Genomic DNA, 46,920 nt, shown 5'->3' with positions numbered 1-46,920 from the left:
GGTGGGGGGTGGGGGGGGTGTTTTTGGGGGGTGGGGGGGGGGGTGGGGGGGGTGTGTTTTTTTTTTGTTGGGGGGGGGGGGGGTTTTTTTTTGGGGGGGGGCGCCCTCCACACCCCCCCCCCCCCCCACCGCACTTCTTCGAGAGGACCACGCTCGTGGCCATCGCCGCCGTGAAGGGCCCCGCCTCCTGCTTCCCGTCCATCGAGAAGAAGTACGGCTGCCCGATCGAGGAGTGGAAGGACCTCATCCGGGCCTCCCCGTTCACCCAGCACATGGAACTCGTCGCCTGGCGCAAGGCCGCCCACCTCACCGTCGTCGAAGGCCCGTCGAAGGCCCGGCACAGGGGCGGACCCTCCGTCCCTGACTCCGGATCCGACGAGCCCGTGTGAGAAGTCGGCCCGGTCGACTTCTCACACGCGCACGGCCGGGCCCGGCGCCTGCCGCCCCGCCCGCAGGCGGACCCCTCCCTCCGCGACGAGCTCCGGGCCCCGTCCGGCGGATCGACGTCCGCTCCCGGAGGCGGCCGGTGGCGCCCACCCGCCGCCGGACGACTTGCCAGCCGTCCGGCGCTCCCCGATAGTGGGCGCGGGAAGTCGGCGATCACGCCGCTCAACTCCGCTACCGGGACAGGGAATCGGCATGGCAAGGCAGGTCAGGCAGCCCACTTTCGGTGCGCTCCACCGCAGTGCTTCCGTCATCGGCGTCCCCGGGCTGCTCTGGCAGCTCGGGCGGCGGTTCGTCCTGGTGTTCTGCCTGGTGCTGCTCGTCGGCCTGGTGGTGATGCGGCCGGACAACGCCGTGATCAAGACCGCGATCGTGGTGGCGATCGTCCTGGCGGTCTACGGCCTCGCCTTCGCCTGGCGCTGGGCGGCCGGGCGGCTCGGCATCCGCCAGTGCCGCCTGCACGAGGACGGCGTGGCCGTGACCGACCTCCTCGGCGGCGTCCGGGACGCGGTCGCGTGGCGCGACCTGGCGACGGTCAGGGAGGTCAACGCGACGGGCGTCCTGACGTCCTTCCGCCGCTTCGAGTTCCAGCACCGGGCAGGACACCTGGCGATGGCGGTCGTCGTCCCCTCGGTCCACCGCGCCTTCGCCAAGGACCTCATCCGCCTCGCCAACCGGAAGATCGGCGCCCAGGGGTCCTGATCCGTCGGCCGCGCCCGCCGCCCGGCCGAGGAAGCGGATCGCGGAGGCTCGCGGGAAGACCGCCGGAGTTCACGGGGGTCACGGGCGCCGGGCCACGAAGACGAACTCCCGGCCCGGCCGGTCGGGCGCGTCGCGGACCTCCTCCACCACGAAGCCGTGGGCGGCCAGATCCCGCTCGACCTCCTCCCGCTCCCGGAAACGCAGCGTCGAATCCGAGGTCAGCACCTGCCCGTCCGCGGCGAACACGTACGTCCACCGGAACGACACCAAGGGCCAGTGCACCCCGGTCAGGTCGACCCAGCTCTCGACGGAGCCGACCCCCGGGACGTCCGTCACCCGGCGGGAACGCCCACGGGTCCACTCCTGCCAGGCGCGCGCGGCCGGGTCGCGGGTCTCGAAGACCAGCCGCCCGCCGGGCCGCAGCGCCCCGAAGGCCCCCCGCAGCGTCCCCTGCCAGTCCCGCGGACCGACGACGGCCTGGGCGACGTTCGCCGTCATCGTCGCCAGGTCGACCCGCAGCGGCGGCAGCTGCGTGGCGTCACCGTGGATCCACCGCACCCGCCCGCCGCCCGGCTTGGCCCGCGCGACCTCCACGGACGCCAGTGCGGGATCCACGCCGACCACCTCGACCCCGCGCCCGGCCAGCAGCAGCGCGAACACCCCCGTGCCGCAGCCGATGTCCAGCACCCGGCGCGCCCCGAACTCCCGCACCATCCGCAGGTAGGCGTCGAGATCGCCGCGGTCCGGGTCGAGCGGGTCGTAGACCGCGGCCAGCCGCGGGTGCCCGAAACATGCGTCCACCATGGGCCGAACATAGGCGAAGCCCCGCCCGGCACCCAACGGGTCGGCGCCACTTCGTCCACGGCCCGCCGAAACCGGCCCCCACCGCCCGCCGGGCCGAGGCCCTCACCGCCCGGCAGGCCGTGGTCGCGCTCAGCATGCGCTGCGCCGGCCAGGGCTGTCTTCAACGCTCCATCGCCGCAGCCCTGTTGTGCCGGACCCGGGGCAGCTGACCGACCTGGCGCACGGGCGTGCGCACCGCCCCCTTCCGCGCCCACGCCTGGATCGAGGCCGAGGGCGAACCCGTCGACGAACCCGCCGAACTCGCCCACTTCCACCCGCTGATCACCATCGCACCGCAGCCCCGCCCGGGGCACCCGGGACGCCCGCCGGGCCGCTGACCGCGGCGGGTCGGTCGGCGAGCGGGGCGGCCGAGCGGCGTAGGAAGTCGGCGGGGTCGACTTCTCGTGCGTTCGGGTGGTGGGTTCGCGGCCGGGGTGTGGAGCACCGCCGGTAGTGCCGGTGCGCGGGAAGTCGGGCGGGCCGACTTCCCGTGCGCGCCCGGCCGGGGCCGCTACCGGTGCGGGGCCGGGATGCCGGCGGCGCGCAGCCTGGCCTCGGTGAGGGCGGTCAGCCGGGCCGAGACCGGGGCCTCGTCGTCGCGGTGGCGGTCGATCAGGCGGTACTGGACGGAGGCCCTGGCCCAGGCGCGCAGGCTGTCGGGGTCCCCCAGGAGCGCGGGGTTGGCCAGGCAGCGGTCGGCCATGGCGGCGGCGAGCTCCTCGATCCTCGGATCGTCCGGCGCCCAGGCCTCGGCCTCCTGGCCGCGTCTGGCCAGATCGACGAACTCCGGGTCGTCCAGGCGGTGTTCGAGCTGGGCCAGGAAGCCGTCGAAGCCCTCCGGCACCAGCGCCCGCGCCAGCACCAGGGCCTCGTGCTGCGCCGCCACGTAGTCGGGGCCGAAGCCGAGCCCGGGCATCCGCTCCAGGGCCGCGCAGGCGCGGTCGGGCAGCAGGGCCCGGTCGCCGTCGGCGAGCCGGTGCAGGGTGTCGCGGCGCGCGGTCAGCTCCGCGATCCGCTCGTCCAGCCGCCGCTCCACGTCGGCGAGGGCGGCGGTGAACCGCTCGCCGTCGGCGTCGAGCAGCGGCCCGATCTCCGCCAGCGGCACCCCGGCGGCGGCCAGCGTCCGGACCTGCACCAGCCGCAGCAACTCGGCCGACCCGTACCGCCGGTAGCCGGAGGTGTCGCGCTGCGGCTCGTCGACCAGCCCCTGCCGGTGGTAGTGCCGCACCGTCTTCACCGTGACGCCGACGTACGCCGCCGCCTGCCCGATCGTGACTCCGCCGAATCCGTTCGTCATCCGTTCAGCCTGCCGTACGAGCGGATGCCGTACGACCGGATGCCGCGGGGCCGGGCCCGGTGCCGAACACCTCGTCGACGAGCCGCCGCTGGGCGCCCTGGAACGCCGCCGCGATGGACACGTCGGCGTCGTCCACGTAGTTCAGCCCGGCGGTGAGGGTCGTGCCGCCGTCCGGCGAGCCGTACATCAGCGCCGCCGAGCCGATGGTGGCGCCGTTGTGGTGGAAGACGGTGCCGCCCTCCCTCTCCTGGGCGAACAGCCCCAGTCCGTAGCCGACCGTCGCCTCCGGTGTGCGCATCTCGGCCAGCAGGCCGGGCGGCAGCAGCCTGCCGCCGAGCAGCGCGGAGACGTAGGTGTGCAGGTCCCGGGTGGTGGAGATCATGTCGCCGCCGGCCGCGACCCAGGACGGGTCGTGGCGGGTGACGTCGAGCGTCCGCTCCCGCCCGGCGTCCTCGTAGCGGTAGTAGCTGCGGGCGTGCGGCGCGGGGACCTCCGGCGAGGCGCCAGGCGCCACCGTGCCGGTCAGCCCCAGCGGCTCCAGGACCAGTCGCCGCAGCTCCTCGGCGAAGGGGCGGCCGCCGACCCGCTCGACCACCAGCCGGGCCAGCACGTAGTTGGTGTTGGAGTAGCTCCAGCCCGCCCCCGGTGCGAACCGCGCCGGCCGGGACAGCGACAGCCGCACCAGCTCCTCGGGCGGGTACGTGCGGAAGCGGGCGTCCACCCACTCCTTGCCCCGCCACGGGACGCCCGGCACGAACGTCCCGTCCTCCGCCGGCTCGCCGGTGTGGCTGAAGATCCCGCTGGTGTGCTGCAGCAGCATCCGCACCGTGATCCGCCGGTCCAGCCCGAACCCGGGCAGGTGGTCGCCGGCCGGGTCGTCCAGGGCCAGCCGGCCCTCGGCGACCAGCAGGAGCACCGAGGTCGCGACGAAGCTCTTGGTGACGCTGCCGACGCGGAAGTGCCCGTCGGCCGGCGGCCTGCCCTCGCGGCCCAGCTCGCGAGCCCCGGCGCTGCCGACCCACTCGCCGTGCGCGTCGTTCACCCGCACCTGCACCCCGAGGAAGCCGGATTCGGCGATCTCCTCGATCGCCCGCCGCAGCTCCGGGCGGTCCGGACCGTGGCCGAGGTGGTGGCCGGCGTGGTGGGTGGAGTGGTGGGTGGTGGACATGCTGCCCCCTCGTATCCGTGGGGCCCGCGTGGTCGTCGGGCCCGATGAGGGGAGCCTGCACCCTGACCCGAGGTCAACCTCAACCGTGATCCGTCTCACAGCCGCAGCGTGGACGGGGGGACGGGAGGACCCGGGACCGGGGCCGCCGTCGGCACGATCGGGAAGACGGCGGCCCCGGCCCCGGTACGGGTCCGTACGGGCGGGGCATCGACCGCGGGGTTGCCCGTACGGCTGCGGTCGGCACCCATTCCACGACTTCAACAGGACTTGAAGTCAAGCCCCGTCCGAGGCGAGGCCCCGCCCGAGGGTGCCGTTCCGGGGCGGGGTAGCCTCGCTGCGGCGGGGGACTGCGGAGGACAGACACGGACAAGACGGACAGGGGCGGGCGGATGACGGAGCAGCACAGCTACTGGCGGGTGTCGGACGGCGCGGCGGTCGGCGCCACCCAGGCGCACATCGTGTGGACCCGGGCGGCCTACCCCGCCCTGGTGGAGGTGGCGCGCCGCTACCACGCGGTGATCAGCTACGCGGACCTGGCCGAGGCGGTGCAGGAGGCCTCCGGGGTACGCACCCGGGTCAACCAGCGGCACTGGATCGGCAAGGTGCTGTCCCTGGTGATCCGCGAGGCGCACCGGCGCGGCGACCCGCCGCTGACGGCCCTGGTGGTGCACGCCACGGACGGCCGGGTCGGCCCCGGCTACCAGGAGGTGCTGGCGGTGGCCGGACAGCCGCCGGTGGCCGCGGAGATGGACCGCGAGCAGCACGCGGCCGCCGCCCGCCTGGCCTGCTACCGGCACTTCGGCGCCGACCTGCCCGCCGACGGCGGCACGCCCGCCCTGGCCCCGCGCCTGCGCGCCTCGGTGGAGCGCAAGGCCGCCGTCGCCGCCCCGCCGCGCCCGCCGGCGATCTGCCCGACCTGCTTCCTGGAGCTGCCCGCGACGCGGGTGTGCGACTCCTGCGGGGCGACCGTCGCGCCGTGAGCGGAGGAGCGCGGCCGTGAACCGGCGGCCCGAGGGCTGAGCCGGCGGCCCGAGGGCTGAGCGGACGTCCCGTCACACGGCGGCGGGCAGCCGCCCAGGCATCTGCCAGCCCTCGGCGAGGCGGGAGGGGGACAGGCGCCGCCCGTCGCCGAAGAACTCGCAGAACTTCATGATCAGCGGGTCCCAGCCGACCGGGTCGACGTAGTGGTCGCTGCCGGGCACCAGCAGGCTCTCCTCGACGTGGGCGCGCACCACCGACACCTCGAAGGCGGTGCGCCCGCCGCCCGTCAGCGCCGTCGCCGACTCCACCCGGCACTCCAGCTGCACCGGGCACTCGGCGGCACGCGGCGCCCGCACCAGCTCGCCGGGCAGCTCGGTCATGCCGGCGGCGGCGAACTTCCGCCGCTCGTGGCGGTAGCCCTGCTTCAGCCGGTACTCGGCGATCTGCGGGGCGGCGGTCAGCAGCGCGAGGGCGTCCACGGCGTCCACCTGCGCGGAGGAGGGCAGGTTGAGCACGCACTCGCCCTCGCGCCGCAGGTTGGCGGCGGTCTGGGAGCTGTCGCCCAGACCCAGCACGCAGGACTGCCCCAGCCACCACGCCGAGGACATCGGCATGAGGTTGGCGCTGCCGTCCTCGTTGCGGGATCCGATCAGCACCACCGGGGTGCCGAAGTAGAGAACCTTGAGATCGATGACCTTGTGCACGGGAACTGCCGTCCTCGGGATGGGGAATCGTTGCGGTCACCGACTCTGCCCCGGCCCGGCCGGGGCCGCTGGCGGTGATCGGACATCACGTTCCCGCAGGTCCCGCAGGTCCTGCGGCTCCCGAGGACGGCAAGGCCCGCCGCGGCGGGCGCTCCGTCAGCCCACCGGCCCCCGGGCGGCGATCAGCCGGGCCCGGCCGTCGCGCAGCCGGTAGGACAGGCCCACCACGGACACCTTCCCCTCGGCGACCTTCGCGGCCAGCGCCTGCGAGCGCTCCACCAGCAGGTCCACGGTCTGGCGGATGTGCTCGTCCACGATCCCGTCGCTGTCCTCGATGCCCGCCGCCTTCGCGGACAGCACGCTCGGGGTCACCCGCTCCACCACGTCCCGGACGAAACCGCCCGGCAGCTGCCCCTGCTCCAGGGATTCCAGCGCCGCCGCCACCGCACCGCAGGAGTCGTGGCCCAGCACCACCACCAGCGGGCAGTCCAGCACGCTCACCCCGTACTCGATGCTGCCCAGCGCCTCCGCACCGGTGACGTGCCCGGCGGTGCGCACCACGAACAGGTCGCCCAGGCCCTGGTCGAAGATGATCTCGGCGGCCAGCCGGGAGTCCGAACAGCCGAACAGCACCGCGAAGGGCCGCTGCGCCGGGGCGAGCGCCGCGCGGCGCCCGGCGTCCTGGTTGGGGTGCTCGGGGTTGCCCGCGACGAACCGGGCGTTGCCCTGCATCATCACCCGCAGCGCCTGGGCGGGGTCGGTCAGGAAGTCGTCCGTGGGGCCGTCGAGCGGGCCGGGCTCGGGCTCGGATATCGGTGTGGGGATCATGTCTGCACCCTAGATCGCCGCAGGTGGAGCCCGCAGCCGGGGGTCAAGGGTCGGACGGCCCCACGAACGGGCCCGTACGACCCCGTGCGATCCGCATGCGACCCCCGTACGGCCTCATGCGCCCCGTGCGGGCCCGTACCGCTCCGACGGGCCCGGGTCCGGCGGCTACGGGGCGGAGCTGCGGGTGGGGCGGCTACGGGGCGGGGCGCAGGGCGAGGACGGTGACGTCGTCGCGGCTGTGGCCGCCGCTCCAGCGCCGGGCCCGCCGGTCGAGGGCCTCGGGCAGGGCGTCGGCGGGGGTGGCGGCGAGGTCGGCCAGGCCCTGTTCGACCGGGTAGAACGTGCCGGAGGCGTCCTGGGCCTCGGTGATGCCGTCGGTGAGCAGGACCAGCACCCCGTCCCCGGGCAGCGCGAAGCGCCGCACGGGGCGCGGCTCGCCGGGGGCGGCCAGGGCGGCGAGGCCGAGCGGGATGCCGGCCTCCAGGGGGACGGGCTCCACGCGGCCGTCGGCGTGCAGCAGGTAGGGGGAGAGGTGGCCGCAGTTGACGGCCCGTACCTCGGTGGCGGAGCCGTCCCCTTCTCCGGTCATGGCCCCTTCGCCGTTCCCGTTCCCGTTCCCGGTGCCGTTCCCGTCCGGGCCGCCGACGCACAGCACGGTGGCGGTGACGAACCGCTCCTGCTCGCCGCTCTGCACCGCGTACGCGTTGTGCCGCTCCACCGCCGCCTCCAGGGCGTCGGCGACGGCGGGCAGCCGCGCCTCGCGGAAGGCCGCCTCCCGGAAGGCGCTCAGCACCGCGAAGCCCGTCCCGATCGCGGGCAGGCCCTTGCCCTGGACGTCGCCGACCAGCACCCGGGTGCCGTGCGGGGTCTCGGCGACGTCGTACAGGTCGCCGCCGACCATGGCGTCCTCCTCCACCGGCCGGTACAGCCCGTCCAGGCGCACGTCCGAGGTGGTGACGGGCAGCGGGCGCAGCAGCTGGCGCTGAAGGGCGACGGCGCTCTGCCGCATCCGCGACAGCTGCCGCTCGCGCCGCACCCGCCGCGCGCACAGGCCGATCACGGCAGCCTCGGCGGCGACCACGCCCACCAGGGTGCCCAGCCGGGCCGGCAGGTCGCCGGGCGGGACCACCAGCGAGTGGAGCACGACCACGGCGGTCACCCACACCGAGACGGCCACCGTCTGGGCGATGGTGCCCAGACCCGCCATCAGCGCGGGCAGGAACACCAGCAGCAGCACCAGGCGGGAGCTGGTGCCGCTGGCCGCCTGGACCAGCAGCACGGCGGCGGTGGCGGCCAGCACGCCGAGCACCACCGTCCGGTTGGCGGGGGCGCGCGGGGCGGCGGGCTGCTGATCCTTGCGGTCCACCCCTGCCGTCCTCTCCGCCGCCCGGCCGTCCCTCCAGGGTGGTCGGCGCGGCGGGGCGGGCGCGAGCGGGCTGCGCCGGGCGGGGGACGGCGACTGTCGGCGGCGCTCGGTACGGTGGCCGGTGTGTCCTCCCCGTCCACGCCCCCGCCCCCGTCGGCGCCAACGCCGCAGCCTGTGCCGCCGTCCCCGCCCGTGCCGCCGTCCTCCCGTGCGACCCCGGCGGGCCGGGTGCCGCTCGACGACCTGGTGCGGCTGCGCCGGGCCCGGGACCGGATGGACCGCGAGTACGCGCAGCCGCTGGACGTGCCGGCGCTGGCCCGTACCGCGCTGATGTCCTCCGGCCACTTCTCGCGCAGCTTCCGCACCGCCTACGGCGAGACCCCGTACAGCTACCTCATGACCCGACGGATCGAGCGGGCCAAGGCGCTGCTGCGGCGCGGGGACCTGAGCGTGACCGAGGTGTGCATGGCGGTGGGCTGCACCTCGCTGGGCTCCTTCAGCACCCGCTTCACCGAGCTGGTCGGGCAGAGCCCCAGCGCCTACCGGGCCGGCGACCACGAGCCGGGCGCGGCGATCCCGGCCTGCATCGCCAAGGTCCGCACCCGCCCGGTGCGCCGCGCGGAGGCCAAGGACGCCAAGGACGGCAAGGGGACGAAGGAGGCCAAGGGGACGAAGGGGGTCAAGGGTGCCGAGGATGCCGAGGGTGCCCGGCGGGACGGCGGCCCCGGCGCTCCCGTAGCGTGACGCGCATGAGCATCGAACTCGCGCAGTGCTTCATCGCCGTCGACGACCACGACCGGGCGCTCGCCTTCTACCGCGACGTCCTCGGCTTCGAGGTGCGCAACGACGTCGGCTTCGAGGGCATGCGCTGGGTCACCGTCGGCTCGCCCGACCAGCCCGGCGTGGAGATCGTCCTGGAGCCCCCGCTGGCCGACCCGCACGCCTCCGAGACCGACCGCCGGGCCGCCGCCGAACTCCTCGCCAAGGGCCTGCTGCGCGGTGTCATCTTCCGCACCGACGACTGCGACGCCACCTTCGAGCGGCTGCGGGCGGCCGGCGCCGAGGTGCTCCAGGAGCCGATGGACCAGCCCTACGGGGTGCGCGACTGCGCCTTCCGCGACCCGTCGGGCAACATGCTGCGCTTCAACCAGCCGCGCACGAGGTAGCGGCCGGCCGGCGGCCTGGGGCGGCCTGTGCGGCCTGGGGTGGGTCAGACGGGCTGGAGCCGGGTGTGCAGGAGGCAGAACTCGTTGCCCTCCGGGTCGGCCAGGACGTGCCAAGCGGCGTCGGCGGGCTGGCCGACGTCGACCGGCTCGGCCACCGCGTCGACGCCCTCGCCCTGCCCCGGTCCGAGTCCGCCCGATCCGACACCTCCGCCTCCCCGCGCTTCGCCGCCTGGGGCGAACGCCTGTGGAAGCACCCGCTGCGCTACGGCGCCCTCGCCCTCGCCGCACTGATCGCCCTCGCCGCCCCCGTCATCGGCCTGCGCACCGCGATGTCGTCCATCACCGTCCTGCCCGAGGACGCCAGCGCCCGCGCCGGCTACACCGCCGTCCAGCAGGCCTTCGGCCCCGGCGCCCCCGGCACCCTGCAGATCCTCACCCCCACCGACCGGGCCGCCGACGTCACCGCCCGGGTCGCCGCCACCCCCGGCATCGCCGCCGCCATGCCCGCCCAGCCGGCCGCCGACGGCTCCGGCTGGGCGATGATCCAGGCCGTGCCCACCGTCGACCCCTCCAGCCCCGACCTCTCCGGCACCGTCCACACCCTGCGCGCCGAACTGCCCGCCGACACCATGGTCGGCGGCGCCGCCGTCGAGAACATCGACCTGCAGCACCTGCTCACCGAGAAGACCCCGCTGGTCATCGGCGTCGTCATGGCCCTCGGCTTCCTGCTGCTGCTCGCCGCCCTGCGCGCCCCGCTGATCGCCGCCCTCGGCACCGCCGCCAGCCTGCTGTCCACCGGAGCCGCCTTCGGCGTCGCCCGCCTGGTCTTCCAGGACGGCCACGGAGCCGGCCTGCTGGGCTTCACCCCGCAGGGCTTCCTCGACGGCTGGGCACCGGTGTTCTTCTTCGCGATGATCTTCGCCATCGCGATGGACTACACCGTCTTCCTCCTCGCCTCCGCCAAGGAGCACTACGAACGCACCGGCGACCCCAAGGCCGCCATGACCGGCGCCCTGGCCCACTCCGGCCGGGTCGTCTTCGCCGCCGCCGGCGTCATGGTCGCGGTGTTCTTCACCTTCGCCCTGTCCGGCCCGCTGCCGCCCAAGGAGATGGGCATCGTGCTCGGCACCGCCGTCCTCCTCGACGCGGCCCTGGTGCGGCTCGTCCTGCTGCCCGTCCTGCTGCGCCTGACCGGGCGCGCCGCCTGGCGCACCCCGCGCCGGCTGGACCGGGTGCTGCCGCGGATCACCTTCTCGCACGACTGACGGGCCACCCGCCCCGCGCACCGGCGCCCCGGCCCCCTGGCCGGGGCGCGGGCGCGCGGGCGCCGGGCCGCCCTACCGGCCGCGCCGCAGCGCCCCCAGCACCGCCGACAGGTCCTGCTCGGCGATCTCCGGGTGCGCCAGCAGCACCTCGCGGGCCGCCGTCAGCACCGGGCCGCCGCCCGCCAGGGCGAGGTCCTTGGCGGCCAGCCGGACCGGAAAGTCCGACTCCGTGCCGAACGCCCGGGCCGCCACCCCCGCGAGCGGCCCGGCCGACAGCACCTCCCGCGCCTGCTCCTGCGGCACGCCCAACTCCTCGGCCACCGCCAGGACTTCGCCCAGGGCGGTGACGCAGGCGACGATCGCGCCGATCACCACCACCTTCAGCGCCGCGCCCGAGCCCGGGCCGCCGCAGCGCCGTACCCGGCCCAGCTGCTCCAGGACGGGCTGCGCGCGGTCCAGGTCCGCGTCCTCTCCGCCCGCGAAGACCGTCAGACCGCCGGTGGCCGCCGGGCCCGTGCTGCCCAGCACCGGGGCGTCCACCAGGGCGACGCCGTCCGGCAGCCCGGCGCGCAGGTCGGCGGTGGCCCGCGGGCCGATCGAGGACATGTCGATCCACAGGGTGCCCGGGGCGAGGTCCGCCGCGCACCGCCCGGCCACCTCGGCGACGGCCGCCGGGTCGGACAGCATGGTGACGACGACGTCCGCGCCGCGTACGGCCTCGGCCGGGGTGGCGGCCCCGGTGGCCCCGGCCAGGTCCCCGGCGCGGCCGGGGGAGCGGTTCCAGACGGTCAACGGGTAACCGGCGGCGGCGAGTCGGCGGGCCATCGGCAGGCCCATCCGGCCCAGCCCCAGAAAAGCGATCTTCTTCATGGCCGCCACGCTAGGCAGCCACGAGCCAGGCGACAAGCGAATGTCCGGCATGGTAGTCATGCGCAATGGACATGGCTTGGCTGGACGTCTTCCGCACCGTGGCACACCTGGGCTCCTTCACCGCCGCCGGCGAGCGACTGGGCTACACCCAGTCCGCGATCTCCCGCCAGATCGCCACCCTGGAAGGGGAATTGGGCACGCCGCTGTTCGACCGGCTGGCGCGCGGCGTGAGGCTGACCGAGCACGGCCGCACCCTGCTGCCGCACGCCGAGGCGATGCTGCAACGGCTCGACGCCACCCGGCGCGACCTGACCGCCCTCACCGAACTCACCGCCGGACGGCTGCGGGTGGGCGCCTTCGACAGCGCCAACGCCGACCTCGTCCCCGGCGCCCTCGCCGCCTTCCGCGCCGCACACCCGGACGTGGAGATCGGCCTCACCGAGGGGCTGGCGGCGCACCTGCTGGACCTGCTCGCCGAGGGCGCCGTCGACCTCGCCCTCGTCGCCTCGTACACCGAACCCGCCGACGACGGCGACCGCTTCGACTTCCGCCCGCTGATGGAGGACCCGGTGCTGGTCGCCCTCCCGCGCGGGCACCGCCTCGCCGGCCGCCGCCGCCTGCGGCTGGCCGAACTCGCCGACGAACCCTGGATCGCCGCCCGCCGCCACGCCGAATCCACCCTCCTCGCCGCCTGCGTCCGCAGCGGGTTCCAGCCCCGCATCGAGTACACCGTCGCCGCCTGGACCGCCAAACTCGGCCTGGTGGCAGCCGGGTTGGGCGCCACCCTGATCCCCTCCCTCGCCGCCCGCGTCGGCCGCCCCGGCATCGCCCTCGTCCCCCTGCACCCGGACGACACCCCGGTCCGGCAGGTGTACACGGTGACGCGGAGGGGACAGCGGGTGCCGCCGGCGGTGGCGGCCTTCGAGGCGCTCCTGCGCGAGGGCGCCGGTTAGCGGCGCAGGGCGAGGACGGCGGTCAGGGCGCTGACCGCCGGGCTGCCGAGGAGCAGGACGGCCGGATGGCGGGGCCGGGACTGCAGGGTCGGGCGGAAGCCGCCCGCGCGGAACTCCGGGAACGGGCGAGGGGGTCGCTGTGCAACACGCGTCGGCTCAGCAGACGGTGTCCGCGGCCGGCAGCGCCCCCGAGGACAAGTAGGCGTCCACCGCCGCGTTCGCGCACGGGCTGTAGGCGTTGAGGTAGAGGGTGTGGACGCGGCCCGGGACGGTCACCAGGCGGGAACCGGGCAGGCGGGAGTGCAGCGCCAGGGCGCCCTGGTAGGTCGCGTGGGTGTCGCCGGTGGCGTGGAGCTGGAGGGCGGGGACGGCGTTGCGGACCTCGACGGGCTCCTCCAGCGGGGCGCTGCGCCAAGCGGCGCACGGGACGGGGGCGTTGTAGACCGGGCCGAAGACCGGTGCGGCGGCGCGGGAGCGCTCGACGGCGTCGCGGTACCAGGGGGCCGAACGCGGCATCGCCACGTCGTCGCACAGGATGCCGAGGGCGGACGACAGGCCGGCGCCGGCCTCCGGGCCCGGGGCGAGGAGCATGGTCAGCAGCTGGTGCAGGGCCGGGCCCGCCTGGACCGGCCGGCCGTCGGCGGCGTCCAGCAACTGCCGCAGCACGTCCGCGCACAGGGCGCCGTCACGGTCGTCGCTCAGGCAGACCGCGAGCAGCACCGGCAGCAGGGCCCCGTCGAGCCGGAAGCCGTCGACGGCGATCGGCGCCGCCTCGGCCCGGCGCACCAACTGCTCGACGGTGGCCCGCACCGCCGCCGGGGTGGCGCCCAGGTGGTAGGCGCCGTCCTGCGGCGCGGCCCAGGCGGCGAAGTCGTCCAGGGCACGCTCGTTGGCGCCGGCCATGTCCTGGAACGCCCCCATGCCGTACCGCGCCGGGTCCAGGGCGCTGTCCAGCACCAGCCGGTCGACGCGCTGCGGGAACAGCTGCGCGTACACCGCGCCCAGCATCGCGCCGTAGGACTGCCCGAAGAAGGAGGTCCGCTGCTCGCCCAGTGCCGCGCGCAGCACGTCGACGTCCCGGGCGGTGTTGCGGGTGGTCAGGTGGGGCAGCAGATCGGGGTGCTTGTTCCAGCAGGCGTCCGCGTCGGCCTTGGCCAGGCGCCAGGCCTGCTCGAAGCCCGCCCGGCCGGTGCCGGCCGAGCGCAGCCACGTGCCGCGGGTCAGGCCGCAGTCCGGGCCGCCGGCGCCGACCCCGCGCGGGTCCATGCCGACGATGTCGTAGGCCGCCGCCGTCCCGGGGGCCAGCTGCTCCCGCAGCGCGACCGGCATGTCCAGCCCGCGATCGCCGGGGCCGCCGGGGTTGGTCTGCAGGACGCCCCGGCGTTTGGCCGGGTCCGCGGACCTGATCCGGGAGACGGCCAGGGACAGGGTGCGGCCCCGCGGCTCGCGGTAGTCCAACGGCACGGTCAGGGAGGTGCATTCGGCGCCGGCGGCGGCCAACTGCGGTTCCTGGCAGGCGGCCCAGGCGAGCGGCTGGCGGCGGTAGGGCTCCAGCTGATCGGTGCCGGAGGCGGAGGAGGCAGGGGCGGCGACGGGCGCCGAGGGTGCGGAGGAGGCGGGGACGGCTGCGGTGAGCACGGTGGCCGCGGACAGGGCGAGGGCGGTGGCGAGCGCCGGTGCGGTCTTCATGTCGGCCAGCCTAGAAGGGAGTTGACCGCCACCGGGGATCCGGCCCCCCGATCCGCCTTGACCTCAAGTCGGCTTGAGGTTTTACGGTCGGTCGCGTCCTGACGATCAGTCGATCGTCGATCAGCCGAAGGAGCACCGGACATGACGATCAAGACCTACGAACCGCAGATCATCGCCGCCCAGCCCATCGGGGCATGGACCGGCGAGGTCTTCCGCCGCCTGGTGGTCGACGGCCTGCGCGAACAACTGGCGGTGGAAGGCCTCACCCAGCCCCACTGGTGGACGCTCAACCACGCGGCCGGCCGCCCCGGCGGATGGACCCGCACGACCCTGACCGAGCGGCTCACCCCCTACGACGACCAGGACACCGCCTTCGACACCGTCTACGACGACCTGATCGCCCGCGGCTGGCTGACCGAGGACGCCGACGGCGCCCTCACCCTCACCGAGGAGGGCGAGGCCGGCCGCCTGCGCGCCCGCGAACGCAACCTGAGGATCAGCGAACGCGCCCACCAGGGAATCGACACCGACGAGTTCGTGACCACGATCAACGTGCTGCGCCGCATGGTGGCGAACCTGGGTGGCAACGGCAACCTCCCCGACTGACCGCCCCGGACCGACCGCCCCCGGCAGGACGGTGCGGGCCCGGTCGCAGGAGGGAATTGACCCATGGAAACGATCGCCGATTGCCACCTGATCGGCGGTCTTTCCACCCATAGGCTGGTCACATGACGACGACGAAGAACACCACCGCCCCCGTCCTGACCCGCTGCGCCGAGGCCGAGACCTGCACCGACCCGAGCTCCACCATGACCCTGCTGGCCGACTCGGCCCCGCAGGAGGGCGGCTTCACCGTCTACCGCTCCACCTTCGCCGCCGGCGCCCCCGGAGCACCCGCCCACTTCCACACCCGGGCCTGGGAGTTGTTCTTCGTGATCAGCGGTTCGCTGCGGGTGCTGGTCGGCGAGGAGGTCTCCGTGCTGGGCGCGGGCGACTTCCTCGCCGTGCCCCCGCACACCCCGCACGCCTTCGCCGCCGCCCCCGGCGCCGAGGCCGACGTGCTGTGCGTGTTCACCCCCGGCATGGACCGCTTCGACTACCTGCGCCTGCTGGGCAGCGTCATGCGCGGCGAGAGCGACCCGGGCGCGATCGCCGCCTCGGCGGAGCGCTTCGACAACCACTACGTGGACAGCCCGGCCTGGCGGGCGGCCCTGGCGGGCGACGGCGCCTGAGTCCCGCACGCCGCCGCCCGACGGGTCCGGTCCGCTCGACGGGCCGGGCCCGCCCGGGTGTGGAACGGTGGTAGCCCGGGGGTGTCCCGGTTGCGAGAGGAGTGGCCATGTCGTCGAAGCGCCGCCGCAAGAAGAAGGCCAGGGCCAGGCGCGGGGCCAACCACGGCCGCCGCCCCCAGTGCTGAGCCGCGGCTGAACGGGTGAGGTGCGCCCGGACGGCCTTCCCGGCCGCTCCGGGCGCCGCCCGAAGCGCCCTCGCCCCCCGGAGCCCCGGCTCAGAGCCGCCCGCGTCCCAGGAAACCGCCGCGCGCCACCTTGTGGTACTGGCAGTAGCCGACCCAGTTCGCACCGAACGCCAGCTCCAGGACCACGCCCCGCCCGTCCGCGCGGACCTCGCTCAGCAGCTGCGCCGCGTCCACGTCCGCCGGCGTCTGCTCGAACACGTAGAGCCGGTTGATGTACGGGCCCGCCGGGATCGGGTCCCGGTGGGGGATGCCGTCCCGGTCCCAGGTCAGCGTCGCGCCGGGGCTGGACAGGCAGGGGGATTGCATCCGCCGGCCGTCGGCGTCGATTCCGCCGTCGCGGTGCCAGCGCAGCGCGTGGTCGAGGCTCCCGGCCGGGTCCGCCCCCTGGCCGTGGGCCTGCCACGGGGCCACGTCCGCCGCCTCGATCCGCCGCAGGGCGTCGAGGACGCCGAGGACGTCCCCGCCGTCCTCCCGGACGACGAAGTAGGCGCGGGCGTAGATCCGGCAGACCAGCAGGGTGTCCCGGGGGTGGTCCAGGCCGTAGGAGGACGGGCGGGTGGACTGGTCCAGGACCTGGGTCAGCACGTGCTCGACCCCCTCCACCGCCCCCAGCGCCTCGACCAGCCCCCGGATCCGCTCCCGCTCCGCCGCCCGGGCCGCCCGCGCCGCCGGCGAGTCGATCAGCTTCAGCTTGCGCCGCTCGGTGGGCCAGTGCATCGCCCGCAGCGACTGCACACCGTTGAGGACCGGGTTCACCAGCATGACGACGAGGTAGACGAGGCTCGTGGCCACGTCCTTCAGCAGCTTCTTCACCAGCAGGGGGTCCTCTCGGGTCGCACACGCGTCTGCGCCCCACACCCTGTCCCGCCCGCACCCGGCCCCGCAATCCGCGCCCGTACTCAACTCCCCTCCGTGCCCGGCCGGTTGCCTAGCGCGTCCACAGCCGGCCGCCGGGTCGATTCGGAGCAGCCGGGCCGCAGCGGCCACCGGTCCGCCGCCCCGCCGCCGGGGCGATCGTCGGCGGCGTGACCTACGGTGGCGCCATGGACGAGTACGCGGTGCCGATCCTGCCCAGCCGGGACCTGGACGAGACCCAGGAGTTCTACGCCCGCCTGGGCTTCGAGCCGCGCGGGCGCTGGGACGGCGAGGACGGCTACCTGATCCTCGCCCGGGACACGGTCGAACTGCACTTCCGCCACGACCCCGGGGTGGACCCGCTGTCCACCGCCGCCGGTTGCTACCTGCACGTGCGGGACGCGGACGCACTGCACCGCGACTGGGCCCGGCTCGGCGTGCCCACCGACCCGGCCACCGGCAGCCGCCTGAACCCGCCCGCCGACACCGCCTACCGGATGCGGGAGTTCGCCCTGGTCGACCGCAGCGGCAATCTGCTGCGGATCGGCAGCCCGCACGGGCCCCGGTAGGCCCGGGCCACGTCCGTACGGCGACCCGTTCGCGAGGGCCCGCGCCCGCTCAGGGGCTCGCGGGCTCCGCGGGCCGGCCCCCGGGGGTCGGGGACGGCGTACGGGAGCGGCTTCGCACGCCGGTGACGACGAACCACAGGCAGGTCAGCAGGGCCATGGCGGAGAACGTCGCGATGAGCAACTGGGTGTCGGGCATGTCGTCGTCGGGGTGGTGGGTACCCGGCGCGCGGGCCGTCGCCGGGTGGTCCGCGGCCCCAGGCGGGCGACCCCGGGCCGGGCCTAGGTCTCCAGGCCGTTACGCCGCCTCGGCGTCCCGCCTACGGTCCATTCCCGTGGACACGACAGGGATTCTGGACGAAGCGCTCCAACGACTGCACACCTGCGGGCCCGAGCGGCTCGGACGGCTCACCAACCACGCGCCGATGGCCGTCGAGGCCCTCACCGCCCGCGGACAGGCTCGGTCGGTGCACCGCTGGCTCGACCTCTACGCGCGCAAGCTGGAGGACCTCCCGCCCCGCGTCGAGCCGGTGACGGACACCAACTGGCGTACGGCGCTGGGCGATCCGAGGCGTGCGGCCGACTGGATCGGCCACTTCGAGCGGGAGGTCGCCGAGTGTCCCTGGCGCGAGGTGCTGGCCCGGTGGTGGCCGCGGCTGCTGCCCGGCCTGTACGGCGGGTCGACGCACCCGGTGATCCGGGTGGGCCATGCGGTGCGCACGCTGCTGGCCGGCGAGGCCACCGGGCCGCGCCTGGCGGAACTCGCCCACGGCCTGGGCTACTGGGCGGCCCGCCACCGAACCGTCGCGGTGCCCGCCCGCCTGCCGGGCGCCGCCTCCGCGGCCGCCGCCCTCGACGCGGTGCCGGCCGTCGACGTCCAGGACGGAGGCTTCCCGGCGAGGCTCGGCCGCGTCACGGCCCTGCCGGTGTGGGCCGGGGCCGAGGCGCCGCACCCGGGGGAGGTGCCCGGCCGCCTCGCCGAACTGGTACGGGCGGCGACCCACCGCTACGCCACCCACGGCCACGGCGAGGAGACGATGCTCGTCCACGCGGCCACGGCCCCCAACGCCGTGCTGCGCACGCTGCCCGCGCTCCCGCCGGCACTGTGGCCGGCGAGCCTGCGGGCGGCCTGGACGGCCTCGGCGGCGGTGACGGCGATGTACGCGCCCGCCGCACCGGCCGCGTACGTCCCGCCCGGCGCGTTCACCCCCGAGGAGGTCTTCGAGCGGGCGCTGGCGCACGGCGACGAGCACGTCATCAAGCTGACGGACACGGCCCTGGACGTCGGCGACGCACCGGCCCTGACGGCGGCCCTGCGCGCCATGGAGCTGAGCACCCCGCTGGGATGAGGCGTACGGCGCGGGGCCGCCGGAATCGCCCGCCGGGCCCGTCGTCGGAATCGACGGCGTGAACGTGTACATGAGGGGCGGCAACTCCCCGACGGCGCCTGCCGCATGCCTTCCGAACGCCGACCCCGACGCCCGCGCGACCGTCGCGCACAGACCGGCACCTCACCGCCTCCACCGCGAAGGAGTCCTGACCATGCGGAAGTTCATCCTCGATCTGGTCGAGCGCACCGTCGCCACGTACGCCGCGGCGTTCCTCGGCCTGCTGCTGGCCGACAGGTTCGACCTCACGTCGATCAGCTCACTCAAGGCGGCGGCGGTCGCGGCGCTGCCGGCCGCACTGACCGTGCTCAAGGGGGCGGTGGCGACCCGCGTCGGCGACCCGACCACGGCCGCCCTGCTGGGCCGCCCCCGCGAGTAGCCGGACCGGCCGGCGAGGGGCGGGGCGTGCCACCGGGCGCCCCGCCCCTCGCCTCGGGCGGGCCCGGTGCCGGTCGGCTGACAGCGCGGACGGTGAGCTGCCGGTGGGATGCGAGTGGCCCGCGGGAGCGTGGGAACCGGGCGGGACCGGCTGCGATGCGCGGGTCCGCCCGTACCGCCGGACCACCGCGCCGAGTTCCAGGAGCCCGCCATGCCCTCCCAGCCCCAGCCCCAGCCCCAGCCCCAGGCCCGGCCCCAGGCCCAGCGCCAGGATTCGCCGTGGGACGTCCACCGGCTGCCCCGCGCCGAGGGGAGGAACGTCCTGGTCACCGGCGGCAACGCGGGCATCGGGTACTTCGTCGCCGAGCAACTCGCCGCCGCCGGGGCCACGGTCGTCCTCGGCAGCCGTGACCGGGCGAGGGCCGAAGCGGCGATCGCCTCCATCGGCTCGCGCGTCCCCGGGGCCAGGGTGGAGCACCTGCCCCTGGACCTGGCCGACCTCGCCTCGCTCGGCCCGTCCGTGGACGCGCTCGGGCTGGACCGCCTCGACGCGGTCGTCCACAACGCCGGCGTGGCGCTCGACCACCCACCGCGCCGCGAGACCGTCGGCGGCCACGAGCTGATGTTCGCCACCAACCACCTCGGGCACTTCGCGCTGACCCACCACCTGGCACCCCTGCTCGCGGCCGCCCCCGGGAGCCGGATCGTCACCACCGGCAGCTTCGCCGCCAAGTCCGAACGCCTGGACCTCGACGACCTCCAGAGCACGCGCGACTACCGGCCCAAGCGCTCCTACGCGCGCTCCAAGCTGGCCCAGATGCTCTTCGCCCTCGAACTCGACCGCCGCCTGCGCGCCGCCCGCAGCACGACGCTGAGCGTGCTCGTCCACCCCGGCGGCGCGCTCGACTCCCTCACCCCCTCGCGCCCGCCCGTCCACGTCCGCACCACCGGCGAGCGACTGCGCCACCTGCCGCTCGGGCTCGTCGTCCAGGGCAAGGACGCCGCCGCGTGGCCCGCCGTCCGGGCCGTGCTCGACCCGGCCGTGCGCGGCGGTCAGCTGTGGAGCCCCCGCGCGTTCGGGCTGCGCGGCACGCCCAGGATCGAGCCGCTCTGGAACCACCTGGCCGACACCGCGACCGCCGCGCGGCTGTGGGCGGCCAGCTGCGAGCTGACCGGTCTCGACCCGACGCCCGCCCACTGAGTGCCGCGCGCGGCAAGCCGCCCCCGCCGCCCCGCCGACTCCCCGCGCCGCCGCCGGAACGCAGAGAGACCGCTCGGGCCACCAGGGCCGGGCGGTCTCTGCTGTTCGGGCGGACCCATGCGCCAACACGGCCCGCTGCCGATGTTCCCGAGTTGTTGGAGTGCACAGCGCCCCGGGTTCCGGACCCGCGGGTCCGGGTGACGCCGCTGCAAATCGTCACATCCAGCCAGGACGGCTCACAAGGGCATGCTGCACAAAGGCGCATCAAAATCCGGTTTCAGTTCGTTGAACTGTGCGTTTCTGATAGGGCGTTCACGAGATTGCGGCCAGGAGCCGGGACCCTGGCGCATCAATCTTCGCGATGTTCACCGAACCGATTGGGATTCACCCGTACGCCTGACAGAGTGTGTGCCCACCGGGCACACAGTGCGACGCCAACCGCACAAGTGCCCGCCAGTTGGAGTGGACAGTGATATGGAGGACTCCTCGATGGCGAGGAAGCGGAACAAGCGCGCCCACACCCCTACCCACTGCGCGGCGGCGGAACCGGTACCGCCGCGCCCGCGCCCGTACCGGCCGCTCGCGGCCGGTGAAGCGACCGTGGTCGTCGTCGTGGTCGTCCTGACGGTCGCGCTGGCCGCCGCCCTGGTGGCGACGGGCATGTCGGCCGGGGCCGCGCTCGAACTGGCCACGGGCGGATGCCTGTTGGCCGCGAGGCTCCGACGGGAGCGGGCCTAGGAAGAGCGCCTGCCCGAGATGGGACGCCGAGAGAATCCGATCGAGGCGACCGAGCCGGCGCTGGGCCGGCTGGCCGTCTGGCTGCGGGAGCAGCGCGAGCAGGCCGGGTTGACGTACCGTCAGCTCGCCGCTCGGACCAACTACCACCCCACCACCCTGCAACGGGCCGCCGGCGGGCGCTCCGTACCGAGCTGGAAGGTCGTCGAGGCCGTCGTGCGCGAATGCGGCGGCGACCTCAAAACGGCCCGGCGCAAGTGGGTCCAGGCCAACTACTGGGCCCACGTGCCGCGCCCCTCGGGCAGCCGGCGGCTGCGCGCACCCCGGCGGGTCGACCCCCAACAGGTCGACTCCTTCGCGGACCTGCGCCGGGCGATGCACGAGATGCGCCGCAAGGCCGACTGGCCGTCCCTGCGGGAACTGGACCGCCGGGCCCGCGACCGGGGCGGACGCCTGCCCTCCAGCACGCTGGCCCTGGTCCTCAAGGGCGAGGCCCCGCTGCGCAAACCCGTCTTCCTCGCCTACATGGAGGTCTGCGGGGTCAAGGAGGCCCGCCGCGCCCTGTGGGCGGCGGCCTGGGACCGGACGAACAACGCCCGCACCCCGCTGCCGGTCAACTCGCGCACGTACCACAGCGAGTTCGTCCGGGCCATGCAGTCCTCCAGCGCCGGCACCCCGACGGACATCCTGTTCCGCCTGTGGGCGACCCTGCGCACCAGCCTCGCCGCCGAACGGGGCGAGGGCCCCGGCCACCCCGCGGCGGCGGGCCGCGAAGGCACCGACGACAACCCGTCGGTGCTCGTGTGACCCGGTCCGCGGCCGGGACGCGCCACCCGCGCCCCGGCCGCGGACCGGGCACCCGCCGCGGACCAGCACCCACCCGCGCCACCTCGGGACACCACCATGCCGACACCACGACGCCGTTCGGCAGCCCCCGGGCCCGCCCTGGGCCTGTGGGCGCTGCACGACCTGCACCTGCGCCACTACCTCGACTACGCCGAACTGCTCCTGCCGCCCGCCGACGCGCCCCTGGCCGTCCGCGCCGCCTTCGAGGAACTCGGCGGCCACTGGCTCGACGCCCTGTCCACCGCCAGCCCGGCCGCCTGCGCCTGGCAGGCGGTGCGCCGCCGGGTCTGCACCCTGGCCGGCCCCCGGCCGCTGGGCCCGGTCGCCCACCTCACCGCCGCCCAGCAGGACGTCCTGCTGCTGCACCTGGTCCTCGACCTGTCCGCCGCCGAGATCGCCGCGCTCACCGGCACCGAACCCGCCGCCGTCCACGTCCAGCTCCGCTCCCTGGCCGCCGCCCGCCGCTGACCGGGCCGGTACCGGCCACCGCTTGCCGAGGGCCCGTCAGGGGCCGGGACCCCGCGCGGGTTACGGGGCCGGCGGGTAGCCGCGGGCGTGGACGAGGTCGCGGGTGAGGCGGGTGAAGGCGCGGGCGGCGGCGCTGCGGTAGGCGCCCTCGCGGTGCAGGAGGGTGACGGTGCGGGTGGGCAGGGGAGGGTCGAGGGGGACGGGGGCGAGGTGGGGGTGGTCGTGGGCGAGGGCGTCGGGCAGGACGGTGGCCAGGTCGGTGCGCCGGACGATCTCGGTGAGGGCCTGGACGGAGTTGGCCTCGACCGTGATGCGCGGGGCGGCCCGGTGGCGGGCGAAGTAGCCGTCGATGTGCGCCCGGGTGGCGAAGTCGCCGCTGAGCAGGGCGAGTTGTTCGTCCTTGAGGGCGTGGACCGGTAGCGGGTCGGGCAGCGTCCGGGCGCGCGAGGTGCCGGTGACGAGACTGAGGGTCTCGGTGAACAGCACGGTGGCGGTGATGCCGGGCGGGTGGGTGCCGGCGAAGGCGATGCCGAGGTCGAGGTCGTCGGCGAGCAGCGCGGCCTCGATGCGGTCCTGGGTGGTCTCCGTCAGGGTGAGGCCGACGCCGGGGTGGCGGGCGTGGAGCTCGGCGGTGAGCGGGCCGACCAGGTAGGCGGTGAAGGTGGGGGTGACGCCCAGGCGCAGGTGGCCGCGGGAGAGGTCCTGGACGTCGTGGACGGCGCGTTCGGCGGCGGCCAGGTCGCGCAGCGCGCGCCGGGCATGGTCGGTGTAGACGGCGCCGGCGTCGGTGAGCCGCACGGTGCGGCCGGTGCGGTCCAGCAGTTGCACGCCCAGGGTCTTCTCCAGCTGCCTGATCTGCTGGGAGAGCGTGGGCTGGGAGATGTGCAGCTCCTCGGCGGCGCGGGTGAAGTTGCCGTGTTCGGCGACGGCGAGCAGATAGCGCAGGTGACGCAGTTCGGGGGCGGCCATGGAACAGACTATAGATGCAACCAATAACTTCCATGCCCGACAGCTCTTGGACGCTATAGGCACAGGTCATGCATGGTGGATCTCACCGGCCCACCGGGGCCGGCCACCACCCGAAGGGAGTGACCAGTGCAGGACCTCACCGACGGCGTCGCCCGTTTCCAGCGGGACGTCTTCCCGGCCAAGGCGGAGCTCTTCGCCCACCTGGCCACGCACCACACCCCGGACACCCTGTTCATCAGCTGCTCCGACGCCCGCGTCGTCCCCGAGCTGATCACCGGCACCGAGCCGGGCGACCTGTTCGTCATCCGCACCGCCGGCAACCTGGTGCCCGCCCACACACCCGAGGCCGACGGCGTCGCGGCCAGCATCGAGTACGCCGTCGCCGCACTCGGCGTGCGGGACATCGTCGTCTGCGGCCACTCCGCCTGCGGCGCGATGACCGCCCTCGCCGAGGGCCACGACCTCAGCGGCGCCCCCGCGGTCGCCACCTGGCTGCGCCACGCCGACGCCTCCGTGGCCCGCACCTCCGCCGACGGCGACGTCCCCGCGCTGGTCCGCCAGAACGTGCTCGCCCAGCTGGCGAACCTGGCCACCCACCCCTCGGTCGCCCGCGCCCTCGCCGGGGGCGGGGTCGCCCTGCACGGCTGGGTCTACGACATCCCCACCGGCCGCGTCGAGGTCCTCACCGCCGGCGCCCCCGCGCTCGCCGCCTGATCCCCCCACCCCCCGTACCCCCTCGCGTCGCCCCCGTCCCGGGATGACGCGGACCCCTCGCAAAGAGAAGGACAACCGCCATGGTGCACGCCCAGTTCAACCAGAGCGCCCGCGAGGCGCTGGCCGACGCCGCCGTCGAGGCCAAGATCCGCAAGGACCTCTCCTGGAAGCGGATCGCCGAGGCCTCCGGCCTGTCGGTGGCCTTCACCACCGCCGCCGTCCTCGGCCAGCACCCGCTGCCGGAGGAGTCCGCGAAGGCCGTGGCCGAACTGCTCGGCCTGGACGAGGACGCGGCGCTGCTGCTGCAGACCGTCCCGGTCCGCGGCTCGATGCCCGACCGCATCCCCACCGACCCGACCATGTACCGCTTCTACGAGATGCTCCAGGTCTACGGCACGACCCTCAAGGCCCTGGTGCACGAGGAGTTCGGCGACGGCATCATCTCCGCGATCAACTTCAGGCTCGACGTGCGGAAGGTCGCCGACCCCGAGGGCGGCGAGCGCGCGATCATCACCCTGGACGGCAAGTACCTGCCGACCAAGCCCTTCTGACCGGCCCTTGCGGCCAAGCCCCCGCCGATCGGGAGGCGGGCCGGGACCCCCACCCCGGCCCGCCCCTTCCCCCCGTCTCTTGCCCCCGCCCCTTCCCCCCGCTCCCGCCCCGGAGGCCCTGATGGACTTCGTCCAGCGCACCATCGACATCGCCCGCCAGAACGTCACCGAGGGCGGCCGCCCGTTCGCGACCGTCATCGTCAAGGACGGCGAGATCCTCGCGGAGAGCCCCAACAGGGTCGCCCAGACCGGCGACCCCACCGCCCACGCGGAGATCCTCGCCATCCGCGAGGCCTGCACCAGGCTCGGCACCGAGCACCTGACCGGCACCACCGTCTACGTGCTCGCCCACCCCTGCCCGATGTGCCTGGGCTCGCTCTACTACTGCTCGCCCGACGAGGTGGTCTTCCTGACCACCCGCGACGCCTACGAGCCCCACTACGTCGACGACCGCAAGTACTTCGAACTGGGCACCTTCTACGACGAGTTCGCCAAGCCGTGGCAGGAGCGCAGGCTGCCGATGCGCCACGAACCGCGCGAGGACGCCGTCGAGGTGTACCGCCTCTGGCAGGAGCGCAACGGCGGCGAGCGCCGCGTGGCGGGCGCCCCGCGCCCCCAGGGCCCCGGCGGGAATGGTCAGACACGCCCTAACATCGAGCCGTGATCGTATGGCTCAACGGTACCCACGGCGCAGGCAAGACGACGACCGGCGCACTCGTGCAGCCACTGATTCCGGATGCGCGGGTGTTCGACGCCGAGAAGGTCGGCGAGACCCTCATGGACATCACGCCGGGGCTGCCCCGGACGGACAACTTCCAGCACTGGCCGCCGTGGCGGCAGCTCGTGGTCGAGACCGCCCACCGGGTACTCGACTACACCGGCGGCACCCTGGTGATGCCCATGACCGTCCTGGTCGAGCGGTACTGGCGGGAGATCAGTGCGGGCCTCGCCCGACACGCCATCCCGGTACGGCACTTCGTCCTCCACGCCGACCAGGAGACCCTCCGCGGGCGGATCGAGGGGGACACCGTCCTCGGCCCCTCCTCCTTCCGCCTCAGGCACCTCGAACCCTACGCCGAGGCGGCCCGCACCTGGCTGCACGCCGAGGCCGAGGTCGTCGACACCACCCACCTCACCCCCGCCCAGGCCGCCCGACGGATCGCGGCGGCCGTCACGCGCTGAGGCCCCACCCGCCCCGCGAACAGGCGTAGCCGGCACCGGAGAACGACCCGTCCGGACCGTCCCGGGCCCGAGGTCCCGGTTCCGGCCGGGGCCCGAGGTCCCGGCCGGGCGTCCGGCGACATGGGGACAACCGCCCTCGGGCGGGGTCTCAACCTGGTAGGTTCCCCGCGGAAGTTCAGCAGGGCGGTCGGCAGGGCGTGAGGCGATCGGCGTACCGTGTCGGCCGTCGGCCGCCGACCGCAGGCCAGTCGCTGGGGGGCGAATGCGATCGGGTGAGGTGCTGAACGGCCGCTACCGGCTGGAGAAGCGGCTGGGCGCGGGTGGGTTCGGTGTGGTCTGGAGAGCCTTCGACCCCCAGGTGCAGCGGGCCGTGGCCGTCAAGGTCGGGGTGCCCCGCTCGATGGTCGACGGTCTGCGGATGACGCGTGAGGCCAGGTTCAACGGCAACCTTCCGCATCCGCACATAGCGACCGTGTTCGACTTCGGCGAGGCCGACCGTGACGGTGAGCGCATCCTCTACCTGGTCATGGAACTCATCGACGGCGAGGCCCTGTCCGCGGTCCTCTCGCGGGGGCTCCCACCGCTGGAATCCGCCCTGGAGTGGGCCGCCCAGATCTGCAGCGCGCTTGCCGCTGCCCACGACGCGGGCGTGATCCACCGGGACATCAAACCCGCGAACGTCATGATCACCCGAGCCGGCACGGTCAAGGTGCTGGACTTCGGAATAGCCCGCCACCGGGCCGGAGTCACCCGGCTGACCGATGAGGACACCATCATCGGCTCACTGCCGTACATGGCCCCGGAACGCTGGACGAACAAGGACGTCGACGGGCGGGCCGACCTTTACGCGCTGGGCTGCGTGCTGCTGGAACTGAGCACCGGCACCCTGCCGTTCCACGGCGAGGAGTGGCAGGAGCTGTACGTCCAGCACGCGACAGCCGAGCCTCCGGCCCCGAGTTCCCTGCGGCCGGGTCTGCCGGCCGCCCTGGACGGGCTGGTGCGGGAACTGCTCGCCAAGGATCCCGCCGACCGGCCGGGCGGCGCACGGCAGGTGGAGCACCGCCTGCGTGCCATCCTCGACGACGCCGCCGCGCGTACCCGCGGGGCGACACAACGGGACGGACAGGGCCCGCGGGCCGTTCGGACCGCAGAACCCCGGGCCCCTCGGGCCCCTCGACGCAGAGCGCTCGCGGGTGCCGCGGCCGTCGCCGCCGTCGCGGCGAGTCTGCTCGCGGTGGGCGTCTGGCAGTTCCTCCCGTCCGCCGTCGGCAGGAACGTCGGGCCCGGACCGGAGCAGCCGTCCGGAAGCGGCGGCATCCCGGCCGCGGCCGGGTCCCCAGCCGTTCAGTCGAGCTCCCCGATCCCCACGCCCACTCCCACACCCACTCCCTCGCCGACCCCCACGCCGACCCCGAGCGCAGCGCCCGCGCCGGAACCGTCCTCCCTCCCGCCCGCGCCGCGACCGTCGGACCCGGGGGCCACCAGCCCGGTGGCCCCCACCGCTGCGCCGAAGCCGCCTTCACCGCCGACCGGCTGGTTCCGGTTCACCAACGCGGCCACCCGGATGTGCCTGTCCGTACCCGACGGGAGCAGACAGGCGGCCGAGGGCCTGGTGCAGGAGGACTGCGGGCGCGGGCCGGAGCAGTTCTGGCAGCTCACCGCGGAGGGGCAGGGCGGCGCCGGCCCGCTCTACTCGATCCGCAACGGCAACAGCGGCCTGTGCCTGTCGGTCGACGCCGCGCACAAGGAGGTGGGGGCGGTGATCACCCAGTATCCCTGCGGTGACGAGAGCCACCACCTCTTCCCCGACCAGTACTGGACGCTCCACTACGACCCCACCTACTACGCCTGGCAGTTGATCAGCAACAACAGCGACAAGTGCGCGGCGGTCAGGCAGGCCGGCGGCCAGCGGGAACAGGCCCTCCAACTGACCTGCGGCAGCGACGCCTGGCTTCTGTGGCGGACCTGACGGGGCCGGCCACGGGCCCGCGGGACGGCGGGGTGGCGGGACGGCGGGCCGCAAGGGACGGTGCGGCGGGCCCCGCGGGGCCTTGGACCGCGGCGCAGGCCCGGGCACGTCCCGGGCGCGGACAGCCCCGCCGTTGAGCCGGGGGCCGGGCCGGGGCCGTAGACGTGGAAGGGGCGCCCTCTGCCGGAGCGGGCGCCGCGGCGTCAGGAGGCAGGCGTGCTCAGGTTCCACGGAGCATGGCGGATCACCGTCGTCGGCAGGAGCGCCGACTTCGACCAGCGGGCCGTCGTGCGCGGCGCGTACGGGCTGCGGGTGCTGCCCGGGCGGGTCGGCGCCACCATCGAGGTGGACGAGGAGAGCTGGACGCTGTCCCTGGAACACCACCTGTGGGGCCGCAGCTGGCAGCCAAACCTGCGCACCACCCCCGGACCGGTCACCGAACACGGCGGCCTGCGCAGCCAGTTGCTCACCAGCAACGACTGCCACTGGCCGGGCAAGCCGCTCGACTACGTCAACTTCGTGCTGCGCCTGGACCAGGCCGTCACCCCGGCCGTCACCCAGGCCGTCACCCGGACCGCCGCGCCGGTGCGCGCCGCCCGTCCGCTGGAGCCGCCGATCGCCGCGCCCGTCCAGGCCGTCCGCACCTCCTCCTCGGGCTGGCCCGAGGTCGGGCCCGCGACCGAGCCCGAGCGCGAACGCGAACGCGAGCGCACCGCCCCTGAGCGCGGCACCGCCCCCGCGGCGCCGGCGGTGTCGCCGAGGGAGAGCGGGCGGCCCGCCTGGTAGCCCGACGGCGCGAGCGGGGGATACCCCCAGGTCACGGTGGCCCGCTGGCCGGGTGTTCCGGCGGGCCGGCGCCGGGTTGGCTGGAGCCGTCAGCACCAGCCGAACCGAAAGGCCGTCACCCGTGCCCTTCCGTACGACCGCCCGCACCACAGTCCGCACCACCGCCCGGGCCACCGCCCGCACCACCGTCCGGGCCGCCGCCGTCACCGCCCTGGCCGCCGCGCTCGGCGCCACCGCCATGAGCACGAGCGCCTCGGCCATCGTCAACGGCCGCGACTCCACCGAGCGCTACCCCTTCATGGCCACCCTCCCGCTGAGCGCCGAGCAACTGGCCGACGGAGCCTGCGGCGCCACCCTGATCGACCGCCAGTGGGTGCTGACCGCCGCCCACTGCGTGGTCGGCACCGAGGACACCGGCGTCACCCTCAAGGGCACCGTGCGCATCGGCAGCGCCCACCGCGACAGCGGCGGCACCGTGCGCAAGGTCGACCGCGTCGTCGTCCACCCCGGCTTCGAGTTCGGCGACGGCGCCACCCGCCCCAACCGGAACGACCTGGCCCTGGTCCGCCTGGACCGCCCCGCCCCCCAGCAACCCGTCCGCGTCGCCGAACACCCCGGCAGCCCCGGCACCCCCACCCGGCTGCTCGGCTTCGGCACCGTCGTCGACACCACCGACTACCAGCGGATGGTCTTCCCCGACCGCCTCCAGGAACTGCCCACCCGCATCGGCGCCACCACCGACTGCGCCCCCGGCTGGGCCGACCCCACCCGCCTGTGCACGCTCAGCCAGGTGCCCCGGGCCATGGCCTGCTTCGGAGACTCCGGCGGCCCCCAGATCCAGCGCGGCCGCGGCGGCCGCTGGGAACTCGTCGGCACCACCTCCGGCCCCGGCGCCCCCGGCGTGCCCTGCGCGGGCGGCCCCGGCCTGTACACCGACGTGCCCGCCTACGCCCCCTGGATCAGCGGCACCCTCGCCGCCGGCTGACGCCCGGCCCCCACCGCGCGGCTAAAGTCCCAGGTGAGAACCGTCGCGCCCGAGGAGAGCCCGCCATGCCGACCGACCCCGCCGCCACCGCGATCCCCGCCCCCGCCGCCGCGCGCCCGCACCCCGCGCGCCTCGGCCTGGGCACGGCGGCCGTCGGCCGGCCCGGCTACATCAACCTCGGGCGCGACGCCGACCTGCCCGCCGAACGCACCGTCGACGCCCTGCGCGAACGCACCCACACCCTGCTCGACGCCGCGTACGCCGCCGGCGTGCGCTACCTCGACACCGCCCGCTCCTACGGCCGCGCCGAGGAGTTCCTCGGCCAGTGGCTCGCCGAACACCCCGAGGCCGCGGCCGAGGTGACGGTCGGCAGCAAATGGGGCTACACCTACACCGCCGACTGGCAGACCGACGGAGTCGCCGCGCACGAGGTCAAGGAACACTCCACCGCCGTCTACGACCGCCAGATCCACGAGACCCGCACCCTGCTCGGCGACCACCTCGACGTCTACCTCGTCCACTCCGTCACCCCCGACAGCCCCGCCCTCACCGACCCCGCCCTGCACCGGCGCCTCGCCGGCCTCGCCGCCGAAGGCGTCCGGGTGGGCCTGTCCACCAGCGGCCCCGCCCAGGCCGACACCATCCGCCGCGCCCTCGCCGTCACCACGGACGGCCGACCGCTGTTCACCGCCGTCCAGGCCACCTGGAACCTGCTGGAGAGCTCCGCCGCCCCCGCCCTCGCCGAAGCCCACGCGGCCGGATGGCTCGTCGTCGTCAAGGAGGGCATGGCCAACGGCCGCCTCGCCGGCCGCAACGCCACCGGCCCCGACACCGCTGCGCTGCGCACCCTCGCCGACCGCACCGCCGCCACCCCCGACGCCCTCGCCCTCGCCGCGGCCACCGCCCAGCCCTGGGCCGACATCGTCCTCTCCGGCGCCGCCACCCCCGACCAGCTCGCCTCCAACCTCGCCGCCACCGGCCTCCGCCCGACCCCCGAGGACCTCGCCGCCCTCGGCGCCATGGCCGAGCCGGCCGGGGCGTACTGGCGTACGCGGGCGGGGCTGCCCTGGTCCTGAGGTGTCGTGGACGGGGGCGCCGGCCGGGGGCGCTGCGCAGGAAGTCGGCGGGGCCGACTTCTCGCGCCCCCGCCCGCTGTCGGTGCCCGCCCCTACGGTGAGCCGCATGACCGAGCACCTGGACCTCGTCGCCGCCCTCGCCGCCCTGCCCGTCGACCTGCCGCCCGGCCGTACGGTCACCGCGGACGACGGGCCCGAGCCGCTGCTGTGGATCAGCGACGCCCCCGCCCCCGCCGGGCTCTGGCGCCAGCTGCACCGCGCCCACCCGCAGACCGGGCTGTGGCCGCTGCTGCTCACCCCGCTGGACCCCGCCGGCCCCGACTACCGGCCCTGGCTGTCCGGCGAGCTGTACCCGGTCGACGCCGCCGTACCCGACCTCCACGACCCGGCCGCCCTGCTGGCCACCTGGTGGAAGCAGGTCGACGGGGACGAGGACGGGGACGGGGACGGGGAGGTGAGCGAGGACGCCGGGATCCTGGACGAAGCCCTGGCCCCCTACGGCCGCACCTGGCCCGGCCCCGCCCCCGCCGCCACCGTCCCCGACGGCGCCGCCGGCACCGAGGCCCGGGAACTGGCCGAGGTGCTGCGGTCCGTCAAGGACGCCCGCCTCGGCCTGGTGCGGGCCGACAGCGGCGCCCAGGCCCTCGCGGTGTGCGGCTGGAGCGGCCCCACGAACCACGACGACATCGCCAGGATCGCCACCGTGCTCGCCGACTGGGAACGCCGCTTCGGCGCCCAGGTCGTCGAAGTCGGCTTCGACACCCTGGAGCTGAGCGTCCCCGTGCCGCCCGCCACGCTCGCCGAGGCGCTCCCGCTGGCCGCCGAGCACACCGCCTTCTGCCCCGACCTGGTCTTCCAGGGCTCCGGCAGCCTCACCGCGTACGCCGAGGGACTGGTCGGCGCCCACCAGTGGTCCTTCTGGTGGGACTGACCTGACCTGACCTGATCCGGGGGCCGGGGGACGGGGCCGGGGGACGGGGCCGGGGGACGGGGGCCAGGCGCAGGGGTCGCTTGGGCGCGACGGACCCGGGCACGTCGACCCGCCCGGCACCCGCGGGCCACCCGTGTGGCATGCTGCGCCGGGCCGCGAACCGGGCCCGAGCACCGCCCACCCCACGGACACCCGTCCCGGCCCCCGAGGAGCACCCCCTGAACACCGCCTGCGCCGAAGCCCTGTCCGCAGGCCTGCTGATACTCGTCCTGGTCTGCGCCGTCGCCCGCCCCTGGGGCTGGCCGGAGGCCGCCGCCGCGGTGCCGGCCGCCGCCCTGCTGGTGGCGACCGGCACCGTCCCGCTGGAGCACGCCACGGCCGAGGCCGCCCGCCTCGGACCGGTGATCGGCTTCCTGGCCGCCGTCCTGGTCCTGGCCAAACTCTGCGACGACGAGGGGCTGTTCCGCGCCTGCGGGGCCTGGATGGCACGCAGCGCCGCCGGCCGCCCGCGCCGACTGCTGGTCCAGGTGTTCACCGTCGCCTCGCTGGTCACCGCGGTGCTCAGCCTGGACGCCACCGTCGTGCTCCTCACCCCCGTCGTCCTCGCCACCACCGCCCGCCTGGGCACCCGGCCCGGGCCGCACCTGTACGCCTGCGCCCACCTGTCGAACACGGCCTCGCTGCTGCTGCCGGTCTCCAACCTGACCAACCTGCTCGCCTTCACCGCCAGCGGCCTGAGCTTCGGCCGCTTCGCCGCCCTGATGACACTGCCGTGGCTGGCGGCGGTCGGCGTCGAGTACCTGGTGCTGCGCCGCTTCTTCGCCGCCGACCTGGACGCCGCCCCCACCGCGGCGCCCGAGACCGGACCGGCCCCCGCCATGCCGCTGTTCGCCCTGGCCACCGTCGGCTGCACGCTCGCCGGGTTCGTCCTCGCCTCCGCACTCGACATCGACCCGGCCTGGGCGGCGGCCGCCGGCGCCGCCGTCCTGGCCGCGCGCGCCCTGGCCCGCGGCCACGCCACCCCCGCGACGGTGGTGCGCTCGGCCGCCCTGCCGTTCCTGGCGTTCGTCCTCGCCCTGGGCATCGTGGTGCGCGCGGTCGTCGACAACGGCCTGGCCGCCGGCCTGGCCCACCTCGTCCCCGACGGCACCGCCCTGCCCGCCCTGCTCGCCACCGCCGCCCTGGCCGCCGTCCTCGCCAACGTCATCAACAACCTGCCCGCCACCCTCGCCCTGGTGCCGCTGGCCGCCCCGGCCGGGCCCGGCGCCGTCCTCGCGGTCCTGCTCGGGGTGAACATCGGCCCCAACCTCAGCTACGCCGGCTCGCTGGCCACCCTGCTGTGGCGCGGCATCGTCCGCGACCGCGGAGTACCGGTGGAGCTGCGCGAGTTCACCCGCCTGGGCCTGCTCGCCGTCCCCGCCACCCTCACCGCCGCCGTCCTGGCCCTGTGGGCCTCGCTGCGCCTGATCGGGCCCTGAGCGGCGCGGGAATCCGGCAGGCCCGACTTCCCGCGCCGCGCCGCACCCCTGCCGGCCGGCGGGGCGAATCTCCGGTGCGCCCGGGCCGTGCTCCCCGGTACCGTCCACGCGTGACCCGTAGAACCCCGCCGCGCCCCCTGAACGTCGAAGAGCTGTTTCCCGAGGTGGCCCCGTTCCGCCGGGAGGCCGTGAGGCTGCATCCACGTCGGGGCGAGCCGACGTGCCGCGACAGCTCGGTGGGCGGCCCGCTGCTCTGGCCGGCGTCGGAGCCGTGGCCGGAGTGCCCGGAGCACCCCGGGTCGCCGATGGTCGCGGTCGTCCAGATCCACCGCCGGGACGTGCTGGACCTCGTGCCCTTCCCGGAGGAACGGGACCTGCTCCAGGTGCTCTGGTGCCCGCTGCGCCACGACGGCCAGTGGGTCGTGCCGCAGGTCTGCTGGCGGTCCGTGCGGGAGGTCGGGGAGGTGCGGCCCGCGCCGCCGGTGCCGGCGGACGCCGCGTACGATCAGGTGCCGCGGCCGTGCGTCGTCCATCCGGAGCGGGTGACGGAGTACCCGAGTTGGGACCTGCCGTACGAGATCTGGGACGCCCTGGAGGACCGCTTCGAGCAGGTGGAGAGGGAGACGGGCTGGGACTACCAGTTCCACCTGTCCACCGCACCGGGCATCAAGCTGGGTGGGTTCCCCGGTTGGAGGCAGGACCCGCAGTGGCCGGTGTGCCCGGCCTGCCGGACGGCGATGGACCATCTGCTGACCGTGAGGAGCACCGAGGATCACGACTGCAGGCAGGCGTGGACTCCGGTCGAGGACCGCGACGTCCGCTGGGAGGGAACGGACCTGAGCCTCGGAGACCTGGGCGGTGTGTACCTGTTCGAGTGCCGCGCCTGCCCCGGGCGCCCGTTCACCCATCGCTTCGACGCCTGAACCCCGCGACCGGTGGTGCCGGAGAGAGGCCGGGGGCTTCCTGCGCGCGGGGGGCTTACCCGGCCGGTCAGTACTCCGAGCTGGGCGCGGCCGTGACCGGGCCGAGGTCCGGTCGGGCGCGCAACTCCAGTGCCGTGCCGTGGCGTTCGAGTTCCAGGACGACCAGTTCGTTGGCGCCGGGCCGCCACAGCGGGGCGGGGGCGTAGAGGGTGCGCTGGGGGCCGGCGGCGCAGTGGCGGCCGAGCAGGAAGCCGTTGAGCCACAGCAGCCCGCGGCCCCAGTCGGGCAGGGCGAGGAACGCGTCGGCGGGGGAGGGGAGTTCGGCGGTGAAGCGGTGGAAGGCCGGCTCGCCGTCGCCCGGCCCGCCGTGGCCCGGCCCGCCGTCGCGGGCCTCGACGTCGTCCGTGAAGCGCAGTGCGGACAGGTCGGTCAGCGGCAGCGGCCGGATCTGCCAGTCGAAGAGCCGCTGGTGGCCGTGCGAGACGCCGCGGGTGATGCCCTTGCGGTCGTCCATCTGCGGGCCGTAGTTCACCCGGCCCAGCGCCTCGACCAGGATGTCCAGCACCACCCCGTCGGGCCCGGTGGCCAGCGGCAGGGTCGCGCCGGGGGAGTTGCGCTCCAGCACCCCGAGTGGGCGCCCGTCCGCGAACACCTGCGCCCGGTCGGCCAACCCGTCGATGCGCAGCGGCAGTTCGGGGCGCGGGCCGGGCACGCGGGTGCGGTAGTGGATCAGGCCGCGGTCCTGTCCGAGTCGCTCCATCGGCAGCGGCGCCGCGTGCCGACGCGGCCGCGACAGCGCGTCCAGGGCCTGCGCCAGGGGCGCCCGCCCGTCGGCCCGTTCCAGGCGCTGCGGCGCCACCCGGGGCGGGGGGTCGGGCAGTTCGCCGTCCGGCAGGGGCAGGTGGCGGCCGATGACCTCGCGCAGGGCGTGGAACTTCTCGGTCAGCTCGCCGGCCTCGCCGATCGGCGCGTCGTAGTCGTAGCTGGTGACGGTCGGCTCGTAGCCGGCGTCCAGCGGGTGGGTGCCGGAGTGGTTGGCGCCGGACCACAGGCCGAAGCTGGTGCCGCCGTGCGCCATGTAGAGGCTGACGGAGGCGCCGGTGGCCAGCAGTTCGTCCAGCGAGGCGGCGGTCTCCTTCGGGTCGCGGACGTGGTGCGGCAGGCCCCACTGGTCGAACCAGCCGATCCAGAACTCCATGGCGGTCAGCGGGCCTTCGCCCTGGTGGCGGCGGAGCACCGCGAGGCGCTCGGGGGCACGCGAACCGAAGGTGGCGGTGGCGAGGAGGCCCGGGACCGTGCCGCCCTGCTGCATGGTGTCGTGGGCGCCGTCGGTGGTGAACAGCAGGCAGTCCACCCCGCGCCGCACCAGGCCGTCGCGCAGGTGGGCGAGGTAGGCGGCGTCGTCGCCGTAGCTGCCGTACTCGTTCTCCACCTGCATCGCCACCACCGGCCCGCCCCGGCTCGCCAGCAGCGGCAGCAGCTCGGGCACCAGCGCGTCGAACCAGCCGTCCACCTCGGCCAGGTACGCCGGGTCCGCGCAGCGCAGCCGCAGCCCGTCCACCGCCAGCAGCCGGGCCGGCAGCCCGCCGAACTCCCACTCCGCACAGATGTACGGGCCCGGGCGCAGGATCACGTCCAGCCCCAGGCCGGCGGCCAGGCGCACGAAGCGCGCCACGTCCCGCCAGCCGGTGAAGTCCACCGTGCCGTCGGGCAGTTCGTGGAAGTTCCACGGGACGTAGGTGTCCACCGTGTTCACGCCCAGCGCCCGCACCCGCCGCAGCCGGTCCTCCCACAGCTCGGGGTGCACCCGGAAGTAGTGCACCGCCCCGGCCACCACCCGGTGCGGCACCCCGTCCCGCACGAACCCGTCCGCGTCGTACCCGAGCATGCGCGCACCCGCCTTCCCGCAGGAGACCCCGGGACCTCGCGGCCCCCGGCACCGCCGAGCCTAGCGAGGAACGGGCCGCGCGGGCCGCCGCCGCTCAGGTGTCGTAGCAGCCGTCCCACGGGGCGAAGAAGCCCAGGCCGTCCGGGTAGAGCTCCAGGTGCACGCGGTCCTCCTCGTCCTCCTCGTCCTCGTCCACCTCCAGGACCAGGCCGAACAGGGCCCCCTCGAAGCGGACCTCGAAGGGGGCGATGGCGATGTCCTGGTAGTGCCGTCCCGGCAGGGCGTCCAGCCACTGCTCCAGCAGCAGCGCGGCCGCGTCGACCGCCTGCCGCTCGCCGTCCGCCGTCGTGCCGGTGGACTCGATGCGCGAGCCCAGGTGGCGGCCGGCCTCGTCGAACCGGTGCAGCACGGCGTGCCAGCGCTTCACGGCCTGCCAGTCGTCGCCGCTCCAGCCCTCGGGGAACGCCGCGACGACGGTCGCGTAGAACTGGCCGCCCTCGCACCGCCCGATGGTGTCCGTGCGGTAGTCGGGCTCGTGGCGGATCGGTATGACCTCGGGAACGTTCATGCCCCGCACCTTAGGCCCCACCTGCGACAACGCCGCCCGGCGGGGGCGCGGGCGCCGGTGTTGCGCCCGCCGGTGCGGGTGCGGTAGTCAGACGGGTCGCCACGCGCGGGGCCCGACCGACGGCTCTCCTCCTTCCGGCAGGACGCGCGAACATCACGGAGGTGGGGCCATGGACGTGCCGCGGACGATCGCCCGGCTGATGCTCCGGCTCCCTGGGCTGACCGCCGCCGCCGGTGGTCGCGACGTCGACTGGGCGGCGATCCGGGAGGGGATCGGTACCGGACTGCCGTCCGACTACCGTGAGCTGTCGACCCGCTGCCCCAGCTTCTCGGTCGACGAGTTCCTCCTCGTGTCGACGCCGGTGCCCGGGTCGGAGGCGGCGTTCGTCGCAGGCGTCCGCTCCGACCGGGAGATCATGGAGGACGACCTCCGGGAGGGGGAAATCCCGGCGGAGTACACCACCGGCGAAGGGGACGGGGCGCGGCCCGCACTGCTGGCGTGGGCGGGAACCCCGGACGGCGACGAGATCCTCTGGCACACCGCCGCCGCCGACCCCGACGCATGGCCGGTCGTGGTCCGGGGCCGCGGCGGCGGCTGGTGGTCGTACCCGGAGGGGGCCGTGTCCTTCCCGGAGGGCCTGTACGCCGGACGGATCGCCGTCCCCGGCCTGCCGGCCCCGCTGCCGTCGGGCGACAGGAGGGTCTCCTTCCACGCCTTCCAGCTACAACGGGAGCACCATGCCCTCCTCGGCCGCGATCACCTCGCCCGAGAACCGGCTCCGGGCCTCGGCGGTCGAACGCGTGCGGTCGCTGCCGGGCCAGAAGTGCGTGAGAAGCAGGCGCTCGGCCCCGGAACGGGTCGCCCACGTCCCGGCCTCCGCGGCGCTCATCAGGTGGGGGTCGCCGCCGTCGGCGGACGGGCCCTGCAGGGTGGCTCCGGCGATGAACAGATCCGCTCCCGCGGCCAGCCGGGCAAGGACGGGGTCCGCTCCCGCGTCGCCGCTGTAGGCAAGGGTCAGGCCCGGCGCGGTCAGCCGCACCCCTGCGTGCGGGACGTGATGCGGCAGCAGCGCGGCATCGAGCCGGAACGGTCCCACCCGGTGGCTCGAAGGAAGCGCGTGCACGTCGAAGACGTCGAGCAGGTCCTCGGTCGGTTCCATCGCCTGGACCCGGCCGATCACTCCGGGGGTGCAGTACAGGGGCAGGCGGGCGCCCCGCTCCTGCGCGAAGTAGCGTGCGCGGCACAGGGGACTGAGGTCGGCGCAATGGTCGGGGTGCTCATGAGTGATCACCACGGCGTCGACGTGCCCGGCGGCACAGTGCTCCAACAACCGCGGGAACGTCGCGTAGCCGAGGTCCAGCACCAGCCGGAACCCGTCGTACTCCAGCAGGAACCCGCTGGCGCTCCGCCCGGCCTCGGGCCAGGCGCCGCACGTCCCCAGTACCGTCAGTCTGCGCACCGGCCGATGCTCTCACGGGTGGTTCCACCGGCGGAACTCGAACGGTCCCGGTTCCGGCCCCGGCCCGGGCGCCCCGCCGCTGCGCCGCTGCGCCGCCCGCACGGTGATCCGCGGAAGGGCCCTGTCAGACTGCGGACATGAACGGAAAGTCGCTCGACGACGGGCTCGCCGCGAACCGCGCCCTCTGGGACGCCCGGGCCGAGGCGCACGGGACGACCCCCGACGACGTGTTCTACGACGTCGATTCGTTCCTGGCCGGGCGGCAGACGCTCCACGGGATCGAACGGGAGCTGGCCGGTGAGGTGGCCGGTCGGGACGTGCTGCATCTGCAGTGCCACTTCGGCATGGACACCCTGAGCTGGGCCCGCCTCGGTGCCCGGGTGACCGGGGTCGACTTCTCGCCGGCGGCGATCGCCCGGGCGCGTGAACTGGCCGGGCGCGCCGGTCTGGTGGCCGATTTCATCGAGGCGGACACGCAGAACCTGCCGTCCCGCCTGGCGGACGGGTTCGATCTCGTGATCGCCACCTACGGGGTGCTGTGCTGGATCGGTGACCTCGACGCGTGGATGCGCGGTGCGGCGATGGCGCTGCGGCCCGGTGGCAGGCTGGTGCTGGTCGACCTGCATCCGGCGTTCCAGACCCTGGCGAGCTACGAGCCGTTCGTGGCCGACTGGCCCTACGGCGGCGGGGAGCCCCAGCGCGAGGCCGTGACGGGTACGTACGCCGACCCGGACCTGCCGATGGCCGCGCAGGAAGTGGTGCAGTACCCGCATTCGGTGGGCGAGATCGTGACGGCGGCCGCCGGAGCGGGACTGATCGTGGACCGGCTCGCCGAACACACCGAGGCCGCGTTCGACGCACGCCGCATCCTGCCCCAGGGACCCGACGGCACCTACCGGTTCCCGTTCGGCGACTCCTATCTCCCGGTCCTCTACTCGCTGCGGGCGGTGTCACCCCCGGACCCCCGTCGGACGGCCGGGTGACCGGGTGTCCGGGTGACCGGGCGTCCGAGTGGACCGAGCGGGCCGGGGCGGGTTCGTCGACCACCCGGAGGTGTTCGCCGCAGCTGCGGATCCCGCCCCGGCAGCATCGTGGGAGAAGTCGGGAGAAAGCCGCAGGCGCGACGAACGGGCCGCCGCGGACGGCGAGTTCGCCTCCCCGTACGCCCCGTGCGCCCCGTGCGCCCCGTACGCCCCGTACGCCCCGTACGCCCCGTGCGCCCCGTTCGAGCCGTTCCCGAGGCCCGGCGGGCCGCTGATCCGGGGAGCCGCCGAGCGCGGTGACTCCCGCGCAGGCCGGTAGCCCGTGCGGTGCTACGGCTGCGCGCGCTCGCGCCACCAGGCGACCGTCGCCCGCAGTTGCTCCTCCAGCGGCGTGGCCCGCACCGCGAACGCGGCCTCGTACGCGGAGCTGTCCACCACGAACGGCCGGTCGAACTGGTAGCGCACCTCCCGCAGTTCGCGCAGCAGCGGGGAGACCAGCCCCGCCACGGCCAGCGCGGCCGCGGGCAGGCGGCGCACCGCGACCGGCCCGACGCCGGCCTCGGCGGCCAGCCGGTCGACCATCGCGCGCACCGGCAGGGGAGGGGCGGTGGGCACGTGCCAGGCCCGGCCCCAGGCCCGCTCCTCGCCGGCGATCTCGGCCATCGCCCGGGCCACGTCCGGCAGGTAGGTCCAGCTGTGCGCGGTGTCCGGGTCGCCGAGGGTGGCGACCGGGCGGCCCTTCAGCAGACCGGGCATCACCCGCGCCGCCAGGTGGCCGCCGTCGGTGACCCCGGGGCCGAAGAAGTCCGAGGCCCGCACCTCCACCGCCCGGATCCGCCCGGCCTCGTGCAGCGCCCGCGCCTGCTCCCAGGCCGCCGCCCGTACCCGCCCCTTGGGGCCGGTCGCGGCGAGCGGCAGGTCCTCGGTCATCGGGCCGGCCACCGGCCCGTAGCCGTACAGGTTGCCGAGCAGGACCAGCACCGCGCCGCTGTCCTCGGCCGCCGCGCACAGCGAGGCGGTCAGCGCCGGCCACAGCCGCGCCCACTGCGGCAGCGGCGGCGCGGCGCAGCCGTGGACGGCGGCGGCACCGCGGGCGGCCGGTGCCAGCTGTGCGGGGTCGCTCGCGTCCAGGGCGAGGTGTTCGACGCCGGGGACGGCCGGCCCGGCGGGGCGCCCGGTGCGGGTGGCGACCCGGACCTCGTGGCCCTGTTCGGCCAGCAGGCGGGCGGTGGCGGCCCCGGCGGGCCCGTGTCCGACGACCAGGTGGAAGCTCATCCGTCAGAGCCTAGCGGCGGCCTCCGACCGGCAGGGGGCGCGGTGCGGTCCTTCGCGGCCCGGTGCCGGATGGGGGGAAGTCGGACAGATCGGTGCAGGTCAGGGCAGGTCGGTGCAGGTCGAGGACCGGCACATATTCAGTATGCCGATCGTAGAAGTGGATCTATGCTGTGGGTCGTTCATGATCCCTTCACACGAAGCAGGTTTGCTCTCGATGAAGCTGCCCCGGGTGTCCGCCGTCGTCGCCGCCGCGGTCCTGGCCCCCGCTGTCCTCTTCCCCTCCACGGCCTCCGCCTCCGACGCCCCGAAGCCGATCGGCCTCTCCGGTCCCGACACCGGCTCGGACTCCGCCAAGGACGCCGCCCCCGGGGACGGCGACGGACAGGAGCAGCGCGACCGCGCCGAGGTCAAGCGCATCCTCGCCGACCCGAAGAGCGGCTTCGGCGTGCGCGAGGCCGCCGAGAAGGCCCTCAAGGGCGGCGCCGCCGAGCTGCGCCACTTCCTGGAGGTCGAGCTCGACGAGCAGCGCAGGATCGACGACCAGGTCAGGACCTCCCAGATCTACAGCACCGGCGGCCCGGCCGTGAAGGCCGCCGCCAGGGCCGCCCTCAACAGCGGCGACGACGCCATCGCCGAGTTCCTGAAGACCGGCCAGTACGTCGCCCGCGCCGAGGACGAGGACCGCGCCAAGGTCGAGGCCCTCCTCAAGGACCCGAAGAGCGGCCGCGGCGTGCGCGAAGGCGCCGAGAAGGCCCTCAAGGGCGGCGCCGCCGAGCTGCGCCACTTCCTGACCGCCGAGCTGCCCAGGCTGCGCGCCGACGACAACCGGGTCAAGCTCTCCCAGCTCATGGACCAGGGCGGCAAGGCCGTGCGCGAGGCGGCCGGCAAGGCCCTGGACGCCGGCACCGACGAGGCCGTCGAGGCCTTCCTCAACGAGGGCTTCGCCAAGGCCCAGTTCGAGGACGACCGGGTCGAGGTGCTGCGCATCATCGCCGACAAGGAGACCGGCCCGGCCACCGCCGCGGCCGCCCAGAAGGCCCTGGACGGCAACGCCGAGGCCGTGCGGCGCTTCCTGACCGTCGAGCTGCCCGCCCTGCGCGAGAGCGACAACCGGGTGAAGGTCTCCCAGATCATCGAGACCGGCGGCCCCGCGGTGAAGAAGGCCGCCCTGGCCGCCTCCGAGGGCAGCTACGCGGACATCCTGGCCTTCCTCAAGGACGGCTGGGCCAAGGCCAGGGCCGAGGACGAGGCCGCGGCGACCAAGCCGGGCAACGGCGCCGGTACGGGCACGGGCACGGGCAACGGCACCGGTACGGGCACCGACGGGTCCGGGCAGCAGCCGCAGACCGTCCAGCCCGCCGGCCTCAACCAGACCAACACCACCGGCACCGGCGGCACCACCGGCACCACGACCGGCACCCGTACGGGCAACGGCACCACGGGCAGCACCGGCACCACCGGCTCCGGCGCGCTCGCCGCCACCGGCAGCGACGGGCTCGGCTGGGAGGCCGGCGGCGCCGCCGCGGCCCTCGCCGCGGGCGCGGCGCTGGTCGTGGCCGCCCGCCGCCGCTCCACCGAGAGCTGACACCCCCTCGCGTCCCCGGTCGCCGCACACCCCCGGCGGCCGGGGACGCGCCGCGTCCCGGGCGGGCCCGCCCGTTCGTCGTCGCCCGTCCCCGCCCGGCGGCTCAGCAGCCGTCCCCGCCGTCCCCGCCGTCCGCACCGCCGTTCCCCACCCGGCGGGGCCGCTGGCGCTGGTAGCTGCGCACCGCCTTCCCGGCGCCGAGGGTGAGGGCCGCGACCACTCGGGTCCAGCGCGGCCCGCCGCGGTCGGCCCACACCACGCAGCCGCACCCCGCGACGACCAGGACCAGCACTCCCACCAGAACCGCACCGACCATCACGACCACCCGTCTTTCGCCCGACGTCCTGTTACGTCTGACGTCCGGATCGTCCCACCCGGTTCGGCCGTGGGGGCGGGGGCTGTGCCAGGATGCGGTAGCCGAACGGCCCAGGTCACCGCACCGGGCCGCACGGGCCCCACCCGCCAGCCGTACCCGAGGAGTCACCCAGTGGCCGCTGCCCGGTTCGCCACCCTGCACACCACGGCGGGTCCGATCCGCCTGGAGCTGTTCCCGTTCCACGCGCCGAAGACGGTCCGCAACTTCGCCGAACTCGCCGAGGGCACCCGGGAGTACACCGACCCGCGTACCGGCGGGCCGGGCCAGGGCCCGTACTACGACGGCACGCTCTTCCACCGGGTGATCGCGGGCTTCATGATCCAGGGCGGCGACCCGACCGGCACAGGCGCCGGCGGCCCGGGCTACTCCTTCGCGGACGAGTTCCACCCGGAGCTGTTCTTCACCAAGCCGTACCTGCTCGCGATGGCCAACGCCGGCCCGGGCACCAACGGCTCGCAGTTCTTCATCACGGTGGGCACGCCCGCCCACCTCAACCGCAAGCACACCATCTTCGGCCAGGTCGCCGACGCCGCCTCCAGGGCCGTGGTCGACGCCATCGCCACCACCCCCACCGAGGCCGACCGCCCGGTCGAGGACGTGGTGATCACCTCCGTCGAGATCGAGCACGCCTGACCCGGTGACCGCCGATCCGTCAGCCGCCGGCCGATTCTCCCGAACGCTGTCCGCCGGGGTTCGCATCCGTTCCGGCCCTCGGCGGAGATCGTCATGCGGCGCTGGACCGTCAGCGGGTGATCCAGGGCCGCAGCACGGCTTGACGAGTGCAGCCGCGCACTGCTGAGAGCACAGTCCCTGTACCGCTCCGGACGGCCCGTTCGGGCGCTGCCCGAGGCGGCTCTCCGGCGGCCGTCACAGCCTGGGCAGGCATTGGGTGACAGCGTCCGCTCTGACGGTCCCGTTCGCGACGACAACCGTCGTGTGCGCTTCGACGCAGCCCATCCCGGTGAGGAGGAGGTCGGCGTAGCTCTGGTCGATGTGCCCGAGATGGAACTCGGTGTACGTGCCGTCGTTCGTCCGAAGCGAGCGTGTGGTGACGGTGCCCTGATTGGGCTGGGAAAAGACGTGCTCGGCCGGGTCGAAGCGCGACCAGGCGCCTGAGCAGCGAGCGGAGTATCGAAGGGTTACGGTGCCGAGGACGGTTCCGGTGGGCCGAAGTCGCCCGTCGATGGTGGCGTCCTGGGGAAGGACGACGGGGACCTGGTCGAGGTTGGTCGCGTCGTCGGAGCAGTGGTACGGCTTGGGGTCGGTGCCGTCCTGGACCGTGAGGTGTGCGGCCTCGTCCGTCGTCTTCGTTCGACTGGGCGTCGCGACGAGCGAGTACAGAAGGACGCAGTTCGCGGCCACCGAGACGGTGATGACGGTACGTGTCAGAAGTACCCTGGGGCGGCGTTGAAGGAGACGCTGCAGGAGATGTCGAAAGCCCGTGGCAACCGGCTGTTGCTCCGGCGTTTCGGCGTCCCTGTGGTCCTCGCTCGCCGCATGCCCGGTCCTCGGCTCCCGGGAGGTCTCCGGCGCAGGCCGGGTCTCGTCGGGCAGGGGCCGATCAGCCCGGTCGTTGGCCTCGTGCCGGGCGGCCTGCCATCGCTCGCGCCACTCGGCGAGTTCGGCGGTCGTCGCTCCGCACGCCGAGGCGTAGGCCAGGGTGACGTCCAGCGAGGGCAGTGAGCGCCCCGAGGCTGCGCGGGCGAGCGTGGCGGCCGAGAAGTGGGTCGCCCTGGCGAGCTGTCGGTACGGGGGTTCCCCGGCCTGAATCCGCGCCGCTCGGAGGTCTGCGGCGAACCGCTCGGCCACTCCCCGTGCGGGATCGAGCGGAGTCTCGCGTCGTCCCATCAGCCGTCCCCCTGTCGTGACCGAGGGTTGTCGCACGCCCCGGGTCTCTCCGCACCCGGGACATGCGACAACTCCGCTACGTGGCCGCCTCGTTGCTTCCAGGGTATCGGTGGAGGGCATCGAAGGTGCCGCCGTCGGCGCGAGCGGACGGCCGTCGGCGGCACACGCTCACTCGCCGGCCGCTACGGCGCGCACATGGCCCACTCCGGCATGTTCCGGCTCGCCGAGACCCCTGCCTGGTTCGCCTCGGCCTCGTAGACCTCGTCGCCGTTGGCGAAGACCCGCGCCCACGCGCCCGCATTGTCCGCGGGGGAGTGGATCGTGCCGGAGGTGAGGATCGGCGTGGCGGCGCACTTCAATCCGTTGAAGGCGTTCTTGGCGTTGTAGACACCGGTCATCTCCCAGCCGGTTTCGGGGCGGAGCGAGACGACCCGGGCCCAGTTGTTGCCGCTGCACGAGTCGTACCAGAGCTGGACGTATCCGAAGTCCCAACTGGCCTGCCCGGTCGCGGTGTTCTTCAGCGGCACGGACACCACCACCGAGTTCCCACAGGCCGTGGCCGCCGAGGTGGGCGTGCTCGTGGCTGCGACGGTGATCGAGGTGAACAGTGCCAGAGCGGCACCTGCCGTCGTGATGCGGCGGAGAAGCGGCATGGTTCTCTCCTTGTCCGTTGAGGTTTCGCCGAGGTCCGTCCGTCGAGTCGCGGAACTGCCCTTGCGGTCAGCAGTCCATGGGGGTCCACCACATGGACACCAGGCCACCCTTCACCCAGCCGACCCTGCCGTTCGTCTCCAGGTAGTACCAGGCCTCGCCGGCACCGTTGACGGTCCTGCAGCGGACCCACGCGCCGTCACCCGCGCGGGCCTCGCCGACCACGTCGCACATCGTGCTCTGGCCGCTGCGGATGTTCGTGGGATCCCCTTCGATCCGGCCGGGATCGTGCGAGTCGTTCCCCGGGTGCCAGCCGCACCAACCGGGCTCGGAGAGCGGCTGTGCCGGCTCCGCTGACGCCGGTCCCGCGGACAGCATGAAGCCGCCCGCGAGCGCGATGGCCCCGATGATGCCGATCTTCCTCCTGGCAGTGCGCATGACGTGTCCTCCCGAGCTCTGGATGCGGTGGAGTCCGGGCGTCCACCAGGGCCGCCCGGTAGAGACAGGAAGCCACGAGCAGGCGTTGTCGGGTACGGATCCGCACTCGGGTGAGACAAAACGACACGCGGCCGAGGGTGTTCCGCAGACCGCTCACCCCTGGCGCGTACGGGTCGATGCGACAAACCGAGACCACCGCAGTCCGAGGCCGCGCCGTTGTCCTCCTCCTGGTGGGCGTTCTCGCAGCCGCTCTCATCGTGCGCGCACCGGCCCTCGGCAACCAGCTCGACCAGCCGATCGTGCAACTCGGCGACGACCGGGGCCTCCTTCTCGAAGTAGGTGTCCTCCGGGTAGTCGACGCCGTATCGACCGTGCCGCGCGTGGACGACCTCGTCCACCGACAGCCGTACGGCCCCCTGCGGCTCCAGCTCCCGCCGGGCGTGGGCGGTCTTCCCCGAGCCCGTGATCCCCACCAGCAGGAACACCATCGGGGCGCTCTCGGTCACCGCCAACTCCCCTCACCACCACCAGCGTTCACTGGCCAGTCTGCCACCACCGTCCGCCCCGGGAGCGCTGTTCCTCCCGCGCCACCACCTGAAGGAGAGCCCACCCCGTGTCCGCCTCCGTACTCGCCCGCGCACTGCGGGCCTACGTCCGCCACGCACCCGGCACCGTGGGAAAGGCGCCGCTCGTCGGCCGCTTCCTCGACGCGCACCTGCGAACCCACCCTGTCCACACCGCCGTCCGGCTGCGGTCCGGCGACGCGGTCACCGTCACCACCAGCGACGTCATCCAGCGCTACCAGTACCTCTTCGGCGAGTGGGAGCCGAACCTGAGCGCCTTCCTGCGCGACCGCCTCCGGCCCGGGGACACCCTCATCGACGGCGGAGCCCACCGCGGCGCCTTCAGCCTCCTGGCCTCCCACGCCGTCGGCCGCCTCGGCCGCGTCGTCGCCATCGAACCCTCCCTCCAGTTCCACGACGCCCTGACCGCGGCCGCCACCGCCAACCGCCGCACCAACATCCGGGCCGTCTGCTCCGCCATCTCCGACATCCACGGCACCCTGACGCTCCACCTGGAGGACCCGACCAACCTCGGCCACACCACCGCCGTCCGTCCCCGCCACGTCCACACGGCCTTCCAGACGCCCACCGCGCGCCTGATCGCTCTGGTCAGCCAGGCCGAACTCGCGGGCACCCGCGTCATCAAGATCGACGTCGAAGGAGCCGAGGCGGCAGCGATCCGAGGATTGTTGCCCGCTCTCCCGCACCTGCGTGAGGATGCAGAGCTCGTCGTGGAAGCCACCCCGCAGCTCCTGGCCAAGCAGGGCGAGAGCGCCGTCGGCATCATCGACGCCCTGCGCGAACACGGCTTCCATGCGTACACGCTCACCAACGACTACGACCCGGCCGTGATGAACAGCCGCAACGCGGTCAGCGTGATCGTCCACGACAAGGACACCGACACGGTCGCCGCCGTGCTGTACGCCGCCCGAAACTGGTCCCCGCAGCCGGCCTGGACCGTCCCCGGCGGCAAGGCCGAGCCCGGCGAAGCCCTCGACGAGGCCGCCGCCCGCGAGCTCAAAGAGGAGACCGGTCTGCTCACCGACCCGGCAGATCTCATCCTTGTCCACGTCATCCACGTCGAGCAGGGCTGGGACCAGGCCGGGCAGTTCGTCCTCTTCGTCTTCGCCACAGAGAGGTGGACCGGCGAACTTACCAACACCGAACCGGACAAGCACCTGGCCGCTCAGTGGGTCGCTGTGGACTGCCTTCCCGAGCCTGCGTTTCCGACCGCCACGCAGGCCCTGGCCGCGTACCGGGAGGGAGGCCCCTCCTTCTCCCGCTACGGATGGTCGGCAACCACGGCATGAGGGACTGGAGCGGATCGTCATGGCGATCATGGGCTGGCCCTCGACCTCGATGGCCCAGCGCTACCAGCACGTCACCGGGCCGATGCCGAACGAGGTCGGCAGGAAGATCGGTGGGTTGCTCCGGGCTGAGGTAGCGGTCGATGAGTGCCAGTAACCGGGCGCCGTCTGGGCTCGCCATGTTCCGAAGGCCACGTCCGGGTCCTCGACCGCATGGTCGAGGAC

51 protein-coding genes and 2 pseudogenes are annotated in these 46,920 nt (G+C 74.7%); 33 read left to right on the top strand and 20 right to left on the bottom strand.

Annotated features, from left to right (window positions below; translation table 11 throughout):
• Window positions 1-155: 155 nt before the first annotated feature.
• Together ACFWJ4_RS23605 and ACFWJ4_RS23600 are read left to right on the top strand one after the other, a co-directional pair.
• Window positions 156-389 (top strand): DUF4287 domain-containing protein, encoded by a 234-nt coding sequence (locus ACFWJ4_RS23605; RefSeq protein WP_380546710.1) that lies wholly within the window; start codon window positions 156-158, stop codon window positions 387-389.
• 250 nt (window positions 390-639) lie between these two features.
• Window positions 640-1,146, top strand: coding sequence for a hypothetical protein (locus ACFWJ4_RS23600; RefSeq protein WP_380546708.1), 507 nt, complete (start codon window positions 640-642; stop codon window positions 1,144-1,146).
• Between the two features lie 78 nt (window positions 1,147-1,224).
• Here ACFWJ4_RS23600 and ACFWJ4_RS23595 read toward each other — a convergent pair whose 3' ends face one another.
• Window positions 1,225-1,950 (bottom strand): class I SAM-dependent methyltransferase, encoded by a 726-nt coding sequence (locus ACFWJ4_RS23595; RefSeq protein ID WP_380546707.1) that lies wholly within the window; start codon window positions 1,948-1,950, stop codon window positions 1,225-1,227.
• Between ACFWJ4_RS23595 and ACFWJ4_RS23590 the strand changes: the two are divergent.
• Window positions 1,938-2,216: pseudogene (locus tag ACFWJ4_RS23590) on the top strand (lasso peptide biosynthesis B2 protein); the annotation flags it as partial. The gene ACFWJ4_RS23595 and the pseudogene ACFWJ4_RS23590 sit on opposite strands and share 13 nt — an antisense overlap.
• On the top strand, window positions 2,211-2,327 hold the full coding sequence (locus ACFWJ4_RS23585; protein WP_380546725.1) for a hypothetical protein: 117 nt from the start codon (window positions 2,211-2,213) through the stop codon (window positions 2,325-2,327). The pseudogene ACFWJ4_RS23590 and the gene ACFWJ4_RS23585, both read left to right, overlap by 6 nt.
• A 173-nt stretch (window positions 2,328-2,500) precedes the next feature.
• Here the strand turns inward: ACFWJ4_RS23585 and ACFWJ4_RS23580 are convergent, their stop codons facing one another.
• Both ACFWJ4_RS23580 and ACFWJ4_RS23575 read right to left on the bottom strand, forming a co-directional pair.
• Window positions 2,501-3,286 carry a MerR family transcriptional regulator gene (locus ACFWJ4_RS23580; RefSeq protein WP_380546705.1) on the bottom strand — a complete coding sequence of 262 codons (786 nt, stop codon included), beginning with the start codon at window positions 3,284-3,286 and terminating at the stop codon, window positions 2,501-2,503.
• Between the two features lie 4 nt (window positions 3,287-3,290).
• Entirely contained in the window at window positions 3,291-4,454 is a 1,164-nt protein-coding gene (locus tag ACFWJ4_RS23575; protein WP_380546703.1) for a serine hydrolase domain-containing protein, read from the bottom strand.
• A gap of 389 nt (window positions 4,455-4,843) precedes the next feature.
• Between ACFWJ4_RS23575 and ACFWJ4_RS23570 the strand changes: the two genes are divergently transcribed.
• Window positions 4,844-5,434: a hypothetical protein gene (locus ACFWJ4_RS23570; RefSeq protein WP_359906603.1), complete on the top strand. Its 591-nt coding sequence runs from the start codon at window positions 4,844-4,846 to the stop codon at window positions 5,432-5,434.
• A gap of 72 nt (window positions 5,435-5,506) precedes the next feature.
• Here the strand turns inward: ACFWJ4_RS23570 and ACFWJ4_RS23565 are convergent, their stop codons facing one another.
• The 3 genes from ACFWJ4_RS23565 to ACFWJ4_RS23555 all read right to left on the bottom strand — a co-directional run bounded on the left by ACFWJ4_RS23565 (window position 5,507) and on the right by ACFWJ4_RS23555 (window position 8,333).
• On the bottom strand, window positions 5,507-6,139 hold the full coding sequence (locus ACFWJ4_RS23565; RefSeq protein ID WP_380546701.1) for a flavin reductase family protein: 633 nt from the start codon (window positions 6,137-6,139) through the stop codon (window positions 5,507-5,509).
• 156 nt (window positions 6,140-6,295) lie between these two features.
• On the bottom strand, window positions 6,296-6,874 hold the full coding sequence (locus ACFWJ4_RS23560; protein WP_359906652.1) for a carbonic anhydrase: 579 nt from the start codon (window positions 6,872-6,874) through the stop codon (window positions 6,296-6,298).
• A 286-nt stretch (window positions 6,875-7,160) separates the two neighbouring features.
• Window positions 7,161-8,333 carry a PP2C family protein-serine/threonine phosphatase gene (locus tag ACFWJ4_RS23555; protein ID WP_380546699.1) on the bottom strand — a complete coding sequence of 391 codons (1,173 nt, stop codon included), beginning with the start codon at window positions 8,331-8,333 and terminating at the stop codon, window positions 7,161-7,163.
• A 273-nt stretch (window positions 8,334-8,606) separates the two neighbouring features.
• Here ACFWJ4_RS23555 and ACFWJ4_RS23550 point away from each other — a divergent pair, with 273 nt between their 5' ends.
• The 3 genes from ACFWJ4_RS23550 (at window position 8,607) to ACFWJ4_RS23540 (ending at window position 10,764) form a co-directional block, all read left to right on the top strand.
• Window positions 8,607-9,077, top strand: a complete 471-nt coding sequence (locus ACFWJ4_RS23550) for a helix-turn-helix transcriptional regulator (RefSeq protein WP_380546723.1) — start codon at window positions 8,607-8,609, stop codon at window positions 9,075-9,077.
• 5 nt (window positions 9,078-9,082) lie between these two features.
• The gene (locus tag ACFWJ4_RS23545; protein ID WP_380353322.1) at window positions 9,083-9,499 is read left to right on the top strand and encodes a VOC family protein; all 417 of its coding nucleotides are present in this window, start codon (window positions 9,083-9,085) and stop codon (window positions 9,497-9,499) included.
• A gap of 65 nt (window positions 9,500-9,564) precedes the next feature.
• Entirely contained in the window at window positions 9,565-10,764 is a 1,200-nt protein-coding gene (locus ACFWJ4_RS23540) for an MMPL family transporter (protein ID WP_380546697.1), read from the top strand.
• A 72-nt stretch (window positions 10,765-10,836) separates the two neighbouring features.
• Here the strand turns inward: ACFWJ4_RS23540 and ACFWJ4_RS23535 are convergent, their stop codons facing one another.
• Window positions 10,837-11,634 (bottom strand): NAD(P)-dependent oxidoreductase, encoded by a 798-nt coding sequence (locus ACFWJ4_RS23535; RefSeq protein WP_380546695.1) that lies wholly within the window; start codon window positions 11,632-11,634, stop codon window positions 10,837-10,839.
• 65 nt (window positions 11,635-11,699) lie between these two features.
• On the opposite strand from ACFWJ4_RS23535, the gene ACFWJ4_RS23530 reads away from it, so the two are divergent.
• Window positions 11,700-12,587: a LysR family transcriptional regulator gene (locus ACFWJ4_RS23530; protein WP_380546693.1), complete on the top strand. Its 888-nt coding sequence runs from the start codon at window positions 11,700-11,702 to the stop codon at window positions 12,585-12,587.
• 156 nt (window positions 12,588-12,743) lie between these two features.
• Here ACFWJ4_RS23530 and ACFWJ4_RS23525 read toward each other — a convergent pair whose 3' ends face one another.
• Window positions 12,744-14,276 (bottom strand): alpha/beta hydrolase, encoded by a 1,533-nt coding sequence (locus ACFWJ4_RS23525; protein WP_380546691.1) that lies wholly within the window; start codon window positions 14,274-14,276, stop codon window positions 12,744-12,746.
• A 141-nt stretch (window positions 14,277-14,417) separates the two neighbouring features.
• Between ACFWJ4_RS23525 and ACFWJ4_RS23520 the strand changes: the two genes are divergently transcribed.
• Entirely contained in the window at window positions 14,418-14,882 is a 465-nt protein-coding gene (locus tag ACFWJ4_RS23520; RefSeq protein ID WP_380546689.1) for a MarR family transcriptional regulator, read from the top strand.
• 122 nt (window positions 14,883-15,004) lie between these two features.
• Entirely contained in the window at window positions 15,005-15,508 is a 504-nt protein-coding gene (locus tag ACFWJ4_RS23515; protein WP_380546688.1) for a cupin domain-containing protein, read from the top strand.
• 275 nt (window positions 15,509-15,783) lie between these two features.
• On the opposite strand, the gene ACFWJ4_RS23510 is transcribed toward ACFWJ4_RS23515, so the two are convergent.
• Window positions 15,784-16,566, bottom strand: coding sequence for a hypothetical protein (locus tag ACFWJ4_RS23510; protein ID WP_380546686.1), 783 nt, complete (start codon window positions 16,564-16,566; stop codon window positions 15,784-15,786).
• A 212-nt stretch (window positions 16,567-16,778) separates the two neighbouring features.
• Between ACFWJ4_RS23510 and ACFWJ4_RS23505 the strand changes: the two genes are divergently transcribed.
• Window positions 16,779-17,177 (top strand): bleomycin resistance protein, encoded by a 399-nt coding sequence (locus tag ACFWJ4_RS23505; RefSeq protein WP_380546684.1) that lies wholly within the window; start codon window positions 16,779-16,781, stop codon window positions 17,175-17,177.
• 49 nt (window positions 17,178-17,226) lie between these two features.
• Here the strand turns inward: ACFWJ4_RS23505 and ACFWJ4_RS23500 are convergent, their stop codons facing one another.
• Window positions 17,227-17,373: a hypothetical protein gene (locus ACFWJ4_RS23500; protein WP_380546682.1), complete on the bottom strand. Its 147-nt coding sequence runs from the start codon at window positions 17,371-17,373 to the stop codon at window positions 17,227-17,229.
• Window positions 17,374-17,509: 136 nt separating this feature from the next.
• Here ACFWJ4_RS23500 and ACFWJ4_RS23495 point away from each other — a divergent pair, with 136 nt between their 5' ends.
• The 6 genes from ACFWJ4_RS23495 (at window position 17,510) to ACFWJ4_RS23470 (ending at window position 22,190) form a co-directional block, all read left to right on the top strand.
• The gene (locus ACFWJ4_RS23495; RefSeq protein WP_380546680.1) at window positions 17,510-18,523 is read left to right on the top strand and encodes a questin oxidase family protein; all 1,014 of its coding nucleotides are present in this window, start codon (window positions 17,510-17,512) and stop codon (window positions 18,521-18,523) included.
• 193 nt (window positions 18,524-18,716) lie between these two features.
• The gene (locus tag ACFWJ4_RS23490) at window positions 18,717-18,941 is read left to right on the top strand and encodes a holin (protein WP_380546679.1); all 225 of its coding nucleotides are present in this window, start codon (window positions 18,717-18,719) and stop codon (window positions 18,939-18,941) included.
• Window positions 18,942-19,151: 210 nt separating this feature from the next.
• Complete coding sequence (locus ACFWJ4_RS23485) at window positions 19,152-20,141, top strand: SDR family NAD(P)-dependent oxidoreductase (RefSeq protein ID WP_380546677.1); 990 nt, start codon at window positions 19,152-19,154, stop codon at window positions 20,139-20,141.
• A 489-nt stretch (window positions 20,142-20,630) separates the two neighbouring features.
• Entirely contained in the window at window positions 20,631-20,879 is a 249-nt protein-coding gene (locus ACFWJ4_RS23480; protein ID WP_380546675.1) for a hypothetical protein, read from the top strand.
• Between the two features lie 18 nt (window positions 20,880-20,897).
• Window positions 20,898-21,683, top strand: coding sequence for a helix-turn-helix domain-containing protein (locus ACFWJ4_RS23475; protein WP_380546674.1), 786 nt, complete (start codon window positions 20,898-20,900; stop codon window positions 21,681-21,683).
• 96 nt (window positions 21,684-21,779) lie between these two features.
• Complete coding sequence (locus ACFWJ4_RS23470) at window positions 21,780-22,190, top strand: sigma factor-like helix-turn-helix DNA-binding protein (RefSeq protein ID WP_359906537.1); 411 nt, start codon at window positions 21,780-21,782, stop codon at window positions 22,188-22,190.
• A 60-nt stretch (window positions 22,191-22,250) separates the two neighbouring features.
• Here the strand turns inward: ACFWJ4_RS23470 and cynR are convergent, their stop codons facing one another.
• Complete coding sequence (gene cynR / locus ACFWJ4_RS23465) at window positions 22,251-23,159, bottom strand: transcriptional regulator CynR (RefSeq protein ID WP_380546672.1); 909 nt, start codon at window positions 23,157-23,159, stop codon at window positions 22,251-22,253.
• Window positions 23,160-23,285: 126 nt separating this feature from the next.
• On the opposite strand from cynR, the gene ACFWJ4_RS23460 reads away from it, so the two are divergent.
• The 11 genes from ACFWJ4_RS23460 to ACFWJ4_RS23410 all read left to right on the top strand — a co-directional run bounded on the left by ACFWJ4_RS23460 (window position 23,286) and on the right by ACFWJ4_RS23410 (window position 33,754).
• On the top strand, window positions 23,286-23,873 hold the full coding sequence (locus ACFWJ4_RS23460; RefSeq protein WP_380546670.1) for a carbonic anhydrase: 588 nt from the start codon (window positions 23,286-23,288) through the stop codon (window positions 23,871-23,873).
• An 80-nt stretch (window positions 23,874-23,953) separates the two neighbouring features.
• On the top strand, window positions 23,954-24,424 hold the full coding sequence (cynS, locus tag ACFWJ4_RS23455) for a cyanase (protein ID WP_380546668.1): 471 nt from the start codon (window positions 23,954-23,956) through the stop codon (window positions 24,422-24,424).
• A gap of 121 nt (window positions 24,425-24,545) precedes the next feature.
• A complete protein-coding gene (locus ACFWJ4_RS23450; RefSeq protein ID WP_380546666.1) occupies window positions 24,546-25,088 on the top strand; it encodes a nucleoside deaminase in 543 nt (180 codons plus the stop codon).
• On the top strand, window positions 25,085-25,606 hold the full coding sequence (locus ACFWJ4_RS23445; RefSeq protein WP_380546664.1) for an AAA family ATPase: 522 nt from the start codon (window positions 25,085-25,087) through the stop codon (window positions 25,604-25,606). The genes ACFWJ4_RS23450 and ACFWJ4_RS23445 overlap by 4 nt, the downstream gene beginning before the upstream one ends.
• A 262-nt stretch (window positions 25,607-25,868) precedes the next feature.
• Complete coding sequence (locus ACFWJ4_RS23440; RefSeq protein WP_380546662.1) at window positions 25,869-27,575, top strand: protein kinase; 1,707 nt, start codon at window positions 25,869-25,871, stop codon at window positions 27,573-27,575.
• A 216-nt stretch (window positions 27,576-27,791) separates the two neighbouring features.
• Window positions 27,792-28,361, top strand: coding sequence for a hypothetical protein (locus ACFWJ4_RS23435; RefSeq protein WP_380546660.1), 570 nt, complete (start codon window positions 27,792-27,794; stop codon window positions 28,359-28,361).
• Window positions 28,362-28,482: 121 nt separating this feature from the next.
• Window positions 28,483-29,346 carry a S1 family peptidase gene (locus ACFWJ4_RS23430; protein ID WP_380546658.1) on the top strand — a complete coding sequence of 288 codons (864 nt, stop codon included), beginning with the start codon at window positions 28,483-28,485 and terminating at the stop codon, window positions 29,344-29,346.
• 65 nt (window positions 29,347-29,411) lie between these two features.
• Entirely contained in the window at window positions 29,412-30,422 is a 1,011-nt protein-coding gene (locus tag ACFWJ4_RS23425) for an aldo/keto reductase (RefSeq protein WP_380546656.1), read from the top strand.
• A 106-nt stretch (window positions 30,423-30,528) separates the two neighbouring features.
• Window positions 30,529-31,353 (top strand): DUF4253 domain-containing protein, encoded by an 825-nt coding sequence (locus ACFWJ4_RS23420; RefSeq protein WP_380546654.1) that lies wholly within the window; start codon window positions 30,529-30,531, stop codon window positions 31,351-31,353.
• 218 nt (window positions 31,354-31,571) lie between these two features.
• Complete coding sequence (locus tag ACFWJ4_RS23415) at window positions 31,572-32,831, top strand: SLC13 family permease (protein WP_380546721.1); 1,260 nt, start codon at window positions 31,572-31,574, stop codon at window positions 32,829-32,831.
• A 110-nt stretch (window positions 32,832-32,941) separates the two neighbouring features.
• Window positions 32,942-33,754, top strand: a complete 813-nt coding sequence (locus ACFWJ4_RS23410) for a DUF1963 domain-containing protein (protein ID WP_380546653.1) — start codon at window positions 32,942-32,944, stop codon at window positions 33,752-33,754.
• A 67-nt stretch (window positions 33,755-33,821) separates the two neighbouring features.
• Here the strand turns inward: ACFWJ4_RS23410 and ACFWJ4_RS23405 are convergent, their stop codons facing one another.
• From ACFWJ4_RS23405 to ACFWJ4_RS23395, 3 genes are all read right to left on the bottom strand, one after another.
• Window positions 33,822-35,642 carry a beta-galactosidase family protein gene (locus ACFWJ4_RS23405; protein WP_380546651.1) on the bottom strand — a complete coding sequence of 607 codons (1,821 nt, stop codon included), beginning with the start codon at window positions 35,640-35,642 and terminating at the stop codon, window positions 33,822-33,824.
• Between the two features lie 94 nt (window positions 35,643-35,736).
• Entirely contained in the window at window positions 35,737-36,210 is a 474-nt protein-coding gene (locus ACFWJ4_RS23400; protein ID WP_359906503.1) for a hypothetical protein, read from the bottom strand.
• 721 nt (window positions 36,211-36,931) lie between these two features.
• Window positions 36,932-37,669, bottom strand: a complete 738-nt coding sequence (locus ACFWJ4_RS23395; RefSeq protein WP_380546649.1) for an MBL fold metallo-hydrolase — start codon at window positions 37,667-37,669, stop codon at window positions 36,932-36,934.
• A 137-nt stretch (window positions 37,670-37,806) separates the two neighbouring features.
• Between ACFWJ4_RS23395 and ACFWJ4_RS23390 the strand changes: the two genes are divergently transcribed.
• Complete coding sequence (locus tag ACFWJ4_RS23390; protein WP_380546647.1) at window positions 37,807-38,652, top strand: class I SAM-dependent methyltransferase; 846 nt, start codon at window positions 37,807-37,809, stop codon at window positions 38,650-38,652.
• 330 nt (window positions 38,653-38,982) lie between these two features.
• On the opposite strand, the gene ACFWJ4_RS23385 is transcribed toward ACFWJ4_RS23390, so the two are convergent.
• The gene (locus ACFWJ4_RS23385) at window positions 38,983-39,927 is read right to left on the bottom strand and encodes an NAD-dependent epimerase/dehydratase family protein (RefSeq protein ID WP_380546645.1); all 945 of its coding nucleotides are present in this window, start codon (window positions 39,925-39,927) and stop codon (window positions 38,983-38,985) included.
• Between the two features lie 214 nt (window positions 39,928-40,141).
• Between ACFWJ4_RS23385 and ACFWJ4_RS23380 the strand changes: the two genes are divergently transcribed.
• On the top strand, window positions 40,142-41,512 hold the full coding sequence (locus tag ACFWJ4_RS23380) for an ALF repeat-containing protein (RefSeq protein WP_380546643.1): 1,371 nt from the start codon (window positions 40,142-40,144) through the stop codon (window positions 41,510-41,512).
• 103 nt (window positions 41,513-41,615) lie between these two features.
• Here ACFWJ4_RS23380 and ACFWJ4_RS23375 read toward each other — a convergent pair whose 3' ends face one another.
• Entirely contained in the window at window positions 41,616-41,828 is a 213-nt protein-coding gene (locus tag ACFWJ4_RS23375) for a hypothetical protein (RefSeq protein WP_380546641.1), read from the bottom strand.
• Window positions 41,829-41,999: 171 nt separating this feature from the next.
• Here ACFWJ4_RS23375 and ACFWJ4_RS23370 point away from each other — a divergent pair, with 171 nt between their 5' ends.
• Complete coding sequence (locus ACFWJ4_RS23370; RefSeq protein ID WP_380546639.1) at window positions 42,000-42,521, top strand: peptidylprolyl isomerase; 522 nt, start codon at window positions 42,000-42,002, stop codon at window positions 42,519-42,521.
• 234 nt (window positions 42,522-42,755) lie between these two features.
• On the opposite strand, the gene ACFWJ4_RS23365 is transcribed toward ACFWJ4_RS23370, so the two are convergent.
• The 4 genes and pseudogenes from ACFWJ4_RS23365 to ACFWJ4_RS23350 all read right to left on the bottom strand — a co-directional run.
• The gene (locus ACFWJ4_RS23365) at window positions 42,756-43,736 is read right to left on the bottom strand and encodes a DUF2690 domain-containing protein (protein WP_380546637.1); all 981 of its coding nucleotides are present in this window, start codon (window positions 43,734-43,736) and stop codon (window positions 42,756-42,758) included.
• A 182-nt stretch (window positions 43,737-43,918) separates the two neighbouring features.
• Entirely contained in the window at window positions 43,919-44,389 is a 471-nt protein-coding gene (locus tag ACFWJ4_RS23360) for a hypothetical protein (protein WP_380546635.1), read from the bottom strand.
• Between the two features lie 67 nt (window positions 44,390-44,456).
• On the bottom strand, window positions 44,457-44,825 hold the full coding sequence (locus ACFWJ4_RS23355) for an SH3 domain-containing protein (RefSeq protein ID WP_380546727.1): 369 nt from the start codon (window positions 44,823-44,825) through the stop codon (window positions 44,457-44,459).
• A 329-nt stretch (window positions 44,826-45,154) separates the two neighbouring features.
• Window positions 45,155-45,313: pseudogene (locus ACFWJ4_RS23350) on the bottom strand (AAA family ATPase); the annotation flags it as partial.
• 125 nt (window positions 45,314-45,438) lie between these two features.
• Here ACFWJ4_RS23350 and ACFWJ4_RS23345 point away from each other — a divergent pair.
• Window positions 45,439-46,698 (top strand): FkbM family methyltransferase, encoded by a 1,260-nt coding sequence (locus ACFWJ4_RS23345; RefSeq protein ID WP_380546633.1) that lies wholly within the window; start codon window positions 45,439-45,441, stop codon window positions 46,696-46,698.
• Window positions 46,699-46,920: the final 222 nt, after the last annotated feature.

Source organism: Kitasatospora sp. NPDC127067 (assembly GCF_042724755.1).
GTDB lineage: Bacteria > Actinomycetota > Actinomycetes > Streptomycetales > Streptomycetaceae > Kitasatospora > Kitasatospora lactacystinica.
Note: the sequence above shows the minus strand (reverse complement) of the source record. Positions and strands in the feature narration are given on the sequence as shown.

Excerpts from the sequence above, each read along its gene's own strand:
- ACFWJ4_RS23600 (WP_380546708.1), top strand. The coding sequence starts at position 640 with ATGGCAAGGCAGGTCAGGCAGCCCACTTTCGGTGCGCTCCACCGCAGT.
- ACFWJ4_RS23595 (WP_380546707.1), bottom strand. The coding sequence starts at position 1,950 with ATGGTGGACGCATGTTTCGGGCACCCGCGGCTGGCCGCGGTCTACGAC.
- ACFWJ4_RS23580 (WP_380546705.1), bottom strand. The coding sequence starts at position 3,286 with ATGACGAACGGATTCGGCGGAGTCACGATCGGGCAGGCGGCGGCGTAC.
- ACFWJ4_RS23575 (WP_380546703.1), bottom strand. The coding sequence starts at position 4,454 with ATGTCCACCACCCACCACTCCACCCACCACGCCGGCCACCACCTCGGC.
- ACFWJ4_RS23570 (WP_359906603.1), top strand. The coding sequence starts at position 4,844 with ATGACGGAGCAGCACAGCTACTGGCGGGTGTCGGACGGCGCGGCGGTC.
- ACFWJ4_RS23560 (WP_359906652.1), bottom strand. The coding sequence starts at position 6,874 with ATGATGCAGGGCAACGCCCGGTTCGTCGCGGGCAACCCCGAGCACCCC.
- ACFWJ4_RS23550 (WP_380546723.1), top strand. The coding sequence starts at position 8,607 with ATGGACCGCGAGTACGCGCAGCCGCTGGACGTGCCGGCGCTGGCCCGT.
- ACFWJ4_RS23545 (WP_380353322.1), top strand. The coding sequence starts at position 9,083 with ATGAGCATCGAACTCGCGCAGTGCTTCATCGCCGTCGACGACCACGAC.
- ACFWJ4_RS23535 (WP_380546695.1), bottom strand. The coding sequence starts at position 11,634 with ATGAAGAAGATCGCTTTTCTGGGGCTGGGCCGGATGGGCCTGCCGATG.
- ACFWJ4_RS23530 (WP_380546693.1), top strand. The coding sequence starts at position 11,700 with ATGGACATGGCTTGGCTGGACGTCTTCCGCACCGTGGCACACCTGGGC.
- ACFWJ4_RS23525 (WP_380546691.1), bottom strand. The coding sequence starts at position 14,276 with ATGAAGACCGCACCGGCGCTCGCCACCGCCCTCGCCCTGTCCGCGGCC.
- ACFWJ4_RS23520 (WP_380546689.1), top strand. The coding sequence starts at position 14,418 with ATGACGATCAAGACCTACGAACCGCAGATCATCGCCGCCCAGCCCATC.
- ACFWJ4_RS23515 (WP_380546688.1), top strand. The coding sequence starts at position 15,005 with ATGACGACGACGAAGAACACCACCGCCCCCGTCCTGACCCGCTGCGCC.
- ACFWJ4_RS23500 (WP_380546682.1), bottom strand. The coding sequence starts at position 17,373 with ATGCCCGACACCCAGTTGCTCATCGCGACGTTCTCCGCCATGGCCCTG.
- ACFWJ4_RS23490 (WP_380546679.1), top strand. The coding sequence starts at position 18,717 with ATGCGGAAGTTCATCCTCGATCTGGTCGAGCGCACCGTCGCCACGTAC.
- ACFWJ4_RS23485 (WP_380546677.1), top strand. The coding sequence starts at position 19,152 with ATGCCCTCCCAGCCCCAGCCCCAGCCCCAGCCCCAGGCCCGGCCCCAG.
- ACFWJ4_RS23480 (WP_380546675.1), top strand. The coding sequence starts at position 20,631 with ATGGCGAGGAAGCGGAACAAGCGCGCCCACACCCCTACCCACTGCGCG.
- ACFWJ4_RS23475 (WP_380546674.1), top strand. The coding sequence starts at position 20,898 with ATGGGACGCCGAGAGAATCCGATCGAGGCGACCGAGCCGGCGCTGGGC.
- ACFWJ4_RS23470 (WP_359906537.1), top strand. The coding sequence starts at position 21,780 with ATGCCGACACCACGACGCCGTTCGGCAGCCCCCGGGCCCGCCCTGGGC.
- cynR (WP_380546672.1), bottom strand. The coding sequence starts at position 23,159 with ATGGCCGCCCCCGAACTGCGTCACCTGCGCTATCTGCTCGCCGTCGCC.
- cynS (WP_380546668.1), top strand. The coding sequence starts at position 23,954 with ATGGTGCACGCCCAGTTCAACCAGAGCGCCCGCGAGGCGCTGGCCGAC.
- ACFWJ4_RS23450 (WP_380546666.1), top strand. The coding sequence starts at position 24,546 with ATGGACTTCGTCCAGCGCACCATCGACATCGCCCGCCAGAACGTCACC.
- ACFWJ4_RS23440 (WP_380546662.1), top strand. The coding sequence starts at position 25,869 with ATGCGATCGGGTGAGGTGCTGAACGGCCGCTACCGGCTGGAGAAGCGG.
- ACFWJ4_RS23425 (WP_380546656.1), top strand. The coding sequence starts at position 29,412 with ATGCCGACCGACCCCGCCGCCACCGCGATCCCCGCCCCCGCCGCCGCG.
- ACFWJ4_RS23420 (WP_380546654.1), top strand. The coding sequence starts at position 30,529 with ATGACCGAGCACCTGGACCTCGTCGCCGCCCTCGCCGCCCTGCCCGTC.
- ACFWJ4_RS23405 (WP_380546651.1), bottom strand. The coding sequence starts at position 35,642 with ATGCTCGGGTACGACGCGGACGGGTTCGTGCGGGACGGGGTGCCGCAC.
- ACFWJ4_RS23400 (WP_359906503.1), bottom strand. The coding sequence starts at position 36,210 with ATGAACGTTCCCGAGGTCATACCGATCCGCCACGAGCCCGACTACCGC.
- ACFWJ4_RS23390 (WP_380546647.1), top strand. The coding sequence starts at position 37,807 with ATGAACGGAAAGTCGCTCGACGACGGGCTCGCCGCGAACCGCGCCCTC.
- ACFWJ4_RS23385 (WP_380546645.1), bottom strand. The coding sequence starts at position 39,927 with ATGAGCTTCCACCTGGTCGTCGGACACGGGCCCGCCGGGGCCGCCACC.
- ACFWJ4_RS23380 (WP_380546643.1), top strand. The coding sequence starts at position 40,142 with ATGAAGCTGCCCCGGGTGTCCGCCGTCGTCGCCGCCGCGGTCCTGGCC.
- ACFWJ4_RS23375 (WP_380546641.1), bottom strand. The coding sequence starts at position 41,828 with ATGGTCGGTGCGGTTCTGGTGGGAGTGCTGGTCCTGGTCGTCGCGGGG.
- ACFWJ4_RS23365 (WP_380546637.1), bottom strand. The coding sequence starts at position 43,736 with ATGGGACGACGCGAGACTCCGCTCGATCCCGCACGGGGAGTGGCCGAG.
- ACFWJ4_RS23360 (WP_380546635.1), bottom strand. The coding sequence starts at position 44,389 with ATGCCGCTTCTCCGCCGCATCACGACGGCAGGTGCCGCTCTGGCACTG.
- ACFWJ4_RS23355 (WP_380546727.1), bottom strand. The coding sequence starts at position 44,825 with ATGCGCACTGCCAGGAGGAAGATCGGCATCATCGGGGCCATCGCGCTC.